This is a genomic window from Kerstersia gyiorum (genome assembly GCF_048595715.1).
Classification (GTDB): Bacteria; Pseudomonadota; Gammaproteobacteria; order Burkholderiales; family Burkholderiaceae_B; genus Kerstersia; species Kerstersia gyiorum.
This window is the reverse complement of sequence record NZ_CP169556.1, coordinates 3602198-3658786: the sequence shown is the minus strand read 5'-3', so window position 1 is coordinate 3658786 and position 56589 is coordinate 3602198. Positions and strand designations below refer to the sequence as shown.

Sequence of the window (56589 nt, the reverse complement as noted above, 5' to 3'; positions counted from 1 at the left end):
GCCCGCATCCTGATGGACCAGATCTCCGTGTTCGCCGCGCTGGAAGGCCCGGGCGAATCCGCCTACGAACAGCCCAGCCGCGCTGGCGCGCCGCAGATCGACCCGGTCTTGCTGCGTCCGGTGGACGACCTGGAGCTGACGGTGCGTTCGGCCAACTGCCTGAAGGCCGAAAACATCTACTACATCGGCGATCTGATCCAACGTACCGAAAACGAGCTGCTCAAGACCCCGAACCTGGGCCGCAAGTCGCTCAACGAAATCAAGGAAGTGCTGGCCGCACGCGGCCTGACCCTGGGCATGAAGCTGGAAAACTGGCCGCCCCTGGGCCTCGAGCGTCCCTGAGTCTGAACCAGGTCCCGGCCGTGTGCCGGGACCTTGCTGATTTCAGCCGCCGTGCCTTGCATGGCGGCCGGTCCCCCGGGCAGCAGCATCGTCCGGCGTACCGTTCCAGGGCAGCTTTTTCGTCCCTGGCCGGAAGCCAGTCTTCCGGAACCCCTGGCAGTACAGGCATGTTTGCATGCCATTCATTCCATCGGACCGCGCCCCGCAAGGGGTGATAGAAGAGCCGGTTAACTTGGTGCCCAGGCACCGTTCATTCAAGATTCAAAGGAAATACCATGCGTCACCGTCACGGCCTGCGTAAGCTGAACCGCACCAGCAGCCACCGCCTTGCCATGTTCCGTAACATGGCTGTCTCGCTGATCACGCACGAAGCGATCAAGACCACCTTGCCGAAAGCCAAGGAACTGCGTCGCGTCATCGAGCCGCTGATCACGCTGGGCAAGAACCCCACCCTGGCCAACAAGCGCCTGGCTTTCGCCCGTCTGCGTGATCGCGACGCCGTGGTCAAGCTGTTTGAAGTCGTTGGCCCGCGCTACGCTGCCCGCAATGGCGGCTACACCCGTGTGCTGAAGATGGGTTTCCGTCAGGGCGATAACGCCCCGATGGCGTTCATGGAACTGGTGGATCGTCCTGAAGTCGAGGCCGACGAGCAAGCTCAAGCTGCCGATCAGGAATAAGACGTACATCAGCTTGCGCTGATGCCAGGCGGCGACCGTTTCTGACGGTCGCCGCCTTTATTTTTGCCCGGCCGCGTCGTGAAAAGAGGACACTCGGCCCGGGGGCTGGCCCAGGGCTCGCCAAACGGCTGGCAAAGGTTCATACTTATTGTGTTGCCCCGTCCGGGAGCACGCTGCGGCATTTGTGGCCGACGTGTTCCCGGGCGGGGTTTTCGCCGTTCTGGCCTGGTTGATAGGATAGGAAATGACGCTCACCAGTCTGCTGTTTTTTGTTCCCACCTGTTTCGCTCTGAACCTGGTGCCGGGGCCGAACAATTTGCTCAGCGTGCACAATGGCGCCTGCTACGGGTTCCGCAAGGCGGTGGGTGCAGGCTTGGGACGAGAGGCTGCTTTCGCCATTCTGATCGTGTTGTCGGCGCTGGGCCTTGCGGCTTTGCTGGCCGCTTCCGCGACGTTTTTCCTGGTGGTGAAGTTCGTCGGGGCTGCCTATCTGCTGTACATCGCCGTCAAGCTGTGGCGCGCCAAGGTGGGTGGCTTTGATCCCGATCTTTCCGGCGTGAAGCATCATGAATCGCTGGGGCAACTGATGCGTACCGAGTTCATGGTGGCGATCAGCAACCCCAAGGCCATCCTGATTTTCGGTGCGTTGCTGCCGCAATTCGTCGATCATACCCAGCCGGTGGCCGAGCAACTGCTGATGCTGGGTGGTGTGTTCCTGGTGCTGGAGTGGGGGTCCATCGCCCTGTACGCCTTTATGGGCGTATATCTCGGCGGCTGGCTCAAGACACCGCGCAATATGGGGCGATTCAACAAGTTCTGCGGCCTGTTCCTGGGCACGGCCGGGCTGGGCCTGCTGTTTTCGCGCTCCTGATCCGCTCTCGGGGCTGCTCAGGAGAGATAGCCAGGTACGGCCAGGCCCTGCGGGCATTCTGCCGCAGGGCCTGCTTCATTTTCTTGGCGCTTGGCGGGAGAGCCCTGGCCAATGCCGCCTGCGCCAGGTTCAACGCAGGCGCTCCAGTACCGCAAGAAATTCTGCAGGCCCCATATAGCCGATGACACGTGCATCTTCCCTGGGCTGTCCGCCTGCATCATGGAACAGCATGGCGGGGGGGCCGAAAATGCGCAATTGCTTCATGAGCGCACGGTCAGCGGCGCTGGCGCGCGTCACGTCCAGGCGCAGCAGCGTGAATTGCCGCAACGCTGCCTGCACGGCTGGGTCGGAGAGCGTGTCGCGTTCCATTTCGTGGCAGATCGCGCACCAGTCGGCATAGACGTCCAGCATGACTGGACGGCTGCTGGCTGCCAGCGCGGCTTCCAGTTCACGGGTGCTGGCGATGTCGGTGAAGACCAGCGGAGCTTCCTGCTGCGCAGCGTGGCGGTTCCAGGCAGCCAGCGGTGCCAGGGGATCGCGGCCGCCGCTGGCCGCACCGAATAGCCAGATCAGGGCCACGCCGGCCAGCAGCAGGCCTGCCGTCTTCAGTGCAGCAGGGCCGGGCTGGATGGGCCGAGGCAGCGCTTCGAAGGCGCCCATGAGTACGGCAGCAAAGCAGGCCAGGGCTGCCCAGCCGGCCAGCGCCAGCGCGCCCGGCAGCAAGGTGCTGGCCAGCCACCAGGCAGTGCCCAGCAGCAGCAGGCCGGTCAATTGGCGGATACGTTCCATCCAGGGGCCGGGCCGGGGCCGCCAGCGGCCTGCCAGCAAGCCCAGCAGGAGCAGGGGCAATCCCATGCCCCAGGCCATGGCAAACAGCGACAGGCCGCCGCGCATGACATCACCGCTTTGCGAGAGGTACAACAGCGCGCCGGCCAGCGGGGCAGCGACGCATGGGCCTATCACCAGGGCGGAGACGGCGCCCAGCAGGCCTGCGCGTGGCAGGCTGTTGGCGATTCCACCTTGTCCGATACGGCCCAGGCGGCCTTGCAGCGCACCGGGCATCTGGAAGGTGAAAACGTCGAACTGCGCCAGCGCCAGCAGCGCCAGCGCCAGCGAGAACAGGCCGATGAGCCAGGGCATCTGCAGCCAGCTGGAGAGTGCCGCGCCCGTGGCGCCCGCCAGGATGCCCATCAGGGTGTAAATGATCGACATGCCTGCCACATAGGCGGCAGCAAGCGCCAGGCCACGGCCGCGGGTCAGCGTGCCCGCTGGCGAAGACAGCAGCATGGCCGATACGATGGGCAGCATGGGCAGGACGCAGGGGGTCAGCGACAGCAGCAGGCCCAGCCCCAGGAAGCTCAGCAATTGCAGACCCAGCTGGCCGTCAGCGGCCCCAAGGCGCCGGGCCATGTCCAGGTCGCCGCCGCTCAGGGGCGGCGCCGCAGGCGTTGCGGAAGCGGTAGCGGGAGCGGCAGAGGAAGCAGGGCTAGTGCTGGCAGCGCCGGCCGGGCCAGCACTGGTTATTGGGGCTGTATCGCTCTGCGGTGCGCTGCGTACCGATGTGGCGGCCTCGCCAGGGGCGGGCAGGTCTGTCTGCAGGCTGGACAGGGGCGCCAGTGCGTCCTCCAGGGTTTCCTGGGCAGCGATGCGATAGTTGCCTTGGCCGTCGTCTTCGAGTTGCAGGCGCTGGCGCAAAGGCGGGTAGCACAGGCGGTCTTCGGCGCAGCCCTGGCTGTCGGCAATGAAGGCCAGCGGCGGGCGGCCCGGCAGATCAGGAATGGGGACGATGATTTCGAGCCGGTCGCGGTAGACCTCCATGTCGCGCTGGAAGGTCGTATCGAACACTTCGCCGCCGGTGGGCAAGGCTGCGCTGGCGGCTTGCGCGCCGGCAGCCGAGAGCCAGTGCCAGGCCAGCTTTTCGCGATACATGTAGTAGCCGGGCGCGATGGTGTAGTCCAGTACCAGGCGCTGCTGGCCGTCGATCCCAGCGCTTAGCGCAAAGGCTTCTTCTTCGGGCAGCAGGGCGGGCTTGGTCGGGAAGAAACCGGGCAAGGTATTGCCGGGCAGCGCCGAGGCCGGCTGGGCCTGCGCGGGGCGGGCCAGCGACAGGCATAGCAGCAGCGCCAGGGCCAGCAGCAAGCCCAGTTGCAGCCCTGGCAGCCCGGGCCGGTTCTGCGTCATGTGGCTCATGCTTGCGGGCCGGCGGGCGCCGGGGTAGAGCAAGCCGTGATCCATTCCAGGTAGGCGGGCAGGCCCGCGCAGATGGGCAGGCAAATGATTTCCGGGACGGCATAGGGGTGGTGCCGTTGGATGGTGGCGATGGCGCCGGCACGTTGCGCCTGGCTCAACTTGGCCTGGAGCGGGTACTCCGTGGCGTGCTCCAGCTTACCTTCCCATGAATAGGTGGAGTGCACCGGGGCGCCGATCTGGACGCAGGCCGCGAAGCCGCCGAGCACCAGCTCGTCGGCAACGGCCTGGGCCAGTGCCAGATCAGGGAAAGTGCTGAGCAGGAGTTCGCAATCGGGGGGCAGGGTGGTCATGGCAGGTCCGTATGGGCGGCCTTGGCACGGCAGGCGCGCGAGAAGGAAATGGTATTGGGCCGGCGGCTTGATATCGGCGCATGCCGGGGGCTTGCATCGGCGCGCGCTTTGTGTGAGTTTAGCCCTTGATGGCGAGGGGGACGAGGCATGAACCGGAAAAGTGGGCAGGTGCCGGCAGGACGACAGGCAGAGAGCGCCGATGCACAGGCAGCGCAGCGCGTGCTGAACCATGTTCGGAGCCTTGAGGACCAGAGCTGCTTGCTGGTCGGTGTGGAGGCAGTGTTTTCCCATGCGGCGCAAGGCATGCAGCACAGCCATGCCCGGATCCAGTTCCTGCAGGTGCTGGAAGGCGCGTTGGCAGTGCGGGTGGGGACGCAGCAGTGGCTGGTGCCGCAGCACCATGCCTTGCTGCTGCCTGCCGGGCTGACGCATGACAACCGCTATTTCGGGCCGGCGCGGGTGCGCAGCCTGTATATCGCGCCCGGGCTCTGGCAGGCCGGCATGCCAGAGGGTTGCCGGCTGGTGGCGGTGCCCCCCTTGCTGCGCGAACTGAGCGCGGCCGTCCTGGCCATTCCCAGGGAACCGTCCACTGACGACCGCCATGCCTTGCTGATGGCTCTGACCGTGCGGGAGATACAGCACCAGCCGGGATTGGCGCTGCGGCTGCCGATGCCGGCGGACCGGCGCCTGCAACGCATGTGTGAAACCTTGCTGCGTGATCCGGGCAACCGTGCGCCGCTGGCGTACTGGACCCGGGTGTCGGGGCTCAGTCAGCGTACGCTGACGCGGCTTTTTCCCCGTGAAACGGGGCTGAGCTACAGCGCCTGGCGCCAGCAGTTGCTGCTGCTGGCAGCGCTGGAACGCCTGGCGTCGGGGCGAACCGTCGGGGCGGTGGCGCTGGACCTGGGCTATGCCTCTGCCAGCGCATTCGGTGCGATGTTTCTGCGGCAGGTAGGCATGACCCCTTCGGCCTATGCCAGATGCCAGGCAGGACACGCCTGAGCGGTCGTGGCAGAGCGGGCCTGTCGACACCCGGACGAAACGCTATGGCCTGATCACGATAGTGAATGGCCTTGATGAGATAGATGCGCTGGAATGGCAGCCGCAAGATAGCGGGGCAGGGCGAGTGGTGCGCCAGTGCTGCCGTCCGTGGCCCGCATGCATGCCGGTATTGCCGGACGCAGGCGTTCTTCACTGTTTTCAGGGGGCAAGTCTTGGAACAAGCTAACCATCCCGTTTACGGGACATATGATCAGTCCGCGCTGGATGCCCAATACAACATCCTGGGGATGATCCCTGGCTACAAGGACATCTTCACGCGCTGGGATGCGGACAGTGCGGCAGCCCGGCAGCAGGCGCAGGCCGAGGGGCGGTTGCAGGTGCTGAGGTATGGCGCATTCGCCTTGCAGGAAATCGACTTTTTCTCATGCGGTGCCCAGAAAGCACCGGTGGTGTTGTTCATTCATGGCGGCTATTGGCGTTCACAGGACAAGTCGGCATTTGGCTATACCGCGGCGGCCTATCAGGCTATGGGCTGCCATGTGGCGCTGGTGAATTACCGCCTGGCGCCGGCAGTGAACATGGACCAGATTGTCGATGACCTGCGTGCCAGCGTGGCCTGGCTGGATGGCCAGGCGCAGGCGCTGGGCATTGCGCGTGACCGCATTTATATCGCCGGCAGTTCGGCGGGCGGCCATCTGGTGGCAACCTTGATGGCGACGGATTGGGCAGCGCTGGGCGTGCGCGAGGATATCGTGCGCGGTGGCTGCGCACTCAGTGGGGTGTATGAACTGGAGCCCATCCGGCTGTGCTTCCTCAATGCCGTGGTGGGCCTGGATACTGTTCAGGCGCGCCGCAACAGTCCCTTGTACCGCCTGCCACGCCAGGGGCTGCCCTTGATCCTGTCGGTAGGCGGGGATGAGTCTCAGGAATTCCAGCGGCAGCAGGATACCTATGCGCAGGCCTGCCGGGAGCGGGGCATGGCGGTGACTGTCGTGCCGCAGCCGGACGGCCATCACTTCGACATGATAGACCGCTGGTGCGACCCCAATCAGGCGCTGTTCCGCGAATTTGCCGCGATGATCCAGGCCGACTGAGTGAGGGCCAAGCCGGTGTTGTATCCGGTGCGCTCCCCCGGGGTGCGACTCATGACGGCCGCTTCAGGCCGGGGTGGCTTCCCGGTGCGCCGACAGGCTTTGCTCGATGATCCGTGCCAGCCGTTCGAAGGCCGGCACGATCTGGCTTTCCTGAACGCCTGCATAGCCCAGCAGCAGGCCCTGACAGGGCGTGGAAGTGCCCGCATAGTGTGAGGACAACGCCCGAGCGACCAGCCCCTGGCGGCGTGCCTCGAGCACGACGGCCTGGTCCGTGCCGGGCGGGCTGTCGGGCGGCAGGTGCAGCACCAGGTGCAGCCCGGCCTCATGGGCGGAAACCGGCCAGTCCGCGCCTAGCCGCCTGGTGATGGCGGCGCGCAGCAGCGTCTGCTTGCGCGCATAGAGCTGGCGCATGCGACGGATGTGGGCGGCATACATGCCTTGCGAGATGAATTCGGCCAGCGCCGCCTGTTGGACCAGTTGTCCGTCGCGGAAAAGTTCGGCGTAGCCGTCGGCGCATTGTGCAGCGATGGCTTCGGGCAGGACCAGATAACCGGTGCGGATGCCGGGGAACAGGGTTTTGGACAGGGATCCCATGTAGATCACGCGGCCATGTTCGTCCAGGCCCTGCAGCGATGCCAGTACCCGGCCTTCGAAGCGGAACTCGCTGTCGTAGTCGTCCTCCAGCACCCAGGCATCGTGCTGGCGCACGTATTCCAGCAGCCGGCGGCGGCGCGCCAGGCTCATCACCATTCCCAGCGGGAATTGGTGCGATGGCGTGACATAGATGAGGCGCGGCGGGTGCAGCATCAGCTCGCCTTGCAGCGTCAGCCCTTCTGCATCCACTGGTACCGGCACCAGCTCCAGGCCCTGTGCCTGCAGCAGGCTGCGAGCCGGGCGATAACCCGGCTCTTCCACCCAGACCCGGTCGCCGGTATCGGCCAGCATCTGGCCGACCAGCGCGATGGATTGCTGGATGCTGGTCGTGATGATGACTTGTTCCGGCGTGCAGTTCACTGAGCGCGACAGGCGCAGGTGTTCGGCGACGGCCTGGCGTAGCGGGTAGTAGCCGCCATGGTGGGCGTAGTTGAGGCGGTCGCGGCGGCAATAGCGCCAGTGACGCCCGATCATGCGGGCCCAGGCCGCGTGCGGGAAATGGTCGGTGTCGGAAATCCCCAGCGCGAAAGCGCCGGAAGGGCTTTCGACGATGGCGGCATCCTTGAGCACCAGCAGCCCGCGCCGTGACAGGCCTGGATCTGGTGCGGGCTGGGCTTCGCCCGCTACCAGCAGGCGGTCGGGGACGTGGCCGGGCAGGGTGTCGGATAAATACGTTCCGCTGCCAGGCCGGCTGATCAGGTAGCCCTCAGCCAGCAATTGATCGAAAGCATGCAGCACGGTATTGCGCGACAGCTTCAGCTCGTCGGCCAGCGCGCGCGTGGACGGCATGCGCGTATTCGGGGGCCACATGCCCTTCAGGATGGCCTGGCGCAGCAGGTCGTAGATCTGCCGGTTGAGCGGCCCGTGGGGCGACAACTTGTCGTAATCCAGGTACTGGAGCAGGTAGTCGGAAAGCAGCACGATAGCGACGTCGAAAGTGGCAGGGTGACAGGGAAAACCCTAGCAAGAATCGTGCCAAGTGGTACCACGAAGAAAGGCTGAAGTGGCGCTTTTTACCGGTCCACATGACGCGTACTGTGTGATGACAGCGTGCGACGGACTGATTTCACATGTGGCCCGGCCGGCGCGCTGTCCTCCCTTCGGGGTGGAGCCAGGCGAGGCATTCATTCTGTAGCCCTGGGCTTTTCCGAATGGTGGCGAGGCATTGCCGATCCTGATGATGGCGTGCTCCGCTTTTCGACAGTGTTGTCATTTATGGACGATGAGACCATGATGAAAAACCTCAATTCCTTTCCACGGAAATTTGTGTGCGGCTTGGCGCTGGCCCTGGTGCCCATGATGATGGCGGGCACGGCAGCTCAGGCGCAGACGCGTGGCGGCACGTTGGGCCTGGTTGCCAACCCGGAACCTCCGTCCATCGTCACGGCCATGAATTCCATGGTGGCGGCGCAATACATGGGCAGCAAGGTTTTCCAGGGTTTGCTGACCTACGACGGCGACCTGAAGCCGCGTCCTGAACTGGCCAAATCCTGGACGGTTTCCGACGATGGCCTGAGCTATGTGTTCGAGTTGCAGGAAGGGGTGAAATGGCACGACGGCCAGCCATTTACCGCCGATGATGCGGTATTCACCATTGGCACATTGCTGCCGGCGGTGCATGTGCGCACCGGTTTGGTGCTGAAGAACTATCTTGAGTCAGTGACGGCCAAGGATGCACACACGGTCGAGATCAAGCTGAAGAAGCCTTTCCCGCCGTTCATCTACATGTTCGAGTCCGGCACCATGCCGATGATGCCCAAGCATTTGTACGAGGGTACGGACTTCGCCCGCAATCCGGCCAACCAGAAGCCGGTCGGCACCGGCCCGTTCCGCTTCAAGGAATGGAAGCGCGGTTCCTACCTGCGGCTTGAACGTAACCCGGATTACTGGAAGCCCGGTTTGCCGTACCTGGATGGCGTGGTGTTCTACATGATGCCGGATGCGGCCTCCCGTGTGGTGGCCTTCGAGAATGGCACGGTGCAGGTGTTGCGCAGCGGCGACCTGGAAGTGTCCGACCTCAAGCGCCTGCAGGGCATGGATGGCGTGGACTACACGGCCAAGGGCTGGGAGTTGTTCTCGCCCACTTATCACCTGCAGCTCAACCTGCGCAAGCCGCCCTTCGATAACGTCAAGGTGCGCCAGGCGATCCAGCATGCGCTGGACCGGCAGTTCATCGTTGACGTGATTTTCGAAGGCCTGAACTGGCCGTCAACCGGGCCGTTCGCCAAGACGGAACTGTTCTTTGAAAAGGATGTGCAGCAGTATCCCTACGATCTCGACAAGGCCCGGGCATTGATCAAGGAATCGGGCGTGGATGTCGGCGCGCGGCCGGTGAAGCTGCTCAACATGGCGCTCGGCGGCAACTATGACCGCCTGCTGGAATACACCAAGCAGATGCTCGAGCAGATCGGCTTCCGTGTCGAAATCGAAGCCAGCGACGGCGGTACCTGGGCCAGCAAGGTCAGCAACTGGGATTACGACATCACCTTCAACCTGCCTTACCAGTACGGGGACCCGGCCCTGGGCGTGGAGCGGCTGTACGTGACACGCAATATTTCCAAGGGCAGCCCGTTTGCCAATAACCAGGGCTACAGCAACCCCGAGGCCGACGCCCTGTGGGACAAGGCTGGACAGGAACTGGACCCGGCCAAGCGTGCAGCGTACTACAGCGACCTGCAGAAAATCCTGGCGCGGGACGTGGCGAACAACTGGCTGATGGATATCGAATTCGGCACGGTTTCCAAATCGAACGTGAAGAATCCGGTGAGCTCGGGCCATAGCCTGACTGAATCCCTGGATACCGTATCCATCGAGTAGTACGCGCAGCAATAAGCGAGCTGGCGCGGCCAGGGGGGCCGCGCCAGGCAACTGGACGCGAGGTATCCGATGTTTATTTCATTCCTTACGACGCGGTTGTTCAAAGCATTGATGGTGATGCTGGGTGTGGTTGTCATCAATTTTTTCCTGATCCGCATGGCGCCGGGCGACCCTGCTGCCGTGCTGGCCGGGGAGTCGGGTGCGAGTGACCCGGCATTTGTCGAGGCGCTGCGCGCGCAGTTTGGGCTGGACCAGCCCTTGCTGACGCAGTTGTGGGTTTATCTGAAGGGGGCGGTGCAGCTGGACCTGGGCTATTCCTACCGCAACCATGTGCCGGTGTTCGACCTCATCATGGAACGCCTGCCGGCAACGCTGCTGCTGATGGCGGCAGCCTTCGTGATTTCCATCGTGGCCGGCGTGGCGCTGGGCGCACTGGCGGCGCGTTCGCGGTTTCGCAACCGGCACCGCTGGGTCGACAGCCTGGTAATGTCCTCGGCGATGCTGCTGTATGCCACGCCGCTGTTCTGGCTGGCGCTGCTGAGCGTGATCATCTTTTCCGTCATCCTGGGCTGGTTCCCGGCGTTCGGCATGGAAAGCGTGGCCGCCAGCTATGTCGGGTGGGAAAAAGTGCTGGATATCGGCCGCCACCTGGTGCTGCCGGCCTGTTCCCTGGCGGCGTTTTTCATGGCGGTATATGCGCGCCTGATCCGCGCTTCCATGCTGGAAGTCATGGGCATGGACTACGTCAAGACGGCACGCGCCAAGGGCGTGCCGCCCGGACGCGTCCTGCGGGTGCACGTGATGCGCAATGCGCTGATGCCAGTGGTTACCTTCGCTGGCGTGCAACTGGGCCAGCTGGCAGGCGGCGCGGTGCTGACTGAAACCGTATTCGGCTGGCCCGGTGTGGGCAGGCTGATGTTCGATGCCTTGTTGCAACGTGATTATCAACTGTTGCTGGGCGGCTTCCTGGTGACTTCGGCCATGGTGGTGTTCTTCAACTTCATGGCGGACCTGGTGTACCGGGTGCTGGACCCGCGGATAGGCGCCAACGGAGCGAAATCATGAAATCGCTGAGCAAACATTACCTGCGTAATTACGGTGCCGTGGCAGGGCTGGCGTTCTTCGCGCTGGTGGCTTTGGTGGCGCTGCTGGGGCCACTGCTTTATTCGCAGTCGCCATGGATGATCGTGGCGCGGCCCATGCTGCTGCCGTTTACCGACATGGCTCATCCGCTGGGCACGGACATGCTGGGGCGTGACGTGCTGGCAGGCCTGATCTATGGCGCCCGGGTGTCGCTGACAGTAGGCCTGGTGGCGACGGGCGTGGCGCTCAGTGTTGGCGTGCTGGTCGGGGCGGTGGCCGGTTATGCCGGCGGTCTGATCGACGATGCCCTGATGGCGGTCACGGAGTTTTTCCAGACCATTCCGCAGCTGGTGATGGCCGTGCTGGTGGTCGCCATCCTCAACCCTTCGCTCTATTCGGTGGTGGGCGCGATTGCGCTGGTGTCATGGCCGCCGGTGGCGCGGCTGGTGCGTGGCGAATTCATGTCGCTGCGGGAGCGTGAATTCGTGCAGGCGGCGGTGGTGATAGGCCAGCGCCCCAGCCGCATCGTGCTGACGCAGATCCTGCCCAATGCCATGTCGTCCATCATCGTCATGGGCTCCTTCATGGTGGCGACCGCCATCCTGACGGAAGCGGCACTGTCCTTCCTGGGGCTGGGCGACCGCAACCAGATGAGCTGGGGCTTCATGATAGGCGCGGCGCGCAGTGTGATCCGGCAATCCTGGTGGCTGAGCATTGCACCGGGAGTGGCGATCCTGATGACAGTGCTGGCCATCAACCTGATCGGCGAAGGGTTGAATGACGCGCTCAATCCGCACCTGCGCCGGCGTGGCGAGTGAACCGTGCGAGCCAAGGGGAAACACGAAATGAATACGAGCCATACGAGTGCCAACGCGGGTTTGCTGCGACAGATGCAGGGCGGCGCAGACAGGCGCGACCTGCAGTTCTTCGCAGCGCGCAGTAACGCGCCAGCCACCGCGCCTGGCCCGCATGACAGTTCTTCCGCCGCGCTGCCGCAAGCGGCACTGTTGCAGGTGCAGGGCCTCAGCATCGCCTTGCCTGCCAGCGGCAGCGACCGGCCCTATGCGGTGCGGGATGTGTCCTATGACGTCCACGCCGGGGAAATTCTCTGCCTGGTAGGGGAATCCGGTTCGGGCAAATCCATGAGCGCCAATGCCATCATGGGCCTGTTGCCGGATTACCTGCAGCCGGAGGCCGGTCGCATCCTGTTTCGCGGGCGTGATTTGTTGCAGACCGGCGAAGAGGACATGCGCAAGCTGCGTGGCCGAGAAATCGCCATGGTGTTCCAGGAGCCGCTGTCGGCGCTCAATCCGGTCATGACGGTGGGTGACCAGATACTGGAGGTGCTGCGTGTGCACCAGGCCTACCCCGGCCCGCAAGGCGTGCAGCGGGTGCTGGAATTGCTGGAATTCGTCGGTCTGCCAGAGCCTGCCACGTTGTACAAGGCCTATCCGTTCCGGCTTTCCGGCGGCCAGCGTCAGCGGGTGGTGATCGCCATGGCGCTGGCGCTGGAGCCGGGCCTGCTGATTGCAGACGAACCTACGACGGCTCTGGACGTGACGACTCAGGCGCAGATCCTGGCGCTGATCAAGCGCATCCAGCGCGAGAAGGGCATGGGAGTCGTGTTCGTGACCCACGATTTCGGCGTGGTTGCTGAAATCGCAGACCGCGTGGCAGTGATGGAGCGCGGCGTGCTGGTGGAGCAGGGCCCGGCCGTCCAGGTGCTGGAGAAGCCCCGGCATCCGTATACGCGCAAGCTGATCGCCGCTGTGCCGGGACGGCGCGGTACGGCGTTGCCAGACATGAACGAGGGTTGCGTGATGCGGGTGGATGGCTTGCGCAAGGTCTATGCCAGCGGCAGCCGGCTGCTGGGCACGCGCCGCGAGGTTGTGGCTGCCGATGATGTGAGCTTCGCGGTGCACCAGGGGGAAACACTGGGCATCGTGGGGGAATCCGGGTCGGGCAAATCCACCATCGGCAAGTGCCTGCTGCGCCTGACTCATGTGGATGGCGGCGCCATCCATTTCGGCGGCGTCGATATCACGCGCATGAGCGAGCGCGAATTCCGGCCACTGCGCAAGGATGTGCAGATGATTTTCCAGGACCCTTTTGCTTCGCTCAATCCGCGTCATACAGTCGGCCGCATCATTACCGACGGGCCGCGCGCCAATGGCGTGCCCATGGCCGAGGCCGAGCGGCGCGCTCGTGCGCTGCTGGAACGGGTGGGGCTGGAAGCCTCGGCCTACGACAGGCACCCCGGCCAGTTTTCCGGCGGGCAGCGGCAACGCATCGGAATCGCCCGTGCGTTGGCGCTGGAGCCACGTCTTCTGGTGGCAGACGAATCGGTGTCGGCCCTGGACGTGTCGGTGCAGGAGCAGGTGCTGGCCTTGCTGGCAGACCTGCAACGCAGCCTGAATATCGCGATGATCTTCATCACCCACGATTTGCGCGTGGCGGCCCAGATCTGCCACCGCGTGGCGGTCATGCACAAAGGCAAGGTGGTGGAGTACGGGCCGGCCGCCAGTATTTTCGACGCGCCTTCAGATCCCTATACCCAGCGTCTGGTGCAGGCGATTCCGGGCCAGCAGTGGTACAGCCGCCTGATGGATGAACGCCTGCAGGCCGGCGGTATGCAGGCCACGCCAGGCATGGCGTGATGAGGCTGCAGTGAAATGGGAATGCATGAATTTTTGGATAGAGGAAAGTCGCATCCATGACTGAACGTACGCAAGCATCATCGAACGCTGCGCAAGGTGCCGACACACTGACGGCTGCTTTGCTGAGCCGCTCTTTCGACCTGTCGTTTCTCAAGCCGCAGCTGGAAGCGGCCATTCCCGGCCTGGAGGTCGTCGAGTGGCCTGACCCACGCCATGCGCAGGCCGAACTGGCCGTGTGCTGGGATGTGCCGGATGAGGTCTATGCCGGCATGCCCAGGCTGAAGCTGGTGCACAGCATTGCGGCCGGGGTGGATAACGTGGTGGCAGGCCAGGATCTGCGCGGCCTGCCGGTATGCCGGGTAGTGGACCCGGACCTGGCTGAAGGCATGTTGCAGTACGTGCTGTGGAGCGTGCTGTATTTCCACCGCAGCCTGGACCGGGCATTGGCCCAGCAGCGCCAGGCGCAGTGGCTCCGGCCGTTGCAGACCCATGCCTCCACGTGCCGCGTGGGCATCATGGGGCTGGGCGAAATGGGCGGGCACGTGGCGCAGGGCTTGGTGCAGCGGGGCTATGCCGTGCGGGGCTGGTCACGCACGCCGCGTCAGCTGGAAGGTGTGCAGGCATACAGCGGCGCGGCGCAGTTCGACGAGTTCCTGGCGGGCTGCGACATCCTGGTCTGCCTGTTGCCGCTGACGGACAGCACGCGCGGCATTCTGAACCGGCGCCTGTTCGCCGCATTGCCGCCGGGGGGGGCGCTGATTCATTGCGGCCGGGGCGCGCACCTGGTGGAGCAGGATCTGGCCGATGCACTGGCCAGCGGCCATATGCGCGGCGCGGTGCTGGACGTTTTCGCGCGCGAGCCGCTGCCCGAGGATCATCTGTTCTGGCACATGCCGGGTGTGGTGGTCACGCCGCACATGGCCACCATGGCGTCCTGGGAGGCCGTGATCAGCCAGGTGGCCGACAACGTGGCGCGGCTGCGCGCCGGGCAGGAGTTGCTCAATACCGTGGACCCGGTGCTGGGCTATTGACCCCGCGGCCAAGCGCAAGTCCCGGACTGAAGTCCGGGGTATCGCGTGGCGGTATCCATACGGTGCAGTAGGCGCCTCGGCCTTCAGGCCGAAGGTATTCAGGATTGGAAATTCGCATGTTCATTCATTCAAGACAGATTGCCGGGAGCCAGAACTCATGAGTCGCAACGACAGGGATATCAACGATGTCTACCCCGGGCATTTCGCGCCCGTGGACCCCCAGATAGCCACCTTCCTGAGCCGGACGGCGGAAGTGGCGGCGCAGTACCCCAGGCGCGACCGCGTCAGCCTGGCAGAAGGGCGCCGCATCGGCGAACGGGTCAAGGCGCAATGGGTGGCCGGCGGGCCGGAGATGGCGCGCACGGTGGAACGCGAAGTGCCGACCCGGCATGGTCCGGTACGCATCCGCGTGCATTATCCAACGCAGCGCCGGCTGCCGGGCGCCTTGATGTATATCCATGGCGGGGGTTTCGTGGTGTTCAGCCTGGATACCCATGACCGGGTCATGCGCGAGTATGCGCAGCGGGCCGGTATCGTGGTGGTCGGGGTGGATTATTCGCTGGCGCCGGAGGCCCGTTTTCCACAGCCGCTGGAAGAATGCACGGATGTCATGCGTTGGCTGCGCGAGCATGCAGATGACCTGGACGTGGACGCAGCGGGATTGTTCATCGGCGGGGATTCGGCTGGCGGCAACCTGTCGCTGGGCACCTGCGTGGCCCTGCGCGATGCCGGCGAACCCTTGCCACGGGGCATGCTGCTCAATTACGGCGGCTTCAGTACGCGCATGTACCGCGATTCCATGGTGCGCTATGGCGGGGGCGAATATGGCCTGTCACTGCACATGATGGCCTGGTTCTACCGGGCTTATCTCGGGCGCCCGGAAGATTTCGAGGACCCGCGCATGTGCCTGGTGAAGGCGCGCCTGGATGGCTTGCCGCCGGCGTTGCTGGTCATTGCGGAATGCGACCCGCTTTACGACGACAGCATAGAGATGGCGGAATGCCTGGAACAGGCCGGGGTCGAGGTAGATGCCAGGGTATACCCGGGCACTGTGCACAGCTTCCTGGAGGCGGTTGAGATTGCGGATGTGGCGGTTCGGGCCTTGGACGAAAGCTGCGACTGGATGCGCAGGCACGCCGAAGCATGAGATGAGCAAAGCGGCCGCGAGGCCGTAGCCGTGCGCTGTCTTTCCCCTGCCCGCCGGGCCGGGGCCGGGGACATGCACGCCTGCGGATCAGCGGCGGCAGGAGACGACGGATATGTACACCCCGAAAGCGTATGTCGAAAATGATCTTGGTGTCCTGCATGAACACATGCGGCTCTGGAGTTTTGCCACCCTGGTGACCTCCGGCGCCAATGGCGTGCAGGCCACTCACCTGCCGTTCCTGCTGGAAGAAGGCGGGCCGGAAGGCCTGGGCATCCTGACCACCCACCTGGCGCGGGCCAATCCTCAGAGCCAGGATCTGCTGGCCGGTGCGCCAGCGCTGGTCATCTTCCAGGGGCCGCATGCCTTCGTGACGCCGAGCTGGTATGTGAACCAGATGACTTTCCCGACCTGGAACTACACCGCCATCCATGCGCGCGGCCAGCCGGAACTGATAGAAGACCCCGAGGACATACACGAGCTGCTGCGCGAAACCGTGGCGATCTACGACACGCCGCTGGGCGGCAACTGGCGCTTTGACGTCATGCCCGCCGATATGATCGTGCCGCGTCTGCGCGCCATCATGGGCGTGCGTATCCCCGTGACCAAACTGGAAGGCAAGTTCAAGATCAACCAGGACAAATCACGCGAGGATCAGTTGGGCGTGGTTGCGGCGCTGGAGGCCCAGCCGGATTCCCAGGCGCGTGATATGGCGGCGCTGATGCGGCGTTGTTTGGGGCTGGATGCGGCCGTGGCGGATAAGCCGCAAGACGCTGTGCCTGCCAAGGCGCGGGCATGAAAACAAGCCGCCGTTCTTCCGCAAGGAAAACCGGCGGCTGTACCTTCAAGCAGGGCCGCATGGTGGGGTGCCTGCCGGGCGTTGGGGCCGGGCAAAACACCTTGACGGGCATCAGTACGGTTTGCGGGCGCGGCGTCCTGCGGCCAACAGCAGCAAGGCCAGTGCCGGCCAGAGCGGCAGGGCGCCGCCACCGCCGGTGTACTTGATGGAGTTGCCGTCGGTTTCGCTGGCGACGCTATCGACCCGCAAGGTGGCGATGTTGGAACCGATGGGCGTCCCGGTGGTGCTGTTTACGCAGGAGAGCGAGTAGGTATAGACGCCGCTGGCAGCTTTGGTGACATCCACACTGCCGTCTTCTGCCTGCGGACCTTCCCAGTCATGATCTTTCGAGGTGGCTGTGCAGGAGCCCGGCACGACACCGGAGGCCGTCCAGGTAATGCGGGCGGTTTCGTCACGCTTGATGGAGGCAGGAAAGACGGCAAGGTTGATCGTGGCGCCTTGATCCGCACCATAACGCCAGATGGTGCCGGAATTGGAATAGTCGTACTCCATGACGTTGCCCTGCACGCGGTCGAACCAGCGCTCTGCGCCGCCATGCCGAGTGGACCCATACAAGGCGCCGTCTTGCCCCAGCGTGACGCCAGTGGGTGATTTTCCTGTCGTGCGTTCGGAAAACTCATGACGCACGCTGAAGGCGCTATCCGGGTCGCTGCGCCATTTGTCCATGTCCAGCGCGTACAGCACGCCATCGCTGACCTGGAATGCGTAGTCGCTCTCTGTTTTGTCCGCGCTCAGGTTGTTGCGTGTCCAGCCCAGCGCTATGGGTTTATAGGGGTTGCCGAAATAGAAGTTGTGCAGCGAGCCGCCGGACAGCGTGGTGCCATAAAGCGTATTGCCGATGAAGGCGAGCGGCCCGCGCGGCGTGGCGCCGTTGATGCCGTCGAAACGGTGCAGGGTCTGGAAATTGCTGCCGTCCGTGCCGATGCGAAAGAGGGTGCCATTGCTATTGAAGCCGACATCGTATCGGTTGCTGTCCGCAGGGTATTCCCATTTCGTGGTGTAGGGCGTGGCGCCCGTCGTCATGGAGGTGGACCCCTGCACCTGGCCGCACAGCAGGCTGGGCGTGACATAGCGGATCGTCACTTTCTCGTATGCCTGGAGGGCGGGCCGGAACAGCCACCGTGAGGGCGTGGTATAGACATTGCAGGCGCTGACGGACGAAGTGCCATAGAGATGGCCGTCAGGGCCTTGCGTCAGCGTGTTCATGCCGGTGTCGGACAGCAGGAAACTGATGGAGGTGCCATCGACGGTATTGCTGGTCTGCCAGATGGCTGCGTTCTCGGTATTGAATTCGCCGTCGGCAAGGGTGAATTCGCGCAGGACGGTGTAGCTGGTATCAGGTTGGGCAGGATCGAGCTTGAACAGGATGCCGGTAGGTGTGTTGGCGGCAGTATCGGCACCGGGGGCGCCGGGGGTTCCGCGGCTATATGCCATCAGTCCATAGAGCCAGCCATCGGCAGCCAGGATGATGTCATTGAGCAATTGGCCGCGCCCTGTTTGCCGCAGCGGGAAGGCGTGGAGGGTGCTCAGTTCGTCGCGCGCGGACAGCTTGTATATGCGGCCGTTGCCATCCGGGCCTTCGTCCATGCCATAGAGCGTGCCATCGCTAGCCTGCGCCAGGCGCCCATAGGGAAAATACAGCTTGTCCAGCGTGCTGGCGATGATGCTGGCGTGAGTGCCGTCGGCATCGGCTCGCACCAGGGCGCCAGTGGTGACCAGGCTGGTGCCATAGTTGTCTGGTACGCCGGTGCGCTGGCCCGGGCGGGGCGCCTGATTTTCCAGCGACCACCGTTCGCCGCCGGTGCGATTGTTATATCTGGCGATGCCGGCGATCAGGTCGCCATTGCGGCGCAACACCGCCTGTGTGCCCATGCCGATCTGAGCCCTGGGCGCGCCAACGATTTCCTGGGAAATCACGGACTTCTGGAATTTTGCCGGTGTGGATGGCACACGGAGGAACGCCGGGCCCAAGCGGGTGCGGGAGTTGTAGGCGAGCTGATCCCACTCGGTATCGTTGGGATCTATCACGCTGTCTATCCCTGTCCAGTACAGATAGCTGCCATAGGTGGCGTCGGACACCAGAATGGGTGGGTTCGAAGAGGGCGGCGAGTTATTCAGTGCTTCCAGCGCGGCCACGCCTTCGAGCTGTTCGCCATCGGTGTAGTTGCGCGTTGACAGGGTGACCAGGCGCTGCATCTGCAAAGCGGTGGCCTCTTGTGCCGGCACGGGCGTGCTCAGGCCGACAGTGCTGCCCAGCAGGCAGGTGCCGACTAACAGTTTTGTCTTGGCGGAAGATTGGATTGGCATGGTTCAGGCCTGGAGTTGGGGCACGTGATCAGGGGAGCCCGCCAGCGTGATGTGTCGTCTGGCGGGACGGACATATTGGCCGGGCATATGTGGGCGGCCTGCGGTCCCGGGAGACCGGCAGGCACGCGGCTTAGACCTTGTTCGGGCCGGCTGTTTCACGAGCGCTCGGCAGGGCGGCCAGGCCTGCGGCGCAGCAGGGCCAGCAATGCCAGTCCGGCCAGGCCTGCCGGCAAGGTTGCGCCGCCACCCACATCCTGCACTTCTGTCGGGGCAACGGGCTGGACGGGCGTGGCGGCTTGCGTGACCGTGATGCTGGTTTCAGAACGCTGGCTGCCGGCCAGGCCTTCGCATATCAGTGTGTAAGTGACGGTGCCTGCCGTGGCCAGGGCAGGCATTTGAGCACTGCCGGAGGCTTGCTGGGTGCCTTGCCAGCCGCCGCTGGCAAGGCATTTCTGGGCGCCGGTGGTGGCCCAGGTCAGCACTGGCCGTTCGCCTGTCGTATAGCTGTTCTTGTCCGCTTTCAGGGGTTCGGTAAAGGCGATGTCCGGCAGGTCGATTTCCAGGGCATAGATGAGGCCGCTGGTATCGCTTTCCGGACTGAGGCTGCCGCCCGTCCGGGTCGTGCCGAGCAGCCAGTGCTTGCCGTTGACGACCGGGCCGGCACGCACGCCAAAAAGGCCGCTGCCAAAATCGCTGTCGTTGAAATAGCGGACGGCTTCAATGCGGTCATCGGAGCGGTCCGGGGCTTGGCCGGGCACAAGGCGGAAGAGCGCGCCCTGGCCGTTGGCGCGAATGACACCGCGGCTGTTGGCGGCAGTGATGGACGCATCCTGAGTCGATGTGCCGTAGATATTGCCGTCCAGGCCCAGGGCGATGGGGCCCTGTATCGCGCCAGCCGGGCCGCCCGCCAGGTTGGGGGCGTCGGCAGTGTGAACCGCGCTGAGATCCGGCGAGAAGGGCAGGAACGCCACGCCACCTTCGATGTCGGCACGATTGAAACGCCACATGCCGGCAGCGCCGCCGCCGTAGAGCCAGGTGCCGTCTTCGATCATGACATTGACGTTTTCACGGGTATTGTTGGCGATGTTGCCTTCCGTGAAATAGTGCAGCACCTCGATATCGTCTGCCGTGACTTTGCCGGCGCGCAGCGTGCTGCCAGGAATGCGGGACAGCGAGCCATAGACGGTAGCGGCTTTGTCCACACCAGGATAATCGCCGGTGCTGTTGGGTTCGTACATGGGCATGCGCGACGCGATGTACAGATGGTCATCCTGCTTGCTCCAGAGCAGGACCGTGGAATAGCCGCCTTTGAGCAGCGCCTTGCCGGATTGATACTGCAGGAAGTCGACGAGCGTGCTGAAAGTACCGTCTGCCGCACGTTTGACCAGTGTGGGAGAGAGGCTGGTCGTGCCGTAATAGATATTGCCGTCCTCGTCGACGGCATGTTGTCCTACCCCTCCCAAGGGGCCGTCGAAGTCGGTGTTGGTGGGTGCCAGGATCTCGGTTTTGCCATCCTGGATAACGACCAGGTGATTGATCTGGGCGAACGTCGGGGTCATGACGTAGTGCGATGCCGAGGCGAACACTTTGCCTTCGCCTGCATCCAGCAGGTCGGAATGCACCATGCCGGTGGCGGCCGGGATAGGCGCTTGCTGATAGGCGGCGGGCTTGCCGTCCGCATCAAGGGTCAGCAGGTAGCTCAAGCCGCCTGCATCCATGCCGAATGCGGCGGGATCCTGGGCGGGGCGTCCGGTCCATGTGCTTCCTTGCAGCAGGATGCCGTTGTCGGTTTTGTGGGCGATGGGGGCCATGGCCGGGTTGACGCCCTGAAGGTTGCCGTCCTGAGAGAACTTTTCAAAGCGATGCAGAACCTTGGCGTCCAGCCCTTCCTGATTGGCCCATTGCGCCTGGGCGGGTAGCGCAGCGGCCAGCATGACGGCAAGCGTCAGGGGGCGCAGGGGCAGGGTAAAAGTGCGTAGCGGCGAATGGTTCATCACGGGGGCCTTGTGGTTGAGCATGGCAGGGCAAGAAGCGGTGCCGGTGGCGTCGGGGGAATGGGTGGCGGTGGATAAGTCGTTGGGGATGATTGGCAAATGGCCTAGAACTGATAGGTCAGGGTGCCCAGGATCGTGCGTCCGGGGGCAAAGCTCAGGCCGGTACCCGAGCCGGTGATTTCCACATAATTGCGGTCGAGCACGTTATCGACGGCCAGGCCCAGGTGCAGTTGGCGGGTGGCTTGCAGACCGGCCCACAGATCCAGCGTGCGCACGGTCTGATTGGCCCAAACGGATTGCGTGTCTTCTTTCCAGGGGCGCTCCAGGCGCCAGCGTGCGCCGAGTTCCAGGCGTCGGTCGAACAGGCGCACGCCGCCTGAAAGGCCGATCTTCAGGCTGGGCGGGCCGAAATAGAACATGTCCACGAGCGTGCTGCCGGCACCGCCACTGCTACCCATGGAGGTCGGCGGGTAGCCTGTCCAGCTGCCCAGCGGGAAAGGGTTGTAGTCTGTCGTGTCCAGCTTGGAGATCACGCGCGTCACGTTCAGGTTGGCGAAGAAGTCGTCGCTGTCGTAATCGACCTGCATATCCAGACCGCGGAAATGGGCAGGTTGGTTCAGGTTGACGTAGGCCGATGGGCAGAGCATCCCGCCGCAGTCGGCGGTGGCGATGGGAGACATGATGGCTCCCATCACGATGTAGTTCCGCACGCGATTTTCGAACCAGGCCGCCTTCACGCGCAGCGCGTCGTTGGGGCGCAGGCCGGGGGTGAAGTTCAGGTTGGTGCCGAACTGCCAGGTGCGGGCGCGCTCTTCCTTCAGGCCCGGGCTGGGGTAATAGGGAAACATGTTGTAGACGTGCATGCCGTACATCATGGTTTCGGTGATGGCGGGCGGCCGCAGGCCTTCGCCATAATTGACGAAGAGCTGTGCCCAGGGCGCGGGTTTGACGGCCAGCGACAGCGTGGGCGCAACCCCATAGGTGGAGCGATCCACTTCAAACCGGGTGTAGAGCGCGGTAGACGACGGCCGTACGCCCATCTCGTTGGGCACCATGCCCATGAACATCTGGCCGTTGCCCTTGAGCCAGAAATGGTCGTAGCGCAAGCCAGCGGCAATGCGCAGCCATTCGTCGTAGTCGAAGGTCAGGGACTGGAAAGCGCTGGCCACGGTACGTTTGCCTTTGGGCGTGGAACCTTCGTACCAGGCTGGGTCACGCGAGGAATTGTCGCTGACGTGGTCGTTGTACTTGGGGGACGTCCAGTCGTGGAAGAACTCGCCGCCGGTACGCGAGGTCAGCTGCCATTTGCCGAGTTCGACGACTGCCGTGTTCTGCAGGGTTCCGCCCAGGGTATTGGTTTCGAAATCCAGGGCGAAGCTATCGGCTGGCCTGGCTTCGTTGGCAATGCGTTCTTCGTGGCGTCTCGTATTGGTGTAGTACAGCGAAGACTCGATGGATATCCATGGGTTGGCAGGCTGGTAGTCGTATTCCAGCTTGATCGTATCGACCCGCACCGAATATTGCGCCGCGCCGCTGACAGCCAGGCGGTCGCCATTGGTGAACTTGGTGTCGTAGCCTACGTAGCTCAATTGCAGCCGGTGGTCGATGGATGGGCGCCAACCCAGCTTGGCCAGGCCGGACCATATGTCCTGGTTCGTGGCACGGGCCGGTTCACCCAGGGGTGTTTCGATGGCGTTCTGGTTGTTCGAGCCTTCGTAATGGTCGATCCCGCCCTTGCGGCCCAGGCGAAATTCGCCCAGGTGGCGGCGGCTCACGGCAGCCAGGAAATCTGTTTCCTCTCCCATGCGCAGGCCGATGGCGGCGTGGCCCAGAAAATGTGTGGCATTCGTGCCGGTACTGCCCTGAACCCGTCCACCTACGGTTTGTTCAGGCAGCAGCACATCGTCGATCTGCAATGTCCGGAAGTTCACGATGCCGGCGATCATGCCAGCGCCGCCCACGGTGGAGGTCGGGCCTTTTTCGATATCCACGCTTGAGAGCAGTGCCGGGTCGAGATAGACCTGGCCGTTGCTGCCATGCCCGCTTTTCTGGAAATTCTGGCGCGTGCCGTCCACCATGACGTTCACCCGGCCGAAGTCCTGCATGCCCCAGATATTGACGGAGACGCCCGGATCGCTGCGCCCCTGGCTGGTGAAAACCCCGGAGACATTGGCCAGAACGTCACTGGTGTTGCGCGGTGGCAGGCGGCGTAGATCTTCTGTCGTGACCCTGGCCAGCATTTCTGGTGTGGTGAAGATGTCGGCGCGTGCGTTGATATTGCCGGTCACGAGCACGGGGGCGAGTTCCGTGGCGGGCTTGGCGGATAGCGGCGGTGCGGTAATGGCGACCAGGTTGGCGCTGACCGTCACCCGTAATCCGGTGCCTGCCAGCAGGCGTTCGAAGCCTTGCTGGACGGAATAGCTGCCGTGCAGCGGGGCGGAACGGCGGCCGCCGAGCAAGGACTGATCCGCTGCGACGGAAAGGCTTGCCTGGGCGGCCGCGGCCTTGAGCGCCAGGTCCAGTGTCTGGGCCGGGACGTCGAAATCTACCAGGCGTGCGCTGGCGGTCGCGTCCGCTGCCTCGGCCATTGCCGGCGCCAGTGACGCCAGGCTGACAGCCAGAGGGAGTGCGAGCGGAATCAGAAGGGAACGCATGAAAACTCCACGGGAGAGCCAGCAAGCCCATGCATGCCGGCAATGCCCGTAAAGACGGTTGGGGACGAGAAATACCCTTGTTCGGATTTGAAACAATATGTAAATTGTGCGGGGCGGCGGCTGCTTGCACGGAGCACTGCTGCTGCTTCGGGCAGGCGGCAGCGCAGCAGGCCACTCATGGCTGCATGGGGGAAAACAGGGGGAACAGGGCGGAAACAGCGGGAGCCGGGGCTAGACCGGCAGCAGTTCGATGTGGTCGGGCAGGGAGCGTACGCGGATGTTGCCCAGCGTGGGGAGGCTGGCGAGGAACTGGGGAATATCCGTCAGGCGCACCGACGCGGCGATGCGCGGCTGGCGCGGGCTGTTGCCATTGCCCAGTGGCGCGCGGACGGGCAGGGCGGCATAGCGCGAAAGCTGCGCAGCAATTTCTTCCAGGCTGGCGTTTGAGAACACCAGCACGCCTGCACGCCAGGCATAGGCGTCCGCAGCCGGAATATCCAGATAGCGCGCCTGCCCTGCTTGAATATCCAGCACCTGTCCGGCGCGCAAGGGCCATTGGCCCCGTTCGATGCGGCCCAGGCCCAGCCAGCGTGGCTCGTTCAGGGTGGCAGTCGCCTGGCCGTGTTCCAGGCTGATGCGGATCTGTTCCGGGCGCCAGCGGTCGATGGCGATGCGGCCATCTTGCAGCTGTATGTCCACATTCCGGCTGCGCAGCCGCCAGGGGCGTTGCCCGTCTGCCGCCGCCGCAAGAATGAGCGCGCCTTGCGGCAGCTCGGCCGAACGCAGGTCAGGCCGGAAGCTGGCTTGCAGGCTGGCGTCCGGGCCGAGGTCGAATACTGAGCCGTCCGGCAATGCCTGCCCTAATAGCGGGGCAGCCTGGGCCGTTTGCCATTGGCCGTGCCAATCCGGCCGCTGGCGCTGCCATGCCAGCCCGCCGACTGCCAGGATGGACACCGCCCCGATGGAAAGATGCTTGAGCGTTCTGCGGCGCTGCGCCTGATTCGTGCTGGCGCACGTGGCGGCGCTGGCCAGACGGCCCAGCGCCTGGTCGGAATCAAAGGCATCCCAGGCGTGACAGACCTCGCGATAGGCGGTGGCGTGCGCCGGGTCCTGCCATATCCAGCGCTCGAAGCGGGCTTGCAGCGAGTCGTCGTCGGGCGATTGCTGCAGGCGCATGAACCACTGCGCGGCCTGTTCCAGCGGTGTCTTCATCCCAGATCCGTTCCGATATGGCGCCGCAGCGCAACCAGCCGCACCAAGGCGCGCGCCACATGGCCTTCCACGGTCTTGCGGCTGATGCCCAGGCGCGTGGCAATTTCCTCATGGCTCATGCCCTCGATGCGCAGCAGCCAGAACACCTCGCGGCACTTGGGCGGCAACGCTTCCAGCACGGCCTGAAGCTGGGCCAGGCGTTGCCGCATGTCGGCGATTTCCTCGGGCGACGGCACCCTGGTTTCGCCCTGCCGGATCAGTGCAGTGTCGCCGTCCTCTTCCGGCAGCGCAATATAGCGTCGCTCCAGGCGGTAATGGTCGGCCAGCGCCGAGCCGACAATGCGTCGCAAGTACAGGTGCGGGGTTTCGATGTGGCTGGCGGAAGCGGCCGTGGCATAGCGCACCAGCGCGTCGTGCAGGATATCGCGCGCGCGATGGCTACAGCGTGTCTGCCGGACGATACCGTCGAGCAGGGTGCCGTAAAGATAAGACAGTTCTATGCCGAACCAGCTTGTATGGGCCACGGTGGAAAGTTCGCGCGATAAGGAACACTAAGACGTAGGAAAACGGCGGGGGATGATGGCGGCAGATAAGCTGCTGTAGGCAATCAGGCAATCAGGCAATCAGGCAATCAGGCAATCAGGCAATCAGGCAATCTGCTGTCACGTTGGCCAGGCATGGTGCTTATCTTTGCCGGGTGCGTTCTTGCAAATCTATACCATCCGCACGCATGAATATCGAGAATAAGAGTGATTATCGGTATTTGATCTGGGCTGGTCAAGAAGAGGTTCTTACATGGTGGAACAGGCAGGCATGCCACGGCCTGGTGCTGGCGCATATGCCCGCAAGCGGTATTTGCGGTCGGTGGAGCATGTCCAGCGCAAAAAAAACGGCGCCAGCAGGCGCCGTTTTCGTACTCTCGTCCTTACGCGAGGGAGATGATCAGGCAGCAGGATCTATCGTGTAGGAGAACTCTTTTTGGCTTGCGGCATCCTTGACGGCGCGGGTTCCTTCCGGGGTGCTGGCAGCCGTATCCGGGAACAGGCGCCGGGGCCTATGCCGGTGCATAGGGCATGTCCCTGGCCATGCCGGTCGGGGGACAGCCCATGGCCAGGAGGGTTGTGGGCGGCCTAACGCGCCACGCCCAGCAGGGAATCCAGCAGTTCCGCATCGTCCTTCAACGCCTGCGCCGCGCCGCGATGCACGATGCTGCCGCGGTCCAGCACGATGGCGTCGTCGGAAATCGCCAGGATCGCCTGCGGGTGCTGTTCCACGATGATGGCGCTCAGGCCTTCTTCGCGGGTGATGCGGCGGATGGCCTTGAGCAGTTCCTCGACGATGATGGGCGCCAAGCCTTCCAGGGGTTCATCCAGCAACAGCAGGCGCGGGTTGAGCGCCAGTGCCCGCCCGACGGCCAGCATTTGCTGTTCGCCGCCGGAGAGCTGCGTGCCCATGCTTTCCTTGCGTTCGGCCAGCCTGGGGAACATGGCGTAGATGCGTTCCGGCGTCCACTTGCCGGGGCGTGCCACGGCTGTCAGGTTTTCGTGCACCGTCAGCGATTTGAAAATGTTGCGTTCCTGCGGCACCCAGCCTATCCCGGCCGCCGCCCGTTCGTGCGAGGGCCGGTTGTGTACGGGCACGCCAGCCAGCGTAATGCTGCCGGCATGGCGGCGGGTCGCGCCGACCAGGGTGCTGATCAGCGTGGTTTTGCCCGTGCCGTTACGCCCCAGCAAGGCCAGGGTATGGCCTTCGGCCAGCGTGAAGCTCAGGTTCTGCAGGATGATGGCTTCGCCGTAGCCTGCGCTCAGGTTTTCGACTTGCAGTAATTCAGGCATGTGCTTCATCTCCATGGCCGAGATAGACCGCTTTGACTTCGGGGTCGTTGGCGATTTCCTCGGGCGAGCCTTCGGTGAGAACGGTGCCGTTGACCAGTACCGTCATGCGCTTGGCAAAACTGAACACCAGATCCATGTCGTGTTCGATCAGCAGGACGGAAACGTCCTCGGGCAGTTCCGCCACCGTGCGCAACAGTTCTTCGCGTTCGCCCGCTGGCACCCCTGCCACGGGTTCGTCGAGCAGCAGCACGCGCGGTTCGCAGGCCAGCGCGATGGCAATTTCCAGCAGGCGGCGCTTGCCGTAGGGCAGGGTGCGTGTGCTTTGGTGCATCACGCTGCTCAGGTGGAAGCGTTGCAGCAGTTCTTCGCAGCGTTCCGCAATGCCAGGGTCGCGCCCCAGTTTGCCGAACAGGCGCGCACCCAGGCCACGGTGCTGGCTCAGGGTCATCGCCAGTGTTTGCAGCGGTGTGAACTGGTCGAACAGCTGATTGATCTGGAAGGTGCGCACCAGGCCGCGCTGCACGCGCTTGTAGGGCTGCAAGCGGGAGATATCTTCGCCTTCCAGCAGGATACGGCCGCTGGTGGGCGTCAGCACACCCGTCAGCAGGTTGATGAGTGTGGTCTTGCCCGCGCCGTTGGGGCCGATGAGCGCATGCCGCGCGCCGCGGCGCAGGGCCAGCGAGACGTTGTTGGTGGCAACGATGCCGCCGAATTTCTTGGCCAGGCCTTCGGCCTGCAAGACGACGGGGGCGGTGTCCGGAGTGGTATGGCTCATGGCGTTTCTCCCGCAGCGTTCGAGGCGCTGGCGCGCTTGCCAGGGCGGCGCAGCAAGGTCCAGGGGCGCAGCAGGCGGTCACGGCCTACCAGCGTCAGGAGCACCAGGAACAGGCCCAGCCAGAACATCCAGTACTGCGGCGTAATGGCCGAGAGCACATCGTGCATCAGCTTGAAGACGATGGCGCCGAAAATACCGCCGTAGAGCCAGCCCGCGCCGCCTATCACCAGAATCAGGACGACGTCGGCCGAACGCGCGAAGTCGAATACATCCAGCGAAACAAAGGCATTGGTTTGCGCCAGCAGCGAACCCGCCATGCCCGCCATGCCAGCCGAGAGGGTATAGGCCACTGCCAGGCGCGCTGCCACGGGAATGCCGATGGCAGAGGCACGCAAGGGGTTGTCGCGCACGGCTTGCAGGGTGGCGCCAAAGGGCGAATTCACCAGCACGCGCATGAAGGTCAGCATCAATAGCAGGACGGTGATGGAATACCAGGCGGCGGTCTGGCCGTAGAAGTCGAATTCAATGGCGCCGAACAAAGGCCCCATGAAGATGCCTTGCAGGCCATCCGCGCCGCCCGTCAGCCAGGCCATCTGGTTGGCCAGTTCGTACAGGATCAGTGTGACGCCGATGGTGACCATCAGGCGGCTGAGGTCGGTGCCGCGCATGATGGACGGGCTGAACAGCAGGCCCAGCAGCAAGGCGCAAACTGTGCCGAAGGCCAGGCCCAGCAGCGGATCCGGGGACACATGCAGGGCGAACAGGCCAGCGCTATAGGCACCCATGCCAAAGAAGGCGGCGTGGCCCAGCGAGACGATACCGGCATAGCCCAGGATCAGGTCCAGCGAGAGCGCGAACAGCGCAACGATGGCGATCTCATTGATGAGCATGGCATAGTCGCTGGCCAGCCATGGCAGCAGGAATACCGCCAGCCAGAATGGCGCTTCCCAGAGACGCCAGGCACCCTGGCGGCGCAGGGCCAGCGCGGGGGAAAGAGAAGTGGAGGAGTTCATGCTTTTCGGCCTCCTTTGCGGGCAAACAGGCCTTGGGGGCGCCAGATCAGGATGACGATCATGACGCCATAGACAATGAAACCGCCCAGTTGCGGGATGTAGTATTTGCCGGCGATGTCAGCAATCCCCAGCAGCAGTGCGGCCAGCAAGGGCCCGGTGATGGAAGCGGTGCCGCCGACGGCGACCACGATCAGGAAATACACCATGAACTTGAGCGGAAAGCTGGGATCCAGGCCCATGAGGTCAGCCCCCATGGCGCCGCCCAGCCCGGCCAGCCCGGAGCCTGCGGCAAAGGTCAGCAGAAAGACACGGTTGACATTGATGCCCATGCCGGCCGCGACACGCTGATCGTCCACGGCGGCGCGCAGGCGGCTGCCGAAACGGGTGCGGGACAGCAGATACTGCAGGACCAGCGTCAGCGCGGCGCAGACCGCGATGATGAAGATACGGTAGTACCCCATGCCCAGTGTCCAGGGGCCGATGGCGACTTCGGTGCGGCCGCGCAGCCAGTCCGGCATCTGGACGAGCTGCTGGGACGAGCCCATGTAGTAGTCGGCGGCGGCAATCGCCATGAAGGTCAGGCCGATGGAAAACAGCACCTGGTCCAGGTGGGGGCGGCCATACATATGGCGGTAGAGCGTTCGCTCAAGCAGGGCGCCCAGGGCGGCGGCCACAATGAAGGCCACCGGCAGACAGACGAGGAAGGGAATGCCGTGACGCTGCATCAGGATCACGGTGACATAGCCGCCAACCATGGCGAAGGCGCCATGGGCCAGGTTGATGAAATTCATCAGGCCCATGGTGACTGCCAGGCCGACAGCCAATACGAAGAGCAGCATGCCGTAGGCGATGCCGTCGAAAAGTATGGTCAGCATAGGGGGCGGGGCGTAGCGGAGAGAAGCGGAAAGGGCGGGCGGCGCCGCGGGGCGCGCGCCTGGCGGGCAGCGGCGGACGGCAAGGCCCGGCCGCCGCTGAACGCGGATTACTTGTTCTTCTTGGCTTCCTTGTACGGATCCTTCACGGCTTCGGCCACGTCGAATTCGATATTGTAGAGTTCGCCATCGGCCGGGTCGCGCTTCACTTCACGCAGGTAGATGTTCTGAATGATGTCACGCGTTTCCGGGTCGATGGTGACCGGACCGCGTGGGCTTTCATAGCTCAGGCCTTTCATGGCGGCCAGCAGCGCCGGGCCGTCGCCCTTGCCGTCGGTGGCCTTGATGGCTTCGTAGATCACGTGCATGCCGTCATAGGCGCCAATGGCCATGAAGTTGGGGCGCATGCCGTTGTTGGCCTTCTTGAAGGCGTCCACGAATTGTTTGTTGGCTTCCGACGGGTGCGCGGCTGAGTAGTGATAGGCGGTGATGATGCCCAGCGCGTCGTCGCCCATGCCGTTGAGCAGGTCGTCGTCGGTCAGGTCGCCGGTGCCGATCAGGCGGATGCCGGCCTTGTCCATGCCGCGTTCCACGAACTGCTTGACCAGGGCTGCGCCAGCGCCAGAGGGCACGAAGACGAAGACGGCATCGGGCTGGATGTCACGCACTTTCTGCAGGAAGGGAGAGAAGTCCGGATTGCGCAGCGGCACGCGCAGGGTTTCGACGACTTCACCGCCCTTGCTCTTGAATTCTTCGATGAAGGACTGTTCGGCGTCGATACCGGGGCCGTAGTCGCTGACCAGTGTCACGACTTTCTTGATGCCGTTTTCCGGCGCCCATTTGGCCATGGTGGCCGCGCCCTGAGGCAGGGTGACGCTGGTACGCACAATGTAGGGAGATGCTTCGGTAATGCTGGCAGTGCCCGCCGCCATGACGATTTCAGGCGTTTTGGATTGCGTCGCCAGCGGTGCGGCGGCCAGCGCCAGCGGCGTCAGGCCGAAACCGGCCAGGACGTCTACCTTGTCCTTGACCAGCAACTCCTGGGCCTGGCGGCGCGAGATATCCGGCACGCCGGTGTCGTCCTTGACGATCAGTTCGACCTTGCGGCCGGCGACGACATCGCCATGTTCCTGAACGTACAGTTTGGCGGCCGCTTCGAGCTGGCGGCCCGTGGTGGCGAACTGGCCCGTCATGGGCAGCAACAGGCCCACTTTGAAAGGCTTTTCCTGCGCCATGGCGGAAGGAACGATGCCGGCGAAGGCGGCAGCACCCAGGATGGCACCCAGAAATTGACGTTTTTTCATGTTAGGAAGTCTCCGGCGGAACGGCAGGTGAGTCAGACAAGGATTGTAATTGTCCTAAATATGTAGGGATAACACCAGTTCTTACGCTGGTTTCAAATTGAATTTATATCCAATAATTATGAATATATTTCATATTAGGTATGAGCTAGGCTGGCATCGGCAAAGTGTCGACCCGATAGGCCGTATCCAGCGAGATACTACCCACCACGCGTGAAACACAGGCGCACAGGCGGGCGTTGCTATGCTTTTCTTCTTCAGACAGGAAGACGTCGCGGTGGTCGATGACACCCTCCACCCCCAGGACATCCATGGCGCACAGGCCGCATTCGCCCCGGCGGCAGTCGGAAATCGTGGCAACGCCTGCGGCTTCCAGTGTGTCCAGCAGACTGGCGCCCACCGGGACGGTCACTTCCATATCGTGGCGCGGGATCCGCACGGTGAATGCCTGGGCCGGGTGGCTGCCGCTGCTGCCGAAGGTTTCGAAACGCAGATTCGCCAGCGGGCGGCCGCTTTCCGCCCAGCAGCGTTTGAGCGCTTCCAGCATGGGGGCGGGGCCACAGGTGTACATCAGGCCATCGGCGGGCAGTTGGCGAATGGCGGCGGCGTAGTCAGGTAAGGCCGCACTGCTGCCGTCATGCAGTTGCAGCGCATCACCCAGCTGCCCGCGCAAGAGCTGGGCATAGGCCAGCTCCTGGGCCGAGCGGGCGCTGTAAATCATCTGCAGGCTGGCGCCGCGCGCTTGCAGCCGTTGCGCCATGAAGACCAGCGGTGTAATGCCTATGCCGCCTGCGGCCAGCAGGTAACTGCCGGCATTGAGATCCAGTGGGAAGTGATTGGCAGGAGAGAAAACGGACAGCCTGTCGCCTGTTTCCAGGCGCCACATGGACAGCGAACCGCCACGGCCGTCATCCTGCCGCTTGACGGCGATGCGGTAGCCAGCGGCGTCGGGTTCGCCGACCAGCGAATAGTGTCGCAGTTGCGGTTGCAGCAGGCCATCGGCATTGGGCACCATGGCCTGCACGGGCAGGTGAGCGCCCGGTTCATGCTCGATGACGGCGCCGTCCTGAGGCTGGATCAGGAATTCGCGGATCGTGGGCGTCAGGTCTGCAATGCCGGCGACGACGGCGGGGATGGGCGTGCTGTCATGGGTTTTCATGGTGGGCTTCCTGCCAGGACGGAAAATCAGGTCTTGCGGCGTATCAGGGGTACGCCTATGGTTTGTGGAGACAGCGCCGGCACGGCGTCGGGGTTGTGCAGCACGCGCTGGAAATTGTGCTGGGCGATGCGGGAGTGTTCACGCATGATGATTTCTGCGCGAGCGCCTTCGCGTGCCTCGATGGCGTCCAGTACCCGCCAGTGCTGGTACTGGGCGACAGCCAGCAGGTCGCGGGCATTGGGCGATTCGGCCTCGGCGATGACAAATCCGGACGGCGAGGCAAACGGCAGGCTGATGACTCGCTCCAGTTGCCGCACGATGGTTGGGCTGTCGGCCATTTCATGCAGCAGGGCGTGGAAGCGTTCGTTCATGACCACGTACTGAGAGAAGGTATCGTCACTCAGCGTAGGCGCACGCAGCCATTCGTCGATATGCACCAGGCAGCGGCGCGCTTCCTGCAGCAAGGTGCCGGATACGCCGCGCTCGGCCGCCAGGCGTGCCAGCAGGCCTTCGAGCATGCCGCGCAGTTCGATGGCATCGGTCACATCGCGTTCAGAGAAAATCTTGACCGCGTAGCCGCCGCTGGGCAGCGTTTCCAGCAGGCCTTCTTGTTCCAGGCGCATCAGCGCGGCGCGGATGGGCGTGCGGGAAATGCCAAGCTTTTCCACAATGGTCAGTTCGGCGATACGACTGCCGCCGGGCAGGGTGCCGGCCAGGATCAGTTCCCGGATCTGGCGCTGCGCCTTGACGGTTTGCGAAGTGCTGGCGGCAGTGTCGTCGCCAGGGTTGCGGAGAGCGGTGGGCATGTTTCATTCCTGCGGTGTAAGGTAAGCCGGTCAGCAGGGTAACCGCCTGGACGTGGCAATTCCATGGGATGGCGCAGCTATTTTGCCTGCGCGTCCTGCCTCACGATACCCGTGCGCATGTGGTGTTCACGCCACCTGGCGGATGGGGACCACGCTGGCGCGTTTGCTGCCCGTGGCTTCCTGCTCGACCAAACCGTCGATCAGGCGCCGCGCCCACATGGAACCGGCGTCGATATTCAGGTTGTAGAACTTGTGGCCGGGGCGGGCGTCGATGGCGCGCTGCTGGGCTTCGAGCACCACTTCATCCTCACGGAAAATCGAAGAAACCCCTTCGCGCATCTGGTGTGTCAGGCGCTGTTCGTCCGTCAGGTAATTGCGCGTGATGGCCCAGAAGTAATGGCAGGTGCCATCCGTTTCCGGCGTAATGGTATTGAGCACGAAGCCATTGACGCCGCAGCTGCGGTCACCGGCATTCGGGTCGCCGGCATTGCCGCCAGGCGGAATGGCGCCGGTGCCAGTCTCGGCAACGCCCACATCAATGGTGACCGTACAGGGCGCTTCGAAGCGGATGATCTGCCAGCGGTCCACCGGGCCGGTGTAGCCGCGCGCCTGCTTGATTTGCCCGGCCCAGAACGGCGGCGCTTCGATGTTTTCCATCCAGCGCGTCACCGTCGCTGTGCGGTCGCCGTGGGTGGCGACAAAGGGCGCTTCCGCGACGGCGCGGTTGCCGATGCTGGAGCCATGCACAAAGGTTTCGTGCGTCAGATCCATCAGGTTGTCGATCACCAGGCGGTAATCGCACTTCACCGAAATGCGCTTGCCGTCGCCAGCCCATTCAGGGTGGTGGTTCCAATGCAGGTCGGGAATCAGCGCAGGGTCGGCCTTGGCCGGATCACCGGGCCATACCCAAACAAAACGGTGGCGCTCCACCACTGGGAAAGTGCGCACACAGGCCGAAGGGTTCAGTGTTTCCTGGCTGGGCATATGGGTGCAGCGGCCCGCCGAATTAAACACCAGGCCGTGATAGCCGCAGACCAGCTCATCGCCTTCCAGGCGCCCCATGGACAAGGGCAGCAGCCGGTGCCAACAGGCATCTTCCAGCGCGGCGACCACGCCATCGGTGCGGCGGTAGAACACCATATCCTGCTTGCAGATGGTGCGGGCCAGCAGCGCGTGCGTGATCTCCACGTCATAGGCGGCGGCATACCAGGCATTAAGGGGAAAGGCCGGCTTGCGTTCGCTCATGTTTTGTCTCCCGGAAGGGTATTGGATGTGTTGTATACATAATGTATTCATCCTGGGTCGGGAATGACAATGGGGTGAGTGTGAATTCGAGGGTAAGCGAGAGCTAGGGAAAACCTTTATCTTGATGTTTTTGAGTATTTTTTTCCTGGGTATAAGGCGTTTTTGATGAGATGCAATGCAGATTTCCAATAAGTTGAAATCAACTGGTGAGGATCAATGCTTGCCCTGTTGTCTGAGTTTTTAGGAGGTTATGTATACATTATTTGGGCGGTGAGTCAGGCCCAGAACAGGCTGTGCCGTCTGCGGGACGGTGCGAGCGGTGTTAAGAAGGCATTGCTGCCTTCATGTGACGGCGTAGATTTCTAGATAGACGTCTGTTGGCTGGCGGGTGCCGCTGCCTAGAAACAGGCTCTCATTGAGCCAGCGCAGGCTGTTTTGCTGCGTTTCAAAGCGTGGCTGGCAGCGAAAATAAACCTGCGCGGGGTCAACGGCATCGCCCGCCAACAAACGGGCGATGACATCTGGCGGGCCGTGGCGAATGGCGGTGCTGTCAACATAAATCAGGTCGCCCGCATCGGTTTCCAGCAAATAGCGGGCATTCAGGCAGGCAACGCCGTCTTGCGTCAGCAACTGAAAGTCGGCGCCAGCAGGCAAAATCCGCGCCTGCCACTGGCCGCTCGGGTGGACGCAACGGGCATGGCCGCCCAGGATAGGCACGACACGTCTGCGCCCGCTGCCATGAGCGGAGTTCACCCAGCCGACGTCCTGCGCTTCACCGACATCGACAGAAAGCGTCATGGCGGGAATCAGGCCAGGCGACGGCAGATGCAATGTTGTTGTCATTCCGCCAGCCTCCAGGCATTGTGTCCGATGCGGACCAGAACCTGTGTGTCATCACCGGCGCCATTGTGGTCATCAGCCGACATGCTGTAGCTGCCTTCCGGCGTGGTGACACCTTGCATGGTTTCGAGCGCGTCACGAAGGGCGGAACGGAATGCGGGTGTACCGGGTTGCGCGTGCGCCAAGGCCTGGGGCACGGCGTGATCCAGCCACAGCATGGCGGTCCAGGCGCTGGCGCCGAATAAAGAGCGTGACCCAGGGCCATGGGCGGCTTCATAGCGGTTGACGTAATCGACTGCTGTGGCTTTGCTGGAATGGGTGTCTGGCAGTTGCTCTGCAACCAGAACCGGCCCGGCTGTTAACAGCGTTCCTTCCAGGATCTTGCCTCCAACCCGCAGAAAGTCAGCATTGGCGACCCCCTGGGTTTGGTAAATCTGGCCGCGGTAGTTGCGTGCCGCCAGTTCCAGCTGAGGGAGGGCGCCAGGCGTGCCCGCACTGAAGATGTAAATCGCGTCTGGCTTGCCTGCTATGAGTTTCAAGGCCTGGGCCGTAAAGCTGGGATCTGTCTGGTTGTAGCGTTCCACGCCGGTCAGCTGAACGCCATAGTGTGGCGCGGCCTCCGTCAGGGCTTTCATAAAGCCATCACCATAGCTGGTGGTAATCGCGGCGGCGCCCAGGCGGGTCTGCTGGTTTGCTTGCATATGCGCCAATGTAATGACCCAGTGAAAACCTGCTCAGGTCATAATCGAGGAAAGAAGACATGAGCAAGACGATGGAAGAAGACATCAAACGCTGTACGGCCAAGCGTAAAAGCGCGTTGGTATTGGACATCATCCAGGGCAAAACGACGGTTTCAGAAGCGAGCCGACAGTACGATCTGTCGCCGTCGGAAGTCGAGCAATGGGTCGATGATGCCAAACGGGGCATGGAGAATGCCTTGCGTGCCAATCCTTTGGATATCAAGGAACAGTACGAGCGCCAGCTAAAGGATCTGCAGGAAGCGTACGGCGAAGCGATGCTGGAGCTGCGTGCCCGAAAAAAGCTTCAAGCCCTGCTGGACGAGGAAGGGAAATGATCCTTCGCGTGCAGCAGGGCCTGGCTGCTGAGGGTTTCGAGGTGTCGGTGTCGAAGCTCTGCCGCTGGTTTGGTGTGCCGCGTCGAACGGTGTATGACCGACCGGTGAAGTCGGCGCCGAAGGTCGATTCAAAGTATGTCGAACCGATCAAAGTGATGATCGAGGAGTCGCCGTCGTTTGGGTACCGGACGGTGGCCTGGCTGCTGGGATTCAACAAGAACACCGTCCAGCGCATCTTCCAGATCAAGGGCTGGCATCTGTCGCGCAGCGGCAAGGCCTGCACGGCGGGCAGTGCCCTGGAACACGCCTTGATCGCCCGGTTCGGTACGCTGGGACGAGTGCCGGTGCCGTTCCTGCTTCGGTCAGATAACGGGCTCGTTTTTACGTCTCGTGACTACACCGCGTTGGTGCGCAGCTATGGCCTGCGCCAGGAGTTCATCACGCCACACTGCCCACAGCAAAATGGCATGGTCGAACGCGTGATTCGCACACTGAAAGAGCAATGTGCACATCGCCACCGCTTCGAAACCCTGCAGCATGCCAGCCGCGTGATTGGTGACTGGATACGCTTTTATAACCATCAACGGCCCCACCAGGCGCTGAAGATGAAAACCCCGGCTCAAGCCTACGCTTTAGCCGCATAAGTTGAGCAGGTTCTGCTGGGTCATTACACTGGTGAGTTCGGGGCCGGTTCAGGCGAAGGTTCTCAGGGCGAGATACCTATATTAGCTAAAAATGGTTACGATAATGAAACGCATTAAGATAATGGCGCGGTTTGCAGGACGCGGATGGGGCCAGGGGGGGGGACGGAAACGATGTTTGACCGCGTCATAGGCCTGCCATGGCGCACGGATGGTCTTTCTATCCGGGGAGGGGCGGGCGGGGCGCAAGTGTGCCTTGGGCACGCTTGTGCCGCATCACGTCATGCTAGTGCGGAATGAGGCTGAATCGGGCAGCGGCGTGCCAGAGCAGCCAGGAGATTGGCGGGACACGTGCCTGGGCACGCGCAAGGCCATGCGGGAAGGCGGGCAGGCCTGGCCGGTTTATTTGATGGGTCAGTGTGGGGTCTTGACGGCGGAAGGCGGTTTCAGCGCTGGCGCGTTTGCCGGCGCAACTGCTCGGCAGAGACTTTGACCAGTTTGCCGTGTTCCACCAGAACAATGGCGGTATTGGTTTGTATGGCGAGTTGCCTGGCGGCTTCGGCCGCACGTTGCAAGGCAGCCATGGATGCCCGCAAGTCCGGGTTCTTGGCGGTCGAGATGTCTGCGTGGCTCATGAATTTTCTCCCCATTCCAATAATATAGGATGGCTACCGGAATTATCATACAGCGCCCAGTCATCGACTTGCTGGCGATAGTGCTGGATAAAGTTTTTCATGCCAGCAATAAAGCGTCTGCGAATGACGGGTTCAGGAATATGGTGGCCGCCTTGCCTGACTCTTTCTGCCACACGGGCGACTGCTGTGTCGGCATCGGACAGACTGAGAAAATACAGGCTGACGCGGTAGCCCAGCGTTTGCCAGCGTCGGATGTGGCGCAGATAACCATGGCCCGATAGTGTCGTTTCCAGCGCGAAGCTGGCGCCATCGGCGACGGATTGCTTCACTTCTTCGAGCATGAGACGGCCTGCCTTGATGGCAGCGGCTTCTGGTTCAAAGGGTGAGAGCCCCGCAGCGATAAGATCCGCGTTGATGAAGCGCAACACCCCGGCTTCGGCAGGCAGGAAAGAACGGGCGAAGGTCGTTTTACCTGCCCCATTTGGGCCAGCGATGATGATGATCTTTTTCCCGTTGTTCACGCAGTCCTCTTGATACGAATGCGCGCCCTGCTGTTTTTGCAGGATCTGCATGGACGCGCGCCATGCGGCGCGCAGCCTGCGCGCGGCAAGCATATTGTTGCTGTGGCGTGTGCCGCGGGCCTGCCTGATAAGCACTGCCTCAGCGTGCCGATATTAGGCTGTTCCTGCATTCACGGATAGCGCCACAGGCCCCAGGCGGCACGATGGCTGCCCGAGGGCCTGATGGGTACCGTATCTATCTATGCGCGTTGCAGCAAGCGCGCGGCATCCAGCGCGAAGTACGTCAGCACGCCATCGGCCCCGGCGCGTTTGAAGCCGAGCAGGGATTCCATGACGACTTTGTCGTGGTCTAACCAGCCGTTCTGGGCGGCGGCTTTGATCATGGCGTATTCACCGCTGACCTGATAGGCGAAGGTGGGGACGCGGAAGGCGTCCTTGACGCGGCGCAAGACGTCCAGGTAAGGCATGCCGGGCTTGACCATGACCATGTCCGCGCCTTCGCGCAGGTCGGCGGCGACTTCGCGCAGGGCTTCGTCGATGTTGCCGGGGTCCATTTGATAGGTTTTTTTGTCGGATTTGCCGAGGTTGCCGGCCGAGCCGACGGCGTCACGGAAGGGGCCGTAGAAGGCGCTGGCGAATTTGGCCGAGTAGGCCATGATGCGGGTGTTGATGTGGCCAGTGTCTTCCAGCGCCTGGCGGATGTTGCCAATGCGGCCGTCCATCATGTCGCTGGGCGCGACGATGTCCACGCCAGCGTGGGCTTGGGTGAGGGCCTGGCGCGTGAGCATTTCGACGGTGGGGTCATTGAGGATGTGGCCCTGTTCGTCGATCAGGCCGTCCTGGCCGTGGCTGGTGTAAGGGTCCAGGGCAACGTCGGTCAGGATGCCCAGCTCCGGGAAGCGTTGTTTGAGCGCACGGACGACACGCGGCACCAGGCCGTCAGGGTTGGCAGCTTCCACGCCGTCAGGGGTTTTCAGCGCCGGGTCGATGACGGGAAAGAGCGACAGGACGGGAATGCCGAGTTTGACGCATTCTTCGGCCGTGCGCAGCAGGCTGTCGAGCGTATGGCGGACGACGCCGGGCATGGAGGGCACGGGTTCGTCCGGGCCAGTGCCGTCGGCCACGAAGACGGGATAGATCAGGTCATCGACACTCAGGCTGTGTTCACGGACCAGGCGGCGGGAGAAGTCATCGCGGCGCAGGCGGCGCGGGCGGGACAGGGGAAAGTCGGCGGTGTAGGAGGGGGTGTGCGTCATGGCGGGCTCCAGGTGAGACCATGGGTTCATGGTTGCAGGCTGGGGCACCGGAGAAGCACGGCGGCGGCAGCCTGTGCGGTGTGAGGCAGCCGGTGCGCGGAAACGATGATCGCACCGGCGGGTAAATAGCCGTGTTCAGGGCACGAAGGTCGGGGAAATCCAGTTCTGGATCAGCAGCGTCGCTTCTTCCAGGCCGATGCGTTCGGGGGCGGAAAACGGCACCGTGTGCAGGGCGCCGATGTCGGCCAGATCCTTGCGCGCGGCATAGACGGCCTTGATGCGCTGGCCATAGGGCAGTTTGTCAGCCTTGGTGAGCAGTGCCAGTACCGGCCGGCCAGTCGGGGCGATCCAGTTCACCAGACGCCGGTCCAGTTCGGTGACGCCGCGGCGGATGTCGATCAGCATCACGACGCCCGCCAGCGATGTGCGGGTGTGCAGGTAGCCGCCCAGGACATCGGCCCACTCCTCGCGGGATTTCTTGTCAACGGCGGCATAGCCATAACCCGGCAGGTCAACCAGATAACCCAGCTGGGCGCCGGGTTCCAGCGGGTCGGGGATGCCGAACAGATTGATGAGCCGCGTGCGGCCGGGCGTTTTACTGGAAAAGGCCAGGCGGCGCTGATTGGTCAGCACATTGATGGAAGACGATTTGCCGGAGTTCGAGCGGCCCACGAAACAGACCTCGGGTGGGCCGGGCGGCGGGAGCTGGTCCAGCCGGGCGGCGGAAACCGTAAAGGCGGCACGATGCAATAAGGACACGGGAAAGCCTGGAAAAAGGGATAGTGCGTATTGTAGTCTGGCCAGCGCCTGCCGCCGGATCAGTCGAAGACTTCCTCCAGGGTTTGGGCATCCAGCAAGCGTTCGGACCATCGGCACAGCAATGGGATCGGTGCTTGGCCCAGCTTTGCCACCACGTCCGGCGGCAAGGTTCCGAATTTTCGTTGAAGAAGCCGTTGCAGGATGGCGACGCTTCCTTCGGTCAGGCCTTCGGTGCGGCCCTCAATCCTGCCTTCGGCTCGGCCCTCAATCCTTCCTTCGTTTCGGCCCAATGTTCGCCCTTCCAGCCGACCTTCTCGCCGGCCTCGCCGTATGCCCAGCCGGTGGGCTTTCAGTTCCTCGTATTCTTTCCAGGTATAGCGTTTGGTACGCAGCAGGGTGTTCAATTCCATCAGATCCTCGAATGGGGGTATCGCTTGATCCGGCAGGTTGCGGGGCAGTAGCACGTGCTGTAGCCAGGCCAGGATGGCGCGGCGGGCTTCCTGGTACTGGGGGGCCTGCATCAATCGACCTAGCCGGTCGATGATGCGGGTGGTGTCATGCAAGCCATGGTTGTGCTCCAGCCGGAAGATCAGGCGGGCCAGGCTATCAGTGGGTAGTAATTGATTATGCGCTTGGGTACGGGCGTCTATCAACAGGTAGCGCTGGCGCGGCTGATAGGGGGTCAGGGGTGGCGGCACCGGGTCGATGAGCTCGGCCAGGTCGCGGCGCGCATGCCAGGGACGCACACCAGTGTGTATGACCAGCGGCACTACGGCGGGCAGGGTTTGCCGGGCCTTGAGGGGGGTTCTGGCCAGCAGGTCTTCATACAACAGGCTGCGGTAGGTCGTCAGCCGCAAGGCCATGGCGTGGTCGGTGCGCGACTGGAATTCGAGCATGAGTACCAGGAACAGCTCATGCCGGTCTTTGCGCGGAATACGCCAGATCATGTCACCATGGCGGCGCTGCAGGGTGTTGCTGATGAGTTCGCTGCGCACCGGTGTCATGTGTTCCAGGGCCAGGATATCAGTCCAGCACCCATCCAGCGCCGGGACGATATCGCGCAGCAGGCTGCTGACGATGCAGGGTTGGCTGAACAGTAGTTTGTAGCCGTGGTCGGAGAGGGCCATGTGGGTGTCCCGTGAACAGGGATGCCCACCATAGCCGGGGCGGCGCGGCTGGCGTTGCCGTTGTGAAAGGGTTCGTCCAGGGCGGGTTCTGCGCCTTGCCAGGCTGGTTTTGCCTGGCTGCCGTCGCTAGTTTGTGCCGCCGGATAGCCGGCAGCGCTAGTACAGTTCCCGGTGCAGTCTGCCCGTGCGTCCCAGCAGTTGCCAGCCGGTTTCGTTTTCGCCCAGGCCGGGCAGTCCTTCCATGATGCTGTCCACCGCACCGGCGACGGCCTGCTCCAGGTGCCGCTTGTTGCCGCACAGGTACAGATGTGCGCCCTGGGCCAGCATGTTGCGCAGGTAGCCGCTCTGGTCGGCCATGGCATGCTGGACATAGTATTTGGCGCCGCCATCGCGTGAAAAGGCGGTATACAGGTCGGACAGCGTGCCATCATCGAGCATGGCGCGCAGTTCCTGGCGATACAGGAAATCCTTGTCGCTGCATTTTTCGCCGAAGATCAGGCAAGTGTCGCGCCGCTTGCCACTGGTACGTATGTCACGCAGCAGGCCCATCAGGGGCGCGATGCCGGTGCCGGTGCCAACCAGAATCAGTGGAATGCTGGTATCGCGCGGCAGGTAGAAGCCAGGGTTGGCGCGGCAGAAGACACGTATCGGATCGTCGCTGCGCAGCAGCCAGTTGGTGGCGCAGCCACGGTGTGTCCTGCCATTGCGCTCATGGATGACTTCCCGGATGCAAAGATCGACATGATCGCCACCCGCGGAAGCAATGGAATAGGCGCGCGGCAGGCAGGCCGGCAGGGCGCAGTTCAGCAGGGCTGCCAGCGGCACGGTCTGCGGGGTGCAGAAATCCTGCAGCAGATCGAGCAGGTCGGCGCCCCAGAGATAGCTTTCGAGTTCCTTGCGCTGGCTGATTTTCAGCAGGTCCTTCAACTGTTCATTGCCCGACAGCCGGGCCAGTTCGCGCAACAGGCCTTTGCCGAGCTGCCGCAATTCCTTGCCTGCCAGTGCCTCTGCCGCCTCGGGTGTTCCATACCAATCCGCCAGGCCTTGCAACAGTGCCGGGTCATTCTCCGGCATGACATAGAGATTGTCGCCCGCGCGGTAAACCATGCCGCTGCCGGTGATGTCCAGGCGGATATGCCAGGCGCCGGGCAGGCTTTGGTTGAGCTGGCGGCGTTCGATGATACTGGCGGGAAATGCGGTGTTTGCGCCGTAGGCAGTCACTTGCAGCCGCAGTGCCTGGCCGGCCTGCGCGTTGCCTGCCAGCACTTGCTGCAGCACCGGTGTCCAGCGTTCGAAGAAGTCTTCGTAGCAGGCGTCGGCATCCACGCGCGGAATGCTGGCGTGCGCGCCACGTTCGCTCAGTGCCTGATCCAGCGTTTTGGTGAAGCCGCAGAAATTCGGGTAGGCGGTGTCGCCCAGTCCGAAAATCACGTAGTTCAGGCCATCCAGACGCTCGGCCTGCTGTACCTGGGCCAGGAAGGTTTCGGCGTTGCCTGGCGGGTCGCCATCACCGAAAGAGCTGGAAATGACTGCCAGCAGGGTGCTGGCAGGGAGACGGGTGGGCTCGATGTCGTTGAGCGCCCGAACCTCAGGCGCATAGGCCTGCAGCGCGGGCAGATCGCCCAGGCGCCGGGCCAGGGTACGGGCATTGCCGGATTCCGAGCCGTAGCCGATCAGCAGATGTTCGATGATGGCGGGCATGATGCTTACTTGTCGTAGTACTCGTCGAATTGTTCCTTGGAGAATTCTACCGACTCGAAATCCTGCATCAGGTCGTTGATGACGCGGCGGATGCTGATGTAGGAATTGATATTGCCTTGTTCGTCATACAGGGGTTGTACGGTGGTGTCCACAACATAGACGCCGCCGCCCTTGCCGACGTTGGGGATGATGCCGGTCCAGATCTTGCCGGCCTTGATGGTGTCCCACATGTCCTTGTAGACGGCCTTGGGGACGGCAGGATGGCGCACCAGGCTGTGCGGCTGGCCGATCAGTTCCTCGCGGGCATAGCCCGTCAGCTTGCAGAACAGGTCATTGGCGTAGGTAATGTTGCCTTGCAGGTCAGTGGTGGAAATGACGGCTACGTTTTCCAGGGCGGCCAGCAGTTTGGAAGAATCGAGGGTTTGGCTCATGGTAGTTCCTTGCTTGGGGTGGGTGACGGCTGCCACGCCAGGACGGGGTTCAAACCCGCACCGCCGCGGCCGGTGAAAATATCTTTCGGGCACGCTGCATCATAAGATGCATTTTCTATATATCTTATAGCCGATGCATTTTAAGATGCAAGAAAAATACATCTTTTGATGCGAGGCGGCCACAGCCGCGGTGCGGCGCTGGCGCCTGGCGGGTGATTTGAGTACCCTTGGGATTTCCGGCTGTGCCACGGCTGGCCTGCCGGAAGCGATGGAATACCGATGAGATTGACGCTGAAAACGGACTATGCCTTGCGCACGCTGATGTATTTGGGACAGCAGCGTGGCCGCCTGACGTCCATTGCGTCGGTAGCGGAGTTCTATGGCATTTCCGAGAACCATCTGGTCAAGGTCGTGCACGAACTGGGCCGCAAGGGCTTCATCGAAACCTTGCGCGGGAAGGGCGGGGGCATCCGCCTGTTGCGCCAGCCGTCTGACATCATCATCGGCGACGTGGTACGGGCCATGGAAGACGACATGGCGCTGGTTGCCTGCTTTGGTCCGCAGGAGCCCGAGCGCGCTTGCCTGCTGACTGATTCCTGTAGCCTGCAGGGCCTGTTGCATCAGGCCCTGCGAGCCTTCATGGCAACATTGGACGCCCGTAGCCTGGCGGATATGCTGGGCCATGCTTCCGCGCAGCGTGCGGAAGGCATGATTCCCCTGCAGGATGTGATGCGCGAGATCCAGGCGCAACGTCCCGGGAAGACGTCCGCGCCGGCCGTGGTTGACGATGCGTCTGGCAGTACGGTTGTTGGCGCTGCGGAGCAACCCGGCGACACGGCGTAAACGCCGCACCAGCCTTCATGAGCGGCGCGGACGGCGGTAGTGAGCCAAAGGCTCAGGGTGCGGCCACCCAGGGCTCGAACAGTTCCACGATTTCGTCCGTGCCAACTTCGCGATTGCCTTGGCGGGCCGCTTCGGACTGCCAGTACATCTTCCAGATCATGTCCATGCCGTCAATCGGATACAACAGGCGTATGCCGTCGTTCATGTCGGCGCGGCGCTGCCATTCGGCACGGATGCGTTTCCAGTAGTCGCGGCTATTGTCGTTCCAATAGCGGTAGCCACTATTGAAATTGAAGCCTTCAATGCGCTTGTAAGTGTTGACGCCGTGTTCCTGCACCAGCGTGGCGACTTCCTTGCCGTGCTCGCGGACGACCTTGCGGTTGTCCTGTTCGTGCAGCCAGCCGTTGCGTGTAATGCGGTGGCGGTTGACCATACCCACGGCGTTGTAGTCGCTGCGGGTGCTGTATTCGCGGCGCGGCAGTGGCCGCCAGCCGGGGTCGGACGTCCACAGCGGTTCGCCGCTGTCGTAGGTCCATTTGCCGGTGCCGCAATAGCGCGGCGCATCGCTGACTTCATACACGCATTGCGTCCAGGCGCCGGCCGTCAATTCGGCAGGAATGGCTTCCCGGCGCCAGGTCTGGTCATCGGTGAACACCAGACGGGTAGGGGCCTCGTAGTGCCAGTCCTGGCGCCAGTGCTTGATGACGAAGCCCATGGTGCGGTGTACCAGCAGGTGCTGCAGGATGATGTCCTTGCCGTTGTCTTCTTCGACCAGTACCAGTTCGAAGGCGCCGCTGCGCTTGGGGGGCTTGGGTTCATAGCCCGGTGCGGGGTCGGTTTCGTCGAAGGCGAAAGTGACTTCATATTCGCCCTGCATTGCCAGGATGGCCTGACGGTCGCGCTCCAGCCCTTGCTGGGCCGAGATGGCCTGCAACTTGGCGGGGTCGTCGATGGTTTTGATACCGGAGGTGGAAAGACAGCCGCTGAGCGATAGCGCGGCAGCGAGCAGGGAGGCCAGACGTAGCATGCTTCTTGATGTCCAGGTGATGCCAGAAGGAATAGGGCGCCGGCCGGGTGATAATGCCGAGACGTCGCGTCATGGAACGAATCAGGATCACGCTATGAAAAGCGTTCTCATTATTCGGGCCATATGATAAACGGGATCATTCTGTAGGCAATAGCATCCTGTCCGGCCAGGGGTAGTTCATACGCCCCAGGGGAAGCCGGACAAGAAAAAACCGGCAGAGGCTGCCGGTTTCTGAAAGGCCGGGTGTGCGCCCGGCGGGCTCACGCGTGGAGTCAGGCGTCTGGCGGCAGGATTTCGCCGGCGAACAGTTGCGGCACCTGCTCGCGCTCGCGGATCAGATAGGCCTGGGCGCCATCCACCAGCACCTCCGCGGCACGGGGACGGGTGTTGTACTGGCTGCTCATCACGAAGGCATAGGCGCCGGCGGATTCCACTGCAAGCAGGTCGCCCTGGCGCAACGCCAGTTCACGGTCGCGTGCCAGCCAGTCGCCGCTTTCGCAAACCGGGCCGACGATGTCGTACAGCTTGGCGCTACAGCCCGCCGATGGCGTACGCACCGGCAGCACGCCGTGCCAGGCGTCATACAGTGTCGGTCGGATGAGGTCGGTCATGGCGGCATCGACAATGGCGAAGTTCTTGGCTTCGGCATGCTTCAGGTACAGCACCTCAGTGACCAGAATGCCGGCATTGCCGACCAGCGAACGGCCCGGTTCCATGACCAGCTGCAGGCCGCCATGGCCGCGTGCGGCCAGGCGCAGGAAGACTTCATCGAGCAGGTCGCGCAGCGACAGCGGCTGTTCGTCGCGGTAGCGGATGCCCACGCCGCCGCCGATATCCAGGTGGTGCAGGCGGATGCCGTCAGCAGCCAGGGCGTCGATCAGGTTGATCAGCTTGTCCAGCGCATCCAGATAGGGCGAGATTTCCGTCAGCTGGGAGCCGATATGGCAATCCACGCCGACAATCTCGAGGCCCGGCAGCGCGGCAGCCAGGCGATAGGCTTCCTCGGCTTCCTCGATGGCGATGCCGAATTTGTTTTCCTTCAGCCCGGTGGAGATATAGGGGTGGGTATGAGCGTCGACGTCCGGGTTCACGCGCAGCGATACCGGTGCGGTCAGGCCCAGCCGGGTGGCAGTAGCCGACAGATGGCGCAACTCGGCCACTGATTCGACATTGAAGCTGCGCACGCCAGCGCGCAGGGCGGCTTCGATTTCCCAGGTCTGCTTGCCGACGCCGGAGAACACGACCTTGCCGGGATCGCCGCCGGCAGCCTGCACGCGCGCCAGTTCTCCGCCAGAGACAATATCGAAACCCGCGCCCAGGCGTGCGAATTCGCGCAGCACAGCCAGGTTCGAATTCGCCTTCATGCCATAGCACACCAGCGCATTGCGGCCGTCGATGGCATCCTCGAAGCGCTGCCAGGCGGCACGCAGGGCCGCGCGGGAGTACACGTATAGCGGCGAGCCATGCTGGCGCGCCAGGTCGCCGACGGGTACGCCTTCGGCATGGAGCTCGCCGTGCTCATAGTGGAAATAGGGGGCGCCGACGGGTTCGGGCAGGGAGGCGGGAACGCTGGTGGGTTGGCTCATGTTGCAGTGGAAGAGGTGGTCGCAGTCTGGGATTGCGAGGTCGGCAGGGACAGGGGGCCTTTGTAACCGCACGCGAGCAACTGCCCTATCAGGACGATGCTGGCTAAAATGCGGCAGGCCGAGCGTAAGCGGGCCAATGTGAACACTGGAAACTCCGTTAATGCGTGCAAGGTACGATTATGACTGAAACTGAATTCCTGGCGCGAGCCCATGCTGTGCTGGAAACCATAGAACGGCAGGTGGATGACTGGAATTCCACAGCCGATGTCGATATCGAAGCCAGTTTCAGCGGCAATGTGCTGACGCTGGTTTTCGAAAATGGCGAGCAAGTCGTCATCAACAGCCAGGCCGCCATGCGGGAAATATGGGTGGCGGCCCGTAGCGGCGGCTTCCATTATCGCCTGGTGGACGACAAGACCTGGCAGGACACGCGCGGCGGTCCGAATCTGGAAGACGCGCTGTCGCAAATCTGTTCGAATGCCAGCGGCGAAGCCTTGACGCTCAAACTCTGAGCAGCAAGGGCCGGGCATTTGAAACGGGCCACCATGGCGCCATTTCTGGCGTCATGGTGGCCCGTTGTGTTCTGGCGGCAAGGCTGTGCCGCCGCCAGAACAGGTCCGTCATCAGTTGTTGCGTTCCAGGCGGTTCAGCAACTGGCCCAGTTCGTCATTGCTCATCGAGGGCTGGTTCGTATCCGCATGGATGGGAATGGCTTCGCCCTCGGCCGTCGGCAGGTTCATCAGGAACTCGCCCAGGGTGTCCGGCGTCGGCAGGCCGACGCTGGCAATGGATTGCCCTGGCGGGAACTCTGCGAAGTAGATGTCGCCGTTCTCGAAGATCAGGCCATCGGGTTTGGACAGGCGGCTTTCCGGCTTGCCCTTGAGCGCTTGCGACATGAAGCTGACCCAGATCGGCATGGCGACGCCGCCACCGGTTTCACGCGAGCCCAGCGAGCGCGGGTTGTCAAAGCCCATCCAGGCGATGCCGGTCAGGTGGGGCGTATAGCCGGCGAACCACGCGTCGTGGGATTCGTTCGTGGTGCCGGTCTTGCCGCCGACGTCGTTGCGGTGCAGCGCCGCCCGTGCGCGGGCCGCCGTGCCCGAAGTGGCGACGCCACGCAGCAGGTCGTCCATGACATAGGCTGTGCGGGGGTCTATCACGCGGGCCTGCACATCGCCGGCGACGGCCGGGTTGGCACGCATCAGAATCTTGCCTTCGCTGTCGGTCACGCGCTGAATCAGGTAGGGCTCGACACGGTAGCCGCCATTGGCGAAGACCGAGTAGGCACTGGCCAACTGCAGCGGCGTTACGGCACCGGCGCCCAGCGCCATGGGCAGGACGGCGGGATGGCGGGCCGGGTCGAAACCGAAGCGGGCAATGTATTCCTGCGCGTAAGCCGGGGTAATGGCCTGCAGGATACGGATGGAAACCATGTTCTTGGACTTGTAGAGCCCGGTACGCATGGTCAGCATGTCCTCGTAGCCGCCGCCGTAGTTCTTGGGATTCCACGGGCGTGAGCCGGTCTGGGCGGCCGTCAGCGTGAACGGCTGGTCGGAAACCTGGGTGCCCGGCGTCAGACCGCGTTCCAGCGCGGCGGCATAGATGAAGGGCTTGAAGACCGAGCCCGGTTGGCGCCAGGCTTGCGTCACGCGGTTGAATTTGCCTCGGTCGAAGTCGAAGCCGCCGACCATGGCGCGAATGGCGCCATCATCCGGCGACAGTGCGACGAAAGCCGCCTGCACCGCTGGCATGTTGATCACTTCCCAGCCGTCGCCATTCTTGTGCAGGTGCACGACCGAACCACGGCGCAACTGTTCTTCAGGCTTGGCGGTGCTCGACAGCGCGCGGGCGACGATGGCCAGCGTTTTTTTGTCGGTGATCGTATGGATTTCCGCGGCATTGCGTGCCACGCGGATTTCCGTCGGGCTGGCGGACAGCACCACGCCGGTCAGCAGGTCATCGCTGTCCGGGTACTGTTCGATCACGCCGTCGAGGAATTCGTCGAATGCCGTGGCATTGTCTTCCAGACCTTCCGGCAGGTCCAGTTGGGCTTCGGGGCCGGGGTAGCGCGAGCGGCGGGTGTAATCGAGCACGCCGTTGCGCAAGGCGCGGTAGGCCTGTTCCTGCTCCTGCGAGGTTACCGTGGTGTAGACATTCAGGCCGCGGCCATACAGGTCGTCCTGGTAGATGTCGAACAGCAGTTGGCGGGCCAGTTCGGCCACATATTCACCGTGCACGGCGTAACCGCCGGAACGCGAACCCTGCATGGAGCGCAGCTCAATGGGCTGCGCCATGGCGGTTTGGTATTCGGCCTCGGTGATGTAGCCGAGCTGGCGCATGCGGTTCAGCACGTAATGCTGGCGTGTCGTGGCGCGGGCCAGGTTGGCGATCGGGTTGATGCGCGACGGCGCCTTGGGAATGCCGGCCAGCATGGCGGCTTCCGCCGTCGTGATTTCCGACAGCGGTTTGCCGAAGTAGGTCCGTGCGGCGGCGGCAAAGCCGTAGGAACGGTGGCCCAGATAGATCTGGTTCATGTACAGCTCGAGGATCTGATCCTTGGTCAGGTTGGCCTCGATCTTGAACGTCAGCAGCAGTTCGTAGAATTTGCGCGAATAGGTCTTGTCGGATGACAGATAGAAGTTGCGCGCGACCTGCATCGTGATCGTGCTGGCACCCTGGCTCTTGGACATGCTGAGCATGTTGGTCAGGCCTGCGCGTGCCACGCCGCGCCAGTCAATGCCGCCATGATGGTAGAAGTTGTCATCTTCTGCGGCCAGTACGGCGGATTTCATGACATCCGGGATTTCGTCGATGCGCAGCACATTGCGGCGTTCTTCGCCGAATTCGCCGATCAGGACGTTGTCCGCGGTATAGACGCGCAGTGGCACGCGCGGCCGGTAATCGGTCATCGCGTGCAATTCTGGCAAGTTGGGCCAGGCCAGCGCCAGCGCCAGGCCGACCAGCAGCGCGACAGCCACGCCCAGGCCGGCGCAGAGCACAGCTGTTTTCATCAGGAAACGGCCCAGGGAAAACTTGCGGCGGGGCTTGTCGGGGGATTTCGAAGTGGCGGTTTTACTCATGACCGGGGATTTTAAAGGGCAGGCGACGACAGGACGGGCAAATTTTCGTTACGGCGCCCGGAATATGCTGTCCCGATCGCGCAGTTTAGCCCCCGCGACGCACGCCGCGATGGGATAATGTGCGAATGAATGCAATTTCTTCCTTGCCACCGGATTCGTCACCGGCGGCTTCATCCTTAGATGGCGAACGCGTAACTTGGTTGCATCATGACCTGCCGATTTTTCTGGTAGGCATGATGGGCGCGGGCAAAACCACCATAGGCAAGCGGCTGGCGCGTGCCTGCGGCAGGGATTTTCTCGACCTCGACCATGAACTGGAAGCCCGCTGCGGCGTGCGCGTGCCCGTCATTTTCGAGATTGAAGGTGAAGCTGGTTTCCGGCGGCGCGAAACCGCGGCCCTGGAAGAATGCACGCGTCAGCGTGGCATCATCCTGGCGACGGGCGGTGGCGCGCCGGTTGCGCCGGAAAACCGTGCGCTGCTCAGGCAGCGGGGTATTGTCGTCTATCTGCGCGCATCCGTCGATGAGTTGTGGCGCCGCACCTGCTCGGACCGCAACCGACCGTTGCTGGCGACCAGCGACCCGCGCACGACGCTGCGCGACTTGCTGGCCCGGCGCGAGCCCATCTACGAGGAAGTGGCAGATATCGTCGTCGATACCGGCAGCGTCTCGATTTCCCAGGTTCTGAAGAACCTGGTGCCGCTGTTGCAGAATATCGAAAAGGAAATCAGCCTGGCCCCGCCCGCCAGCGCCCAGGCCGGCCCGGCGCCTGGCCGCGAGTAAAGAACAGAACTGTCATTGAGAAGAGCACATGAACGTCGTTACCGTTGATACCCCTGGGGGCCAATATCCCATCACCATTGCGCCGGGTCGCCTGGACTCCCTGGCGGCGGCGATTCCGGCGGACGCGACGCGCGTGGCGCTGGTGACGAACCCCACCATAGACGCGATTTATGGCGACCGCGTGCGCCAGGCCCTGGCGGCCAGCGGCAAGCCTGTGTTCGATGTGATGTTGCCCGATGGGGAGCAATACAAGACCTGGGAAACGCTGCAACTGATCTTCGACGCCATGCTGCGCCAGAAATGCGATCGGCGCGCCGTCATCGTGGCCCTGGGGGGCGGGGTGACGGGCGATATCGCCGGTTTCGCGGCGGCATCCTACATGCGCGGCATCCGTTTCGTGCAGGTGCCCACCACCTTGCTGGCACAGGTGGACTCCTCGGTGGGTGGCAAGACCGGCATCAATCATCCGCTGGGCAAGAACATGATCGGCGCTTTCTACCAGCCGGTGGCGGTGGAGATTGACACTGACGTGCTGCGCAGCCTGCCAGCCCGGGAAATTTCAGCCGGTCTGGCGGAAGTGGTGAAGTACGGCCTGATCCTGGACCGCGAATTTTTTGACTGGTGCGAGCAGAACGCCCAGGCCCTGCGCGCGCTGGAGCCGCAGGCCATGGGCTACGCCATTCGCCGCTCCTGCGAGCTGAAGGCCTGGGTGGTGTCGCAGGATGAACGGGAATCGGGCCTGCGGGCCATCCTCAACCTGGGGCATACCTTCGGGCACGCGATCGAGGCTGGTCTGGGCTACGGCAAGTGGCTGCACGGCGAGGCTGTGGGCTGCGGGCTGGTGCAGGCGGCCGAGCTGTCTGCCGAGGTGGAAGGGCTGCCGCGTGCGGATGTCGAGCGCGTGCGCCAGGTCGTGGCTGCGCTGGGTTGCCCGGTGCAGGCACCGGACCTGGGCGAGCAGCGCTGGTTCGATCTGATGAAGGTAGACAAGAAGGCGGCGGCCGGTGAAATCCGTTTCGTCCTGACGCCGGAAATCGGGCGGGCCGTTACGCGCACCGCGCCGGACGGAGCCGTGCGCGCCGTACTTTCGCGTACCGTGGCCGACGGAGCGCTGGCGTGAGCGCCGAGCGCCTGGCCAGGCTGTTGCCCGCGCCGGGCGCCAACGGCCTGGGCGCCTATGCGTGCGACCCTGGCCGAACGCGTGGCCGGCGGGTGCCCGAGGCCCCGCCATCGAACCGCACCGAGTTCCAGCGTGACCGCGATCGCATTATCCACGCCGGCGCATTTCGCAGGCTTGAATACAAAACCCAGGTTTTCATCAATCACGAGGGTGACCTGTTCCGCACCCGGCTCACGCATAGCCTGGAGGTCGCGCAGATCGCCCGCACGCTGGCGCGCAGCCTGCATCTCAATGAAGACCTGATCGAGGCCATTTCCCTGGCGCACGATCTTGGGCATACGCCCTTCGGCCATGCCGGGCAGGATGAACTCAATGCCTGCATGCGCGAGCTTTCGCCGGAGGCGGGCGGTTTCGAGCACAACCTGCAAAGCCTGCGGGTTGTCGATGAGCTGGAAGAACGCTACGCGGAATTCAAGGGCCTGAACCTCTGCTTCGAAACCCGTGAAGGCATTCTCAAGCATTGCTCGGTGTCGCATGCGCGGCAACTGGGCGAGGTCGGCCAGCGTTTCCTGGATCGAACGCAACCTTCGCTGGAGGCCCAACTGGCGAATCTGGCGGATGAAATCGCCTATAACAACCACGATATCGACGACGGCCTGCGTTCCGGGTTGGTGCAGTTGCCGCAGTTGCGCGAAGTGCCGGTATTCGGACGTCATTATGCCGAAGCCTGCGCGCGCTACCCGGATTTGCCGGAGCGGCGGCTGGTGGCTGAAACCATACGGCAGATGATAGGCACCCTGATCCTGGATCTCACGGTGGCGACGGCCGGGCGCATTGCCGAACATGCGCCGGACTCCATCGAAGCCGTACGCGCCGCGCCCTTGCTGGCGGGCTTTTCACCGGCATTGCGGCGCGATAGCGATGAACTCAAGCGCTTTCTGTTCGAGCACCTTTACCGGCACTACAAGGTCATGCGCATGACGGGCAAGGCGCGCCGCATCGTGCGCGAGCTTTATGCTGCCTTCCTGGATGACCCGCGCCTGTTGCCGCCGGATTACCGGCGCCAGGGCAAGGCAGAGCAGGCCCGCGCCATTGCTGATTACATCGCTGGAATGACGGACCGCTATGCCATGCGCGAGCATGAACGGTTGTTCGATATGCGCAGGGTGGAGTAAGCCGGGCAGGGCTGCCCGGCAGCCGCCTGCGGCGTTTCAACCCGCGTTGCGGTTGAATACCGGCATGGGGGCCGATTGCCGCAGCACGGCTTCGCTCAACCAGGCCGCGGCACGGTAGGCGCGGCGCGCCACCAGGTCTGCCGGCAGTTGGCGGTAATCATCATTGAATACTTCGAAACTGTACGGACCGGTGTAGCCGATTTCGTGCAGCCGCATCACGATGTCCGTCAACTGGGCATTGTGCGGGCCTTCGCCGGGAAACACGCGGAAGTGGCGGGCAGCGGCGCGGCGCTCGCTGGCCGTATCGACACTGTGCCAGAGAAAATCGGCCAACTGGACGAGGAAGATTTTTTCCGGGGAAATGTCGCTGATGGCGGCCAGCGGCGTGGCTGTTGCGAGGATATGGTATGAATCCAGCACCAGCCCGAGGTTGGGGCTGTCTGCTGCTTCGACGATATCCCAGGCCAGGCGGTAATCGTTGACGGTGCGCGCCCAGGAAATGGCTTCATAGGCGATACGTATGTTCAGTGGAATGGCCAGCGTGGCCAGTCGCCGCAGGTCAGTGGCGATGATGTCCTGGTCCTGGCTGGCATGGCCTGAGGTAGAGGCGCTGGCAATCAGCACCCGGCAATCCAGCGCCTGGCACAGTTCCAGCAGATGCTTGGCGATGTCCGTCTTGTATTCGCGCAACAGGCCGGGCAGGCCTTCGTAGTCGCGCAGCGCCTGCAGGGCGTTGACTTCCAGGCCGCTGCGGCGTACCAGGCCGATGGCGTCGTCCAGCCCCTGCGGATGCTCGACCAGGTCACGGGCGGACAGGCTGATGCGGGTGAAGCCGCTGGCCTGTGCGGCAGCCAGACGGGCCTGCAGCGGTCCGGCCAGCGAAACGCTGTCTATGCCGAATTGTCCGATGTTCATGACGCCGCTCCCGGGCTGTCTTCCAGCTCTCGCACCAATTCGAAGTGCACGCCATCCAGGTAGGCCTGGGTCAATGCGCCGCGTTCATCGCTGTGCAGCAGCGAGGACTCCACGAAATCCAGGCCGTTGCGGCGCATTTCCGCCACGCTGGCCAGGACGTCTGGCGTGGCGAAGGCCAGGCGGTGCAGCTGTTCCACCGGGTGGGCACTGGCGGCGTCCGGCGTGGGTTCTATCAATTGCAGGAAAAAGCGGCGGCAGGGGCTTTGCAGGACCCGTCCGCTGGGCAGGTTGCCAAAGCGCGTGCCCGGCGGCAGGGCGCTGAAGTCGAGCAGGTTTTCGTAGAAGGCGATCCAGTCGTCCAGGCGGCCGATGCCGACATACTGCACGATGCCGAAGAAACGCAGCGGCGTGGCCAGCGGGCGGCGTGCCGCCGGTACATCGACGGGAACGAAGTCGACGTCGTAGATGGAGAATTCCTCGTAGCGGTCGACGAAATAGATCTTGCTGGCGCCTACGCCTCGAATGGCGGGAATATTCAACTCCATGGCTTCGACCTGGGGGGCGACAGGCCAGGCGCCACGTGCCGTGGCGGCGCGCCAGGCGGCGCCTGCGTCGCGCACGCGGAAGGCGATGGCCGCGATCTCTGGCATGGCGGACGGATAGGCGGTGCTCAGGCCTTCCTGGGTATGGGCGTTGACGATGACGTTCATGCCGCCCTGGCGGTACAGCAGGACTTCACGGGAACGGTGGCGTCCGGCAAGGTGAAAGCCCAGTTTTTCCAGCAGCTGCCCGAAAGCCTGCGGGCGGGTGGTGGCGTATTCGATGAACTCAACGCAATCCAGCCCCAGGGTATTGCGCAGCTCGCCGATGGCTTCACGATCCGAAATACCGTTCATAGGGTAAAACTCCTGTTGCGAATGAGAGGGGGCTGGCGGGTGCGAGCCAGCACTATATTGCCATGGAAAGCACGCGTTGCAGATACGGGGCCGTGGGGCTGTCCGTGGCTGCGATGGCTTCCGGCGTGCCCTGGGCCACAATCCGCCCGCCGCCCTGGCCGCCTTCCGGCCCCATGTCGATCACCCAGTCCGCTGTTTTGATGACATCGAGATTGTGTTCGATCACCAGCACGGTATTGCCTGCCTCGACCAGCTGGTTGAGTACCTGCAGCAGCATCTGTATATCCTGGAAGTGCAGGCCGGTGGTGGGTTCGTCCAGGACGTACAGGGTTTTGCCGGTACCGCGCCGCGCCAGTTCCAGCGAGAGCTTGACGCGCTGGGCTTCGCCGCCCGACAGCGTAGTGGCGCTTTGTCCCAGGCGGATATAGGACAGGCCGACGTCCGCCAGGGTTTGCAGCCGCCGGGCAATCGCCGGGACGGCTTCGAAGTATTCCAGTGCCTGTTCCACGGTCAGGTCCAGCACTTCGCTGATGTTGCGGCCGCGATAGCGGATTTCCAGGGTTTCACGGTTGTAGCGCTTGCCCTGGCAGGTGTCGCAAGGCACGTACATATCCGGCAGGAAGTGCATTTCGACCTTGACCACGCCGTCGCCCTGGCAGGCTTCGCAGCGGCCGCCCTTCACATTGAAGCTGAAGCGGCCGGGGTCGTAGCCCCGTGCCCGCGACTCAGGCACCCCGGCGAACAGTTCGCGCATGGGCGTGAACAGGCCGGTGTAGGTGGCCGGGTTGCTGCGCGGGGTGCGGCCGATCGGGCTCTGGTCGACGGTGATGATCTTGTCGAAGTGCTCCAGGCCGGTGATGGCCGCATAGGGGGCAGGTTCTTCCTGGGCACGGTTCAATGCCATGGCCGCCACGCGGGCCAGGGTGTCGTTGACCAGCGTGGATTTGCCGGAACCGGAAACCCCTGCGACGCAGACGAGCTTGCCCACGGGCAGGCGCAGGTCGACATTCTTCAGGTTGTTGCCGGTGCAGCCCGACAGTTCCAGCCAGCGGGTATCGTCATCCACGGCACGGCGCTGCGGGACAGCCACTGCACGCGTGCCATTGAGATACTGGCCGGTCAGGGAGGCGGGCTGTGTCTGGATGTCGGCGGGCGTGCCCTGGGCCGTGACCGTGCCGCCGTGCTCTCCTGCGCCCGGTCCCATGTCCACGACCCAATCAGCCTCGCGGATCATGTCTTCGTCGTGTTCGACGACGATGACGCTATTGCCCAGGTCGCGCAGGTGCTTGAGCGTACTGATGAGGCGGTCGTTGTCGCGCTGGTGCAGGCCGATGGAGGGTTCGTCCAGCACATACATGACGCCGGTCAGGCCGGAGCCGATTTGGCTGGCCAGACGGATGCGCTGGGCCTCGCCGCCGGAAATCGTGGTGGCGCTGCGATCCAGGGACAGATACCCCAGGCCGACATTATTAAGGAAGCGCAGCCGGGCGCTGATCTCGTTGACGATGCGTGCGGCGATTTCCTGGCGTGCGCCTTCGAGCGCGAGGTTGTCGAACCAGTTCTGGCAGGCGGCCAGCGGCATGGCTTCTACCTCGTAGATGGCCAGGCCGGTTTCCTGGCCCAGGCGTTCGCCTGGCGGCATGTCATGACCGATACGGACATGACGGGCCTCGGCGCGCAGGCGCGAGCCGCCGCATTCCGGACAGGTCTGGATGCTGCGGAATTTTTCCAGCTCTTCACGGACGGCCGATGAATCGGTTTCGCGCCAGCGCCGTTCCAGGTTGGGAATAATGCCTTCGAACGGATGGCGGCGCACAGTGCTGCGGCCTTTCTCGTTAAGATAGGCGAATTCGATTTCTTCGCTGCCGGAACCGTTCAGCACGATCCCGCGGACGTCTTCTGGCAAGGCTTCGAACGGGGTTTCCAGGTCGAAGCCATAATGCGTCGCCAGGCTGTTGAGCATATTGAAGGCAAAGGCATTGCGCCGGTCCCAGCCCTTGATGGCGCCGCTTGCCAGGCTCAGTTCGGGAAAGGCGACGATGCGCTTGGCATCGAACACGCCGACCTGTCCCAGCCCATCGCAGCAGGGGCAGGCACCCATGGGGTTGTTGAAGCTGAACAGGCGCGGTTCCAGTTCTGTCAGCCCGCGGCTGCAGACGGGACAGGCATAGCGGCTGGAAAATACCTGTTCGGCATTGTTGTCCATATCCAGCAACAGGATGCGTCCCTGGGACA

The 56589-nt window shown here is 63.3% G+C and carries 50 protein-coding genes (2 of these 50 only partly in view); 19 read left to right on the top strand and 31 right to left on the bottom strand.

Annotated elements, in window-relative coordinates:
• The 3 genes from ACEW7X_RS15995 to ACEW7X_RS15985 all read left to right on the top strand — a co-directional run.
• Window positions 1–342, top strand: partial view of a DNA-directed RNA polymerase subunit alpha gene (locus tag ACEW7X_RS15995; RefSeq protein WP_068375382.1) — the 3' portion only. Its footprint begins 651 nt before the window's first position; the window shows 342 of its 993 coding nt (coding positions 652–993); its start codon lies beyond the left edge, outside the window; the stop codon is at window positions 340–342.
• Between the two features lie 275 nt (window positions 343–617).
• The gene (rplQ, locus tag ACEW7X_RS15990; RefSeq protein ID WP_068375385.1) at window positions 618–1019 is read left to right on the top strand and encodes a 50S ribosomal protein L17; all 402 of its coding nucleotides are present in this window, start codon (window positions 618–620) and stop codon (window positions 1017–1019) included.
• 244 nt (window positions 1020–1263) lie between these two features.
• The gene (locus tag ACEW7X_RS15985) at window positions 1264–1890 is read left to right on the top strand and encodes a LysE family translocator (protein WP_127775362.1); all 627 of its coding nucleotides are present in this window, start codon (window positions 1264–1266) and stop codon (window positions 1888–1890) included.
• A 129-nt stretch (window positions 1891–2019) separates the two neighbouring features.
• Here ACEW7X_RS15985 and dsbD read toward each other — a convergent pair whose 3' ends face one another.
• On the bottom strand, window positions 2020–4071 hold the full coding sequence (dsbD, locus tag ACEW7X_RS15980; RefSeq protein ID WP_420177432.1) for a protein-disulfide reductase DsbD: 2052 nt from the start codon (window positions 4069–4071) through the stop codon (window positions 2020–2022).
• 5 nt (window positions 4072–4076) lie between these two features.
• On the bottom strand, window positions 4077–4430 hold the full coding sequence (gene cutA, locus ACEW7X_RS15975) for a divalent-cation tolerance protein CutA (RefSeq protein ID WP_420177431.1): 354 nt from the start codon (window positions 4428–4430) through the stop codon (window positions 4077–4079).
• Between the two features lie 147 nt (window positions 4431–4577).
• On the opposite strand from cutA, the gene ACEW7X_RS15970 reads away from it, so the two are divergent.
• Together ACEW7X_RS15970 and ACEW7X_RS15965 are read left to right on the top strand one after the other, a co-directional pair.
• Window positions 4578–5432 (top strand): AraC family transcriptional regulator, encoded by an 855-nt coding sequence (locus ACEW7X_RS15970; RefSeq protein ID WP_068375396.1) that lies wholly within the window; start codon window positions 4578–4580, stop codon window positions 5430–5432.
• A 212-nt stretch (window positions 5433–5644) separates the two neighbouring features.
• Entirely contained in the window at window positions 5645–6526 is an 882-nt protein-coding gene (locus ACEW7X_RS15965) for an alpha/beta hydrolase (RefSeq protein WP_420177430.1), read from the top strand.
• Between the two features lie 63 nt (window positions 6527–6589).
• Here the strand turns inward: ACEW7X_RS15965 and ACEW7X_RS15960 are convergent, their stop codons facing one another.
• On the bottom strand, window positions 6590–8101 hold the full coding sequence (locus ACEW7X_RS15960) for a PLP-dependent aminotransferase family protein (RefSeq protein ID WP_068375401.1): 1512 nt from the start codon (window positions 8099–8101) through the stop codon (window positions 6590–6592).
• Between the two features lie 375 nt (window positions 8102–8476).
• On the opposite strand from ACEW7X_RS15960, the gene ACEW7X_RS15955 reads away from it, so the two are divergent.
• From ACEW7X_RS15955 to ACEW7X_RS15925, 7 genes are all read left to right on the top strand, one after another.
• Window positions 8477–9997, top strand: a complete 1521-nt coding sequence (locus ACEW7X_RS15955) for an ABC transporter substrate-binding protein (protein WP_420177938.1) — start codon at window positions 8477–8479, stop codon at window positions 9995–9997.
• 69 nt (window positions 9998–10066) lie between these two features.
• Complete coding sequence (locus ACEW7X_RS15950; RefSeq protein WP_068375404.1) at window positions 10067–11062, top strand: ABC transporter permease; 996 nt, start codon at window positions 10067–10069, stop codon at window positions 11060–11062.
• Window positions 11059–11898: an ABC transporter permease gene (locus ACEW7X_RS15945; protein ID WP_127775358.1), complete on the top strand. Its 840-nt coding sequence runs from the start codon at window positions 11059–11061 to the stop codon at window positions 11896–11898. Before ACEW7X_RS15950 ends, ACEW7X_RS15945 begins: the two co-directional genes overlap by 4 nt.
• Before the next feature lie 27 nt (window positions 11899–11925).
• Window positions 11926–13737, top strand: a complete 1812-nt coding sequence (locus tag ACEW7X_RS15940; protein WP_420177429.1) for an ABC transporter ATP-binding protein — start codon at window positions 11926–11928, stop codon at window positions 13735–13737.
• 56 nt (window positions 13738–13793) lie between these two features.
• Window positions 13794–14768, top strand: a complete 975-nt coding sequence (locus ACEW7X_RS15935; RefSeq protein WP_420177428.1) for a 2-hydroxyacid dehydrogenase — start codon at window positions 13794–13796, stop codon at window positions 14766–14768.
• A gap of 157 nt (window positions 14769–14925) precedes the next feature.
• Window positions 14926–15915, top strand: a complete 990-nt coding sequence (locus ACEW7X_RS15930) for an alpha/beta hydrolase fold domain-containing protein (protein WP_420177427.1) — start codon at window positions 14926–14928, stop codon at window positions 15913–15915.
• 112 nt (window positions 15916–16027) lie between these two features.
• Window positions 16028–16711, top strand: coding sequence for an FMN-binding negative transcriptional regulator (locus ACEW7X_RS15925; protein WP_420177426.1), 684 nt, complete (start codon window positions 16028–16030; stop codon window positions 16709–16711).
• A 111-nt stretch (window positions 16712–16822) separates the two neighbouring features.
• On the opposite strand, the gene ACEW7X_RS15920 is transcribed toward ACEW7X_RS15925, so the two are convergent.
• From ACEW7X_RS15920 to ACEW7X_RS15850, 15 genes are all read right to left on the bottom strand, one after another.
• A complete protein-coding gene (locus ACEW7X_RS15920) occupies window positions 16823–19078 on the bottom strand; it encodes a choice-of-anchor tandem repeat GloVer-containing protein (RefSeq protein WP_420177425.1) in 2256 nt (751 codons plus the stop codon).
• 155 nt (window positions 19079–19233) lie between these two features.
• Complete coding sequence (locus ACEW7X_RS15915) at window positions 19234–21171, bottom strand: hypothetical protein (protein WP_420177424.1); 1938 nt, start codon at window positions 21169–21171, stop codon at window positions 19234–19236.
• A 5-nt stretch (window positions 21172–21176) separates the two neighbouring features.
• The gene (locus ACEW7X_RS15910) at window positions 21177–23726 is read right to left on the bottom strand and encodes a TonB-dependent hemoglobin/transferrin/lactoferrin family receptor (RefSeq protein WP_420177423.1); all 2550 of its coding nucleotides are present in this window, start codon (window positions 23724–23726) and stop codon (window positions 21177–21179) included.
• A gap of 231 nt (window positions 23727–23957) precedes the next feature.
• Window positions 23958–24938, bottom strand: a complete 981-nt coding sequence (locus ACEW7X_RS15905; protein WP_420177422.1) for a FecR family protein — start codon at window positions 24936–24938, stop codon at window positions 23958–23960.
• The gene (locus ACEW7X_RS15900) at window positions 24935–25462 is read right to left on the bottom strand and encodes an RNA polymerase sigma factor (protein ID WP_068375431.1); all 528 of its coding nucleotides are present in this window, start codon (window positions 25460–25462) and stop codon (window positions 24935–24937) included. The genes ACEW7X_RS15905 and ACEW7X_RS15900 overlap by 4 nt, the downstream gene beginning before the upstream one ends.
• Window positions 25463–26068: 606 nt before the next feature.
• On the bottom strand, window positions 26069–26773 hold the full coding sequence (locus tag ACEW7X_RS15895; RefSeq protein WP_068375433.1) for an ABC transporter ATP-binding protein: 705 nt from the start codon (window positions 26771–26773) through the stop codon (window positions 26069–26071).
• Entirely contained in the window at window positions 26766–27548 is a 783-nt protein-coding gene (locus tag ACEW7X_RS15890; protein WP_068375436.1) for an ABC transporter ATP-binding protein, read from the bottom strand. Before ACEW7X_RS15890 ends, ACEW7X_RS15895 begins: the two co-directional genes overlap by 8 nt.
• Entirely contained in the window at window positions 27545–28561 is a 1017-nt protein-coding gene (locus ACEW7X_RS15885) for a branched-chain amino acid ABC transporter permease (protein WP_420177421.1), read from the bottom strand. The genes ACEW7X_RS15890 and ACEW7X_RS15885 overlap by 4 nt, the downstream gene beginning before the upstream one ends.
• Window positions 28558–29436, bottom strand: coding sequence for a branched-chain amino acid ABC transporter permease (locus ACEW7X_RS15880; protein ID WP_068375442.1), 879 nt, complete (start codon window positions 29434–29436; stop codon window positions 28558–28560). The genes ACEW7X_RS15885 and ACEW7X_RS15880 overlap by 4 nt, the downstream gene beginning before the upstream one ends.
• Before the next feature lie 107 nt (window positions 29437–29543).
• Window positions 29544–30737 (bottom strand): ABC transporter substrate-binding protein, encoded by a 1194-nt coding sequence (locus tag ACEW7X_RS15875; RefSeq protein WP_068375445.1) that lies wholly within the window; start codon window positions 30735–30737, stop codon window positions 29544–29546.
• 145 nt (window positions 30738–30882) lie between these two features.
• Window positions 30883–31893: a PDR/VanB family oxidoreductase gene (locus ACEW7X_RS15870; RefSeq protein ID WP_068375448.1), complete on the bottom strand. Its 1011-nt coding sequence runs from the start codon at window positions 31891–31893 to the stop codon at window positions 30883–30885.
• A 26-nt stretch (window positions 31894–31919) separates the two neighbouring features.
• Entirely contained in the window at window positions 31920–32699 is a 780-nt protein-coding gene (locus tag ACEW7X_RS15865) for a GntR family transcriptional regulator (protein WP_127775350.1), read from the bottom strand.
• A gap of 126 nt (window positions 32700–32825) precedes the next feature.
• Window positions 32826–33944, bottom strand: a complete 1119-nt coding sequence (locus tag ACEW7X_RS15860; protein ID WP_068375454.1) for an aromatic ring-hydroxylating dioxygenase subunit alpha — start codon at window positions 33942–33944, stop codon at window positions 32826–32828.
• Window positions 33945–34286: 342 nt separating this feature from the next.
• Entirely contained in the window at window positions 34287–34787 is a 501-nt protein-coding gene (locus ACEW7X_RS15855; RefSeq protein ID WP_420177420.1) for a DUF3237 family protein, read from the bottom strand.
• Complete coding sequence (locus ACEW7X_RS15850) at window positions 34784–35485, bottom strand: ABC transporter substrate-binding protein (protein WP_420177419.1); 702 nt, start codon at window positions 35483–35485, stop codon at window positions 34784–34786. Before ACEW7X_RS15850 ends, ACEW7X_RS15855 begins: the two co-directional genes overlap by 4 nt.
• A 59-nt stretch (window positions 35486–35544) precedes the next feature.
• Here ACEW7X_RS15850 and ACEW7X_RS15845 point away from each other — a divergent pair, with 59 nt between their 5' ends.
• The gene (locus tag ACEW7X_RS15845; RefSeq protein ID WP_068375548.1) at window positions 35545–35859 is read left to right on the top strand and encodes a DUF1153 domain-containing protein; all 315 of its coding nucleotides are present in this window, start codon (window positions 35545–35547) and stop codon (window positions 35857–35859) included.
• Entirely contained in the window at window positions 35856–36503 is a 648-nt protein-coding gene (locus ACEW7X_RS15840; RefSeq protein WP_420177417.1) for an integrase core domain-containing protein, read from the top strand. Before ACEW7X_RS15845 ends, ACEW7X_RS15840 begins: the two co-directional genes overlap by 4 nt.
• A 443-nt stretch (window positions 36504–36946) precedes the next feature.
• Here ACEW7X_RS15840 and ACEW7X_RS15835 read toward each other — a convergent pair whose 3' ends face one another.
• The 7 genes from ACEW7X_RS15835 to ACEW7X_RS15805 form a co-directional block, all read right to left on the bottom strand.
• A complete protein-coding gene (locus tag ACEW7X_RS15835) occupies window positions 36947–37135 on the bottom strand; it encodes a hypothetical protein (protein WP_127775344.1) in 189 nt (62 codons plus the stop codon).
• The gene (locus ACEW7X_RS15830) at window positions 37132–37707 is read right to left on the bottom strand and encodes a zeta toxin family protein (RefSeq protein ID WP_193755141.1); all 576 of its coding nucleotides are present in this window, start codon (window positions 37705–37707) and stop codon (window positions 37132–37134) included. Before ACEW7X_RS15830 ends, ACEW7X_RS15835 begins: the two co-directional genes overlap by 4 nt.
• Before the next feature lie 188 nt (window positions 37708–37895).
• Window positions 37896–38912, bottom strand: a complete 1017-nt coding sequence (hemB, locus tag ACEW7X_RS15825) for a porphobilinogen synthase (protein WP_068367619.1) — start codon at window positions 38910–38912, stop codon at window positions 37896–37898.
• 135 nt (window positions 38913–39047) lie between these two features.
• The gene (gene yihA / locus ACEW7X_RS15820; RefSeq protein WP_068367617.1) at window positions 39048–39671 is read right to left on the bottom strand and encodes a ribosome biogenesis GTP-binding protein YihA/YsxC; all 624 of its coding nucleotides are present in this window, start codon (window positions 39669–39671) and stop codon (window positions 39048–39050) included.
• Window positions 39672–39730: 59 nt separating this feature from the next.
• Window positions 39731–40798, bottom strand: coding sequence for an Rpn family recombination-promoting nuclease/putative transposase (locus ACEW7X_RS15815; protein ID WP_420177416.1), 1068 nt, complete (start codon window positions 40796–40798; stop codon window positions 39731–39733).
• Between the two features lie 156 nt (window positions 40799–40954).
• On the bottom strand, window positions 40955–42499 hold the full coding sequence (locus ACEW7X_RS15810; protein ID WP_420177415.1) for a flavodoxin domain-containing protein: 1545 nt from the start codon (window positions 42497–42499) through the stop codon (window positions 40955–40957).
• Between the two features lie 5 nt (window positions 42500–42504).
• Window positions 42505–42930 (bottom strand): PAS domain-containing protein, encoded by a 426-nt coding sequence (locus ACEW7X_RS15805; protein WP_068367609.1) that lies wholly within the window; start codon window positions 42928–42930, stop codon window positions 42505–42507.
• A 279-nt stretch (window positions 42931–43209) separates the two neighbouring features.
• Here ACEW7X_RS15805 and ACEW7X_RS15800 point away from each other — a divergent pair, with 279 nt between their 5' ends.
• Window positions 43210–43773, top strand: a complete 564-nt coding sequence (locus ACEW7X_RS15800) for an Rrf2 family transcriptional regulator (RefSeq protein WP_420177414.1) — start codon at window positions 43210–43212, stop codon at window positions 43771–43773.
• A 52-nt stretch (window positions 43774–43825) separates the two neighbouring features.
• On the opposite strand, the gene ACEW7X_RS15795 is transcribed toward ACEW7X_RS15800, so the two are convergent.
• Both ACEW7X_RS15795 and lysA read right to left on the bottom strand, forming a co-directional pair.
• Window positions 43826–44800: a DUF6607 family protein gene (locus ACEW7X_RS15795; RefSeq protein ID WP_207224885.1), complete on the bottom strand. Its 975-nt coding sequence runs from the start codon at window positions 44798–44800 to the stop codon at window positions 43826–43828.
• Between the two features lie 272 nt (window positions 44801–45072).
• Window positions 45073–46386: a diaminopimelate decarboxylase gene (lysA, locus tag ACEW7X_RS15790; protein ID WP_068367605.1), complete on the bottom strand. Its 1314-nt coding sequence runs from the start codon at window positions 46384–46386 to the stop codon at window positions 45073–45075.
• A 179-nt stretch (window positions 46387–46565) separates the two neighbouring features.
• Between lysA and cyaY the strand changes: the two genes are divergently transcribed.
• A complete protein-coding gene (gene cyaY / locus ACEW7X_RS15785; RefSeq protein WP_068367603.1) occupies window positions 46566–46898 on the top strand; it encodes an iron donor protein CyaY in 333 nt (110 codons plus the stop codon).
• A gap of 111 nt (window positions 46899–47009) precedes the next feature.
• On the opposite strand, the gene ACEW7X_RS15780 is transcribed toward cyaY, so the two are convergent.
• Window positions 47010–49466 carry a penicillin-binding protein 1A gene (locus ACEW7X_RS15780; RefSeq protein WP_083969389.1) on the bottom strand — a complete coding sequence of 819 codons (2457 nt, stop codon included), beginning with the start codon at window positions 49464–49466 and terminating at the stop codon, window positions 47010–47012.
• A 125-nt stretch (window positions 49467–49591) separates the two neighbouring features.
• Here ACEW7X_RS15780 and ACEW7X_RS15775 point away from each other — a divergent pair, with 125 nt between their 5' ends.
• The 3 genes from ACEW7X_RS15775 to ACEW7X_RS15765 are packed head-to-tail and all read left to right on the top strand — an operon-like array spanning window position 49592 to window position 52543.
• Window positions 49592–50248, top strand: coding sequence for a shikimate kinase (locus tag ACEW7X_RS15775; RefSeq protein WP_068367601.1), 657 nt, complete (start codon window positions 49592–49594; stop codon window positions 50246–50248).
• Window positions 50249–50276: 28 nt separating this feature from the next.
• Entirely contained in the window at window positions 50277–51368 is a 1092-nt protein-coding gene (aroB, locus tag ACEW7X_RS15770; RefSeq protein WP_253100086.1) for a 3-dehydroquinate synthase, read from the top strand.
• Entirely contained in the window at window positions 51365–52543 is a 1179-nt protein-coding gene (locus ACEW7X_RS15765) for a deoxyguanosinetriphosphate triphosphohydrolase (protein WP_253100083.1), read from the top strand. Before aroB ends, ACEW7X_RS15765 begins: the two co-directional genes overlap by 4 nt.
• A gap of 36 nt (window positions 52544–52579) precedes the next feature.
• Here the strand turns inward: ACEW7X_RS15765 and ACEW7X_RS15760 are convergent, their stop codons facing one another.
• The 3 genes in view from ACEW7X_RS15760 to uvrA are tightly spaced (at most 52 nt apart) and all read right to left on the bottom strand, a layout consistent with a single transcriptional unit that may run on beyond the window.
• Window positions 52580–53458: a sugar phosphate isomerase/epimerase family protein gene (locus tag ACEW7X_RS15760; RefSeq protein WP_253100080.1), complete on the bottom strand. Its 879-nt coding sequence runs from the start codon at window positions 53456–53458 to the stop codon at window positions 52580–52582.
• Window positions 53455–54354 (bottom strand): 4-hydroxyphenylpyruvate dioxygenase, encoded by a 900-nt coding sequence (locus ACEW7X_RS15755; protein ID WP_068367596.1) that lies wholly within the window; start codon window positions 54352–54354, stop codon window positions 53455–53457. The genes ACEW7X_RS15760 and ACEW7X_RS15755 overlap by 4 nt, the downstream gene beginning before the upstream one ends.
• A gap of 52 nt (window positions 54355–54406) precedes the next feature.
• A protein-coding gene (gene uvrA / locus ACEW7X_RS15750) for an excinuclease ABC subunit UvrA (protein ID WP_068367594.1) crosses the window boundary here: on the bottom strand, window positions 54407–56589 show its 3' portion. Its footprint extends 679 nt past the window's final position; only the last 2183 of its 2862 coding nucleotides appear in the window; its start codon lies off the right edge, out of view — the gene reads right to left on this strand; its stop codon occupies window positions 54407–54409.

What these genes read in the sequence shown, in the direction of transcription:
- rplQ (WP_068375385.1), top strand. Translation starts at nt 618, where the DNA reads ATGCGTCACCGTCACGGCCTGCGTAAGCTGAACCGCACCAGCAGCCAC.
- ACEW7X_RS15985 (WP_127775362.1), top strand. Translation starts at nt 1,264, where the DNA reads ATGACGCTCACCAGTCTGCTGTTTTTTGTTCCCACCTGTTTCGCTCTG.
- dsbD (WP_420177432.1), bottom strand. Translation starts at nt 4,071, where the DNA reads ATGACGCAGAACCGGCCCGGGCTGCCAGGGCTGCAACTGGGCTTGCTG.
- cutA (WP_420177431.1), bottom strand. Translation starts at nt 4,430, where the DNA reads ATGACCACCCTGCCCCCCGATTGCGAACTCCTGCTCAGCACTTTCCCT.
- ACEW7X_RS15970 (WP_068375396.1), top strand. Translation starts at nt 4,578, where the DNA reads ATGAACCGGAAAAGTGGGCAGGTGCCGGCAGGACGACAGGCAGAGAGC.
- ACEW7X_RS15955 (WP_420177938.1), top strand. Translation starts at nt 8,477, where the DNA reads ATGATGATGGCGGGCACGGCAGCTCAGGCGCAGACGCGTGGCGGCACG.
- ACEW7X_RS15950 (WP_068375404.1), top strand. Translation starts at nt 10,067, where the DNA reads ATGTTTATTTCATTCCTTACGACGCGGTTGTTCAAAGCATTGATGGTG.
- ACEW7X_RS15945 (WP_127775358.1), top strand. Translation starts at nt 11,059, where the DNA reads ATGAAATCGCTGAGCAAACATTACCTGCGTAATTACGGTGCCGTGGCA.
- ACEW7X_RS15940 (WP_420177429.1), top strand. Translation starts at nt 11,926, where the DNA reads ATGAATACGAGCCATACGAGTGCCAACGCGGGTTTGCTGCGACAGATG.
- ACEW7X_RS15935 (WP_420177428.1), top strand. Translation starts at nt 13,794, where the DNA reads ATGACTGAACGTACGCAAGCATCATCGAACGCTGCGCAAGGTGCCGAC.
- ACEW7X_RS15930 (WP_420177427.1), top strand. Translation starts at nt 14,926, where the DNA reads ATGAGTCGCAACGACAGGGATATCAACGATGTCTACCCCGGGCATTTC.
- ACEW7X_RS15925 (WP_420177426.1), top strand. Translation starts at nt 16,028, where the DNA reads ATGTACACCCCGAAAGCGTATGTCGAAAATGATCTTGGTGTCCTGCAT.
- ACEW7X_RS15920 (WP_420177425.1), bottom strand. Translation starts at nt 19,078, where the DNA reads ATGCCAATCCAATCTTCCGCCAAGACAAAACTGTTAGTCGGCACCTGC.
- ACEW7X_RS15910 (WP_420177423.1), bottom strand. Translation starts at nt 23,726, where the DNA reads ATGCGTTCCCTTCTGATTCCGCTCGCACTCCCTCTGGCTGTCAGCCTG.
- ACEW7X_RS15905 (WP_420177422.1), bottom strand. Translation starts at nt 24,938, where the DNA reads ATGAAGACACCGCTGGAACAGGCCGCGCAGTGGTTCATGCGCCTGCAG.
- ACEW7X_RS15895 (WP_068375433.1), bottom strand. Translation starts at nt 26,773, where the DNA reads ATGCCTGAATTACTGCAAGTCGAAAACCTGAGCGCAGGCTACGGCGAA.
- ACEW7X_RS15890 (WP_068375436.1), bottom strand. Translation starts at nt 27,548, where the DNA reads ATGAGCCATACCACTCCGGACACCGCCCCCGTCGTCTTGCAGGCCGAA.
- ACEW7X_RS15885 (WP_420177421.1), bottom strand. Translation starts at nt 28,561, where the DNA reads ATGAACTCCTCCACTTCTCTTTCCCCCGCGCTGGCCCTGCGCCGCCAG.
- ACEW7X_RS15880 (WP_068375442.1), bottom strand. Translation starts at nt 29,436, where the DNA reads ATGCTGACCATACTTTTCGACGGCATCGCCTACGGCATGCTGCTCTTC.
- ACEW7X_RS15875 (WP_068375445.1), bottom strand. Translation starts at nt 30,737, where the DNA reads ATGAAAAAACGTCAATTTCTGGGTGCCATCCTGGGTGCTGCCGCCTTC.
- ACEW7X_RS15870 (WP_068375448.1), bottom strand. Translation starts at nt 31,893, where the DNA reads ATGAAAACCCATGACAGCACGCCCATCCCCGCCGTCGTCGCCGGCATT.
- ACEW7X_RS15865 (WP_127775350.1), bottom strand. Translation starts at nt 32,699, where the DNA reads ATGCCCACCGCTCTCCGCAACCCTGGCGACGACACTGCCGCCAGCACT.
- ACEW7X_RS15860 (WP_068375454.1), bottom strand. Translation starts at nt 33,944, where the DNA reads ATGAGCGAACGCAAGCCGGCCTTTCCCCTTAATGCCTGGTATGCCGCC.
- ACEW7X_RS15855 (WP_420177420.1), bottom strand. Translation starts at nt 34,787, where the DNA reads ATGACAACAACATTGCATCTGCCGTCGCCTGGCCTGATTCCCGCCATG.
- ACEW7X_RS15850 (WP_420177419.1), bottom strand. Translation starts at nt 35,485, where the DNA reads ATGCAAGCAAACCAGCAGACCCGCCTGGGCGCCGCCGCGATTACCACC.
- ACEW7X_RS15845 (WP_068375548.1), top strand. Translation starts at nt 35,545, where the DNA reads ATGAGCAAGACGATGGAAGAAGACATCAAACGCTGTACGGCCAAGCGT.
- ACEW7X_RS15840 (WP_420177417.1), top strand. Translation starts at nt 35,856, where the DNA reads ATGATCCTTCGCGTGCAGCAGGGCCTGGCTGCTGAGGGTTTCGAGGTG.
- ACEW7X_RS15835 (WP_127775344.1), bottom strand. Translation starts at nt 37,135, where the DNA reads ATGAGCCACGCAGACATCTCGACCGCCAAGAACCCGGACTTGCGGGCA.
- ACEW7X_RS15830 (WP_193755141.1), bottom strand. Translation starts at nt 37,707, where the DNA reads ATGCAGATCCTGCAAAAACAGCAGGGCGCGCATTCGTATCAAGAGGAC.
- hemB (WP_068367619.1), bottom strand. Translation starts at nt 38,912, where the DNA reads ATGACGCACACCCCCTCCTACACCGCCGACTTTCCCCTGTCCCGCCCG.
- ACEW7X_RS15815 (WP_420177416.1), bottom strand. Translation starts at nt 40,798, where the DNA reads ATGGCCCTCTCCGACCACGGCTACAAACTACTGTTCAGCCAACCCTGC.
- ACEW7X_RS15810 (WP_420177415.1), bottom strand. Translation starts at nt 42,499, where the DNA reads ATGCCCGCCATCATCGAACATCTGCTGATCGGCTACGGCTCGGAATCC.
- ACEW7X_RS15805 (WP_068367609.1), bottom strand. Translation starts at nt 42,930, where the DNA reads ATGAGCCAAACCCTCGATTCTTCCAAACTGCTGGCCGCCCTGGAAAAC.
- ACEW7X_RS15800 (WP_420177414.1), top strand. Translation starts at nt 43,210, where the DNA reads ATGAGATTGACGCTGAAAACGGACTATGCCTTGCGCACGCTGATGTAT.
- ACEW7X_RS15795 (WP_207224885.1), bottom strand. Translation starts at nt 44,800, where the DNA reads ATGCTACGTCTGGCCTCCCTGCTCGCTGCCGCGCTATCGCTCAGCGGC.
- lysA (WP_068367605.1), bottom strand. Translation starts at nt 46,386, where the DNA reads ATGAGCCAACCCACCAGCGTTCCCGCCTCCCTGCCCGAACCCGTCGGC.
- cyaY (WP_068367603.1), top strand. Translation starts at nt 46,566, where the DNA reads ATGACTGAAACTGAATTCCTGGCGCGAGCCCATGCTGTGCTGGAAACC.
- ACEW7X_RS15780 (WP_083969389.1), bottom strand. Translation starts at nt 49,466, where the DNA reads ATGAGTAAAACCGCCACTTCGAAATCCCCCGACAAGCCCCGCCGCAAG.
- ACEW7X_RS15775 (WP_068367601.1), top strand. Translation starts at nt 49,592, where the DNA reads ATGAATGCAATTTCTTCCTTGCCACCGGATTCGTCACCGGCGGCTTCA.
- aroB (WP_253100086.1), top strand. Translation starts at nt 50,277, where the DNA reads ATGAACGTCGTTACCGTTGATACCCCTGGGGGCCAATATCCCATCACC.
- ACEW7X_RS15760 (WP_253100080.1), bottom strand. Translation starts at nt 53,458, where the DNA reads ATGAACATCGGACAATTCGGCATAGACAGCGTTTCGCTGGCCGGACCG.
- ACEW7X_RS15755 (WP_068367596.1), bottom strand. Translation starts at nt 54,354, where the DNA reads ATGAACGGTATTTCGGATCGTGAAGCCATCGGCGAGCTGCGCAATACC.